Here is a 57,530-nt window from a genome sequence, read left to right as displayed (position 1 = left end):
CCACCCCGTGCACGGCCCGGACGCCCTCGGCGAGCCGCTGGGCCATCTCGTTGGCGTGCCGGGCGTTGCGCAGCCACAGGTCCTTGGCGAGCAGCGCCTCCAGCTGCACCGACACGAAGCGCATCTTGGAGGCGAGCTGCATGGACAGCTTGCGCAGGTGCTTCATGTGGCTGACGGCGTCCTGGTTGATCACCACCACCGCCTCGCCGAACACCGCGCCGTTCTTGGTGCCGCCCAGGGAGAGGATGTCGACGCCGACGGCGTTGGTGAACGTGCGCATCGGGACGTCCAGGGAGGCCGCCGCGTTGGCTATCCGGGAGCCGTCCAGGTGCACCCTCATGCCGTGCGCGTGGGCGTGCTCGCAGATCGCCCGGATCTCCTCCGGTGTGTAGAGGGTGCCCAGCTCGGTGCTCTGGGTGATCGAGACGACCTGCGGCATCGCGCGGTGCTCGTCGTCCCAGCCGTACGCCTGCCGGTCGATGAGCTCCGGCGTGAGCTTGCCGTCGGGGGTGGGCACGGTGAGCAGCTTGAGGCCGCCCATGCGCTCGGGGGCGCCGCCCTCGTCGACGTTGATGTGCGCGCTCTCGGCACAGATCACCGCGCCCCAGCGGTCGGTGACCGCCTGGAGCGCGACGACGTTGGCGCCGGTGCCGTTGAAGACCGGGAAGGCCTCCGCGGTGGCCCCGAAGTGGCTGCGGACGATCCGCTGGAGGTTCTCCGTGTACTCGTCCTCGCCGTACGCCACCTGATGGCCGCCGTTGGCGAGGGCCAGGGCGGCCAGCACCTCCGGATGCGCACCGGCGTAGTTGTCACTGGCGAAACCGCGGACCTGCGGGTCGTGGTGGCGACGCGCGTCGGTCTTCGGAGGGTTCACGGCTTCTCGGTCAGCCACAGACGGTTTCCGTTCACTTCGGCGGCGGACTTGCTCCAGACGCCTTCGATGGCCTCGGCCAGGTCCTTGACGTCGGTGAAGCCCGCGAACTTCGCGTTGGGCCGCTCGGCGCGCATCGCGTCGTGCACCAACGCCTTCACCACCAGGATGGCAGCGGCGGAGGTCGGACCCTCGGTACCCCCGGCCTTGCGGAAGTAGTCGGCCAGAGCGAGCGTCCACGCCTCGGCGGCGGCCTTGCCCGCGGCGTACGCGGCGTTGCCCGCGGTGGGCCTGCTCGCGGCGGCGGCGCTGATCAGGACGTACCGGCCGCGCTCGCTGCGCTGCAGCGCCTCGTGGAAGGCCAGGGAGGTGTGCTGCACGGTCTTGACGAGCAGCAGCTCCAGGAAGTCCCAGTCGTCGAGGCTGGTCTTGGTGAAGGTCTCGCTGCCGCGCCAGCCGCCGACCAGGTGCACCAGGCCGTCGACGCGGCCGAAGTCCTTCTCGACGTGGGTGGCCCAGTCCCGGGTGGACCGGAGATCGAGCAGATCCACCGTGTCACCCGTGACGCTCGCGCCGCCGGACGCGTAGCGAGCCGCGTCCACGGCCTCCGAAAGGCGCTGCGGATCGTTGTCCGCCCCTACGACGGTGGCGCCCGCCTCCGCCAGGCGCACCAGCGTCGCCCGGCCCGCCGGTCCGCCGGCCCCGGCGACCGCGATCACCGCACCACTGAGAGACCCGTTGCCCGCCATGTGCTTCCCCTCTTGAGCAGTGTTCCGCAGCCGGTCGCTCACGCGGCGACCGGCTCGGCGCTGTCCGCCGTGATGCCCTTGGTCTCGGCGATCACGTTCCTGAGCTTCTTGGACAGGGCCTCGTAGAACATGCTCAGCGGAAACTCGTCGGGAAGCACGTCGTCCACGAGCTTGCGCGGCGGCAGGGTCAGGTCGAGGGCGTCCGGACCCTTGGCCCACCTGGAGCCCGGGTGCGGGGCGAGGTAGGTGGCGACCAGTTCGTAGCCGGCGAACCAGTGGACGAGCTTCGGCCGGTCGATGCCGTCCTTGTACAGCTTCTCGATCTCGGCACACAGCTGGTTGGTGACCTGCGGGGCACGCTCCCAGTCGATGGCGAGCTTGTTGTCGGTCCAGCGGAGCACGTCGTGCTTGTGCAGGTAGGCGAAGAGCAGCTGGCCGCCGAGCCCGTCGTAGTTGCGGACGCGGTCGCCGGTGACCGGGAAGCGGAACATCCGGTCGAAGAGCACCGCGTACTGCACGTCACGGGCCTGCGGGACCCCGTCGGCCGCCAGTTTCACGGCCTCCTTGAAGGCAGTGAGGTCGCAGCGCAGCTCCTCCAGGCCGTACATCCAGAACGGCTGGCGCTGCTTGATCATGAACGGGTCGAAGGGCAGGTCGCCGTGGCTGTGGGTGCGGTCGTGGACCATGTCCCACAGCACGAAGGCCTCCTCGCAGCGCTTCTGGTCGTGGACCATGGCGGCGATGTCCTCGGGCAGGTTCAGGCCCAGGATGCCGACGGCCGCGTCGGTGACCCGGCGGAAGCGGGCGGCCTCGCGGTCGCAGAAGATGCCGCCCCAGGAGAATCGTTCCGGCGCCTCGCGTACGGCGATGGTCTCGGGGAAGAGGACGGCGGAGTTGGTGTCGTAGCCGGCCGTGAAGTCCTCGAACTTGATGCCGCAGAACAGCGGGTTGTCGTAGCGGGTCCGCTCCAGCTCGGCCAGCCAGTCCGGCCAGACCATGCGCAGCACGACCGCCTCCAGGTTGCGGTCCGGGTTGCCGTTCTGCGTGTACATCGGGAAGACGACCAGGTGCTGCAGGCCGTCCGCGCGGCCCGCGGCGGGCTGGAAGGCCAGCAGCGAGTCGAGGAAGTCGGGCACCTGGAAACCGTCGGCGGCCCAGCGCCGCAGGTCCGCCACCAGCGCGTGGTGGTAGTCGGCGTCGTGCGGGAGCAGCGGGGACAGCACCTCCACGGCCTCTACGACACGCCGTACGGCCGCCTCGGCGTCGGCCCGCGCGGGCGCGCCCTCGGCCTCGAAGTCGATGGACCCGTCCTTGGCCTGCCATGGCCGGATCCGTTCCACGGAATCCTTGAGCACGGGCCACGCCGGGTGTTCGACCACCCTGGTCACGGGAGGAACCTGCTCCTCCGAACCCACCTGCACAAGAATTTCCGTCATGACCCATCCTCCACGGGAGAAGCTTCCGTAAGGACACCGTATGCATACGAGGTTTCTCCGAGCAAGGGGGCCCTCAGGAAATTATCCTGCGACACCCCATCTACACCGCGCTTTTTCCTGTGCGAAACCGTGAAGACGCTCACATTCACTACGGCCGGTGACAGGACGTCAGCTTCGGAGGACCGCACGGATCCGGCCGGTCAAGGCGCGGCGGGACTCGCCCACCCCCGGGTGACCGCCGACCGGGGCACGGACCAGGCGTCGCACACCCGGCGCACCAATACCCCCGTGTACGTACGGGTTCATCGCGACGGGCGGCCATTAGGCTGCGCCCAGCCGCGTGGACAGCGACGTCCGTCGTACGGTTCGCGCGCCTGCCCCCACCGCCGCCGTCGACGGAAGCGAGTTGAATCTTGAACTTCCTTACCATCGGTCACCGCGGAGTCATGGGCGTCGAGCCCGAGAACACCCTCCGTTCCTTCGTCGCCGCCCAGCAGGCCGGCCTCGATCTGATCGAACTCGATCTTCATCTCAGCAAGGACGGCGCCCTGGTCGTCATGCACGACGCGGAGGTGGACCGCACGACCGACGGCACCGGCCCGATCGCCGAGAAGACCCTGGAGGAGCTGCGTGCGCTCGACGCGGGCCGGGGCGAACGGGTGCCGGTGTTCGAGGAGGTCCTGGAAGCGGTGCGGACGCCGTTGCAGGCCGAGATCAAGGACGTGGCCGCGGCCCGGGCGCTGGCCGACGTCATGCAGCGGCGGGACCTGGTGTCCCGGGTGGAGGTGTCCTCGTTCCACGACGAGGCGGTCGCCGAGATCGCCCGGCTGGTGCCCGGGGTGCGCACCGCGCTGATCGCCAGCCGGTACGGCACGGACGTGGTGGAGCGGGCCCAGGAGGCGGGGGCGGCGACCCTCTGCCTGAACATCCGGCGGCTGACCCTGGAGGTCGTCGAGCACGCCCGCAAGGCGGATCTGCGGGTGATCGCCTGGGTGGTGAACACCCAGGACCAGCTGCGGCTGGTGCGCGCGCTGCAGCTGGACGGCGCGACGACCGACTACCCGGAGATCAAGCGCACCGCCCGCTTCACGGCGTGAACCCCGGCCGGCGCCTCACACCAGCGGCTTGACCAGCAACTCGAACTGCAGGTCGTCCCGCTGGGGAATGCCGAAGCGCTCCTCGCCGTACGGGAACGGCGTCATCTCTCCCGTACGGCGGTAGCCGCGCCGCTCGTACCAGGCGATCAGGTCGTCACGCACCGAGATCACCGTCATGTGCATCTCCGTGGCGCCCCAGTCCTCGCGCGCCTGGCGTTCCGCCTCGGCGATGACGATCTTGCCGAGGCCGCCGCCCTGGAGGGCGGGGCTCACCGCGAACATGCCGAAGTAGGCGTGGGTACCGCGGTGTTCGAGCTGGCAGCAGGCGACGACCCGGCCGCCCTGCTCGACGGTGAGCAGCTTGCCGTCCGGCGCCTTGATCACTTGGAGGACGCCCTCGGGATCGGTGCGCTGCCCCTCCAGGATGTCCGCCTCCGTGGTCCAGCCGACCCGGCTGTCGTCTCCCCGGTAGGCGGACTCGATCAACGCGACCAGGACGTCCACGTCCGCGTCGGTGGCCTCACGGAAGGTCAGTCCGGCGGCGGCGTTCTCCATGGGCGGTTTCTCCGATCTCAAGCGCGACTGAGCCGGGCACGAGCCTATCGCCGCGGCTCGGCTCCGCTTCCCGGCCCCCGTGCCGCCGGGCTCCCGGCCCCTGTGGTGGCCTGCCACTACGCTCCGGTCGCATGGTGCATGTACTGAGCAGCCGTACGCTGATCCACCCCACCGACCCCGAGCTCTCCCGCGCCTTCTACGGTGAGCGGCTGGGTCTCGCCGTCTACCGCGAGTTCGGGGAGGGCCCGGAGCGCGGCACGGTCTACTTCCTCGGCGGCGGGTTCCTGGAGGTCTCCGGACGGTCCGAGACCCCGGCCTCACCTGCCGTGCAGCTGTGGCTGCAGGTCGCGGACGTCGATGCGGCGCACGAGGAGCTGGTGGCGAAGGGCGTCGAGATCGTGCGGCCGCCGGTGAAGGAGCCATGGGGCCTGGTCGAGATGTGGATCGCCGATCCGGACGGGATCAGGATCGTGCTGGTGGAGGTGCCGGCCGACCACCCGCTGCGCTACCGGCCGGGGATCTAGCGGCGGGCGACGCCCGATGGGCCGGTTTCGGTGGCGGAGACTCGCGTCCGAAGGCGAGCCGACGTCGGTGACGGCCCCCGCCTCGCCGTACCGGCCGACCCACGGGCGCGCGGTTCGACGCCTGCAAGACAGACGGCCCTCGCAGGCACGCGGCTCGACGCCCGCAGGACGGCCCGCAGGCACGCGGCTCGACGCCTGAAAGACGGCCCCCGAGGCACGGGGCTCGGCGTCCGCAAGACGGCCCACGCAGGCGCGCGGCTCGGCGTCCGCAGGGCGGCCCGCGGGCGCGGGGTCTGCGTCTGCAGGGTGGCCGGTGCGGGAGGAGCGCGGGATGGGTCAGGCCCGGAGTGCGCCCATCCTTCCCTCCAGGCGGCCCAGCAACTCGGCGAGGAGGTCCGCCAGTTCGTCCTGGCCCTCGGGGGCGAGGACGGACAGCACGGCTGTCTCGTAGGCGAGTTGCTCGGGCAGGATGCCGTCGACGAGGTCGCGGCCCGCGTCGGTGAGGCGCAGGTGGGCGACCCTGCGGTCCCGGGCGTCGCCACGCCGCTCGACCAGTCCGCGCTCGGTGAGCTGCTTGAGGCGTTTGGTGACGGCGGCACCGGAGGAGAAGGTCTCCTTGGCGAGCTCGCTCGGGGTCAGCTCGTGGCCGGTGCGACGCAACGCGCCGAGCAGGTCGAACTCGGGGCGGCTGAGGCCGGCCCGGCGCAGCGGGGCGTCCTCGGCCTGCTGGAGGAGGGCGGCGCAGCGGTTGATCCGGCCGATGACCTCCATGGGCCCGGTGTCCAGCGCGGGGTGGACACTGCGCCACTGCCGGACGACTGCCGCGACCGTGTCGTCCAGGCCGGCCCCCTTGCCCGCACCCTCGTCGGCCGAGCCCCCGCCCGTGCCCCTCCCCGCGTCGTTCCCGGCCGCCGGTCGTCCGTTGGTCGCCGTCATGGCCGTACGTCCTCCGTTGTCCTCGCGCCGTCCCAGGAGTGCGCTCCCTGGCGTCGTACCGTCGCGGCGAGCGTACGGTGTCCGGACTGCTCGGCGAGCACGACCCGCTCCTGGGGCAGCGCGCGTTGCCACCACTCGCCGGACGCGGCGTCGGCCGTGGCGCGCAGTTCGGCCAGGGCGGCGGACAGGGTGCGCCGGGCGGTCTGCAGGGCACGCGGGGCCGGCTGCGGCTCGGCGAGCAGCCGGGCGGCCTGTTCGCGGGCCCGCTCGACGGCGGTCAGGGCGTGTTCGATGCGGTCGCCGGCCCGCCGGTCGGTGACGACGACGGCGGTGGCGAAGCCGACGAGCGCGCCGACCAGGGTGTCCACGACCCGTTCGGTGATCAGCTGCCCGGCGTCCTGGGTGCGGGCGAACTCGGTGATGAGCAGGGCCATCGGAGTGACGCAGACACTGCCGAGCCAGTAGTTGCGGCCGATCAGCGCCTCGGCGCCGAAGTTGAAGGCGAGGCAGCACAGCACCAGGACGGCCGGGTGGAGATGGGCGAGCGGTACGACGGCGGCGAAGACGAGGACGCCGACGAGGTTGCCGACGACTCGCTGGACGCCCCGGCTCCAGGTGAGGGTGACGTTGGCCTGGTAGAGGGAGGCGGCGGTGACCAGCGCCCAGTAGGGGCGGCCGACGCCGAGGGCGAGGGAGGCGTAACCGGCGAGGGCGCAGCCGAGCGCGGTGCGGACGGCGAGGGGGGTGAGCGGGCCGAGCCTGCGCCACAACGGGCGCTGCGGTACGGCGCGTTCGGCGTCGACGCCGAGCAGGTCGTCGTCGGCTCCGGCGACCCACGGGACGCGTCCGGTGCCGCGCAGGTCACGGGCCCAGCCGCGGAGCAGCCGGGGGTCGGCGTCGGTGGGGGCGGCGAGGGCGACCTCGGCTCGGACGACGAGGTGTTCGAGGGCGCGCCGGGTGCGGTCGGTGCGGGCGCCGGTGGCGAGCAGGGACTGCCAGGCGGCCTGTACGGCGGCGGCCGCGGTGGCACGGGCCCGGTCGTGGTCGTGGCCGTGGCCGGAGCCGTGGGTGTCGGCGTAGGCGGCCGTGGCGTTCAGGGCGTGGGCGGTGGCCCGGCGTTCGGGACCGTGCGGGCGCAGCAGCCCGGGGGCCATGCCGACCAGCCAGGCCCAGGCGCCCGTCGCCAGGGCGAGGCCGACGTGGCCGGGGACCTGGCCGAGGGTCTGCGGGGCGAACAGGGACGCGGAGCTGATGAAGGTGAGGATTACGTTCCCGGGCGGCCCGACGCGCGTGGCGTCGCAGAGGACCTTCTGCACGGCGGCCATGAGGGCGCCGGCGGTGACCAGAACCGCCGCGTTCGTGGTGAGCGAGGCGGCGGTCAGGGCGAGGGCGAGGCCGCCGACCATGCCGAGGATCACCCGGGCCAGGGTGCGGGCGCGGGCGGGGTAGGGGCGGTTGTGGCCGTAGAGGGCGCACAGGGAGCCGGCCATCGTGTACATCGCCAGGTCGAGGCGGCCGAGGGCCAGCAGGGTCAGGTTGGGCGGAGCGACCGCGGCGACCACGCTGCAGGCGGGCTTGAACCAGATGTCGGAGGGCCGGCCGAGGCGCAGCGCACCGGCGAGGGGCAGACGGCGTGCGGTCGTGGGGGGTGCGGTGCTCATGTCTATTAATTTAGCACGTGTTTTACTCGTAAAGCACTTTCGAACAGCCCTGGTCACAGGCTGTGCTCCGGCGAATGCTCCCCGTGTACATCCTTGCGCTCGCGTGCGCGCCGTACGGCCAGGGCATCGCATCCCTCGACGCGACGTCGAGCGGGGAGGTGCGCCGTGCACGGACCGGCTTCGCCCGGCTGGCTGCTGGTCGCGCTGTGCGCGGCGACCGGGGCCTACTGTCTGCTGCGGATGCGCAGCAGGGTCGAGGAGCAGCGGCGATCCGCGGGCGGTGAGGCGCTGATGGGGTTCGGCATGGCCGTCATGGCCGTGCCCGCGACGGTGTTCACCCCGCCGCAGTGGGCGTGGCCGCTGTACGCGGCGGTGTTCGGCGCGGCCGCGCTGCGCGCCCTGTGGAGCGCCCGCAGCAGTCCGCACCATCTGCACCATCTGGTGGGGGCAGCGGCGATGGTCTACATGGCGGCGGCGATGGCGGCCGCCCCCGGTGCCCACCATCACGGCGGCGCCGGGATCCCGCTGGTGACCGGGTCGCTGCTGCTCTACTTCACCGGCTATGTGCTGCTGTCCGGCATGCGGCTGGTCCCGGTCACGGTGGCCGCCGGGTCGGGTGCGGTCCGGTGGGGCGACCGGCCCGAGCTGGCGCGGGCGTGCCGGCTGTCGATGGGGATCGGCATGGTGGCGATGCTGCTGGCGCTGTGAGGACGTGACAGCACTCGCGCCGCAAACGTTGCTTGCGTCACTTTGGCGCAACGGTCTGTACCCGTGGGCGGTTCCCCGATCATAGGGTGCTGGCCATGATGGTCCCCGTGGCACTGTTGCTGCTAGGCGCCCTGACCGCCGTGGCCGGCCCCCGGTTGCTCGCCCGGGCCGACTGGACGGACCGGGAGCCGGTGGTCGCGCTGTGGGTGTGGCAGTGCGTGGTGGCGGCCGTCCTGCTGTGCTGCGCGTTGTCGATGACGCTGAGCGCGGCGGCCGCCTGGCAGGCGGTGCGCGGGCACGTGTTCGCGAGCGCCCCGAGCGGGGTGGTGGACGCCTACGCGCTGGGTACGACCGGTCCGTGGGCGGCCCTGACCGCGGTGGCCCTCGCCTGCGCCGGGCTGTGGAGCGGGGTGATGCTGGTGCGCGAGATCGCGCGGGCCAGGTCGAGGCGCGGCCGGGAACAAGCCGAACTCCTGCTCCGGGCACCCCTGTTGCCCGGCGAGGAAGCGGCCGACGGCCGGCTCGTCGTCCTTGAGGGTGACCGTCCGGATGCCTGGTGGCTGCCGGGAGCGGCGCCCCGACTCGTGGTCACCACCGCCGCGTTGCGCCGCCTGAAAGGGCGCCGGCTGGACGCGGTCCTCGCACATGAGCAGGGCCACGCACAGGCCCGCCACGACTGGCTGCTGCACTGCTCGGGCGCGCTGGCCGGCGGGTTCCCGCAGATCCCGGTGTTCGCCGCGTTCCGGGGCGAGATGCACCGGCTGGTCGAACTGGCCGCCGACGACGTGGCCTCCCGGCGCCACGGCCGCCTCACCACCGCGCTCGCCCTGGTCGAACTCAACGAGGACCGGGGCGTGTTCGGCCCCGTACCGACCCCGCACGCCCATGTCCCGCAGCGGGTCCACCGGTTGCTCGCCGCCCCGGACCGCCTCCCGGCCCGGCATCGGCTGCGGCTGACCGCGACGGCCGCCCTGGTACCGGTGATCCCGGTGCTGGTGGCGCTGGTACCCAGCCTGCGCGCCTTCAGGTGAAGCCGTGCCCTCAGGGGAATTGCCCTGCGGGCAATGATTCGGCAAAGATCACGCCATGCGCCCGCCACCCAGTGACCGTCCGGCTCCCCTTCTCGCGACCGCCGTGCTCGCCCTCTCCTCGGCGCTGCTGCTCGCCCTCGTCGCCGGCGAGTGGCCTCCCCTGGTCGCTATGGACGAGGACATCGCCGACGCCACCCACCGCTGGGCCGTGGCCGACCACGGCACCACACAGGTGCTGCGCGTCCTGGCGGACTGGGTCTGGGACCCGCTGACCATGCGCCTGCTGTGCGCGGTGGTCGCGGTGTGGCTGGTGTGGCGGCACTCGGCGTGGTGGACCGCCCTGTGGCTGGCCCTGACCTGCGCGCTCGGGACGGTCGCCCAGCAGTCCCTCAAGGCCGCCGTCGGCCGCACGCGCCCGGTGTGGCCCGACCCTGTCGACTCCGCCCACTACGCCGCCTTCCCGTCCGGGCACACCATGACGGCCACGGTGGTCTGCGGCCTGCTGCTGTGGCTGCTGCACCGCTGCGGCACCCGCCGCGCGATATGGCGTACGGCCCTGGCCGCGGCCGGGGTCTCGGTCGTGGGCGTGGGCCTGACCCGGGTGTGGCTCGGCGTCCACTGGCCCTCGGACGTGCTCGGCGGCTGGCTGCTCGGGGCCCTGGTGGTGGCGCTGGCGGTACTGGCGTACGAGTGGGAGCGCGACGGCCGGGGCCACCCCCACCCGTAGCCCCCGGCCGTCGGTAGAGTCCGGCACATGACTGCCGTGCTCTTCGACTTCTCCGGGACCCTCTTCCGCACCGAGTCCGCCGAATCCTGGCTGCGGGCGGTGCTCACCGAGGCCGAAACACCGCTCACCGAAGCGGAGTTGACGCAGACCGCACAGGCGCTGGAGGCGGCCGGGGCACAGCCCGGCGGGGCCTTCCCGGCCGCACTGCCCGAGGAGCTGTCCGCAGTGTGGGCGGTGCGCGACGAGAGCGCGGAACTGCACCGCGCCGCGTACACCGGCCTGTCCCGGCGGGTGGCGCTGCCGGACCCGGCTCTGCACGACGCCCTGTACGAGCGGCACATGGACCCGCGGGCCTGGACGCCGTACCCGGACGCCGCCCAGGTGCTGGCCGCGCTGCGCGAGCACGGGATCAGGGTCGGTGTGGTCAGCAACATCGGCTGGGACCTGCGCCCGGTCTTCCGCGAGCACGGGCTCGACGCCTACGTGGACGCCTACGTCCTGTCGTACGAGCACGGTGTCCAGAAGCCGGATCCGCGGCTCTTCACGGTCGCGCTGGAGGCTCTCGGGGCCGCGCCGGCCGAGACGCTGATGGTCGGGGACAGCAGGCCCGCCGACGGCGGGGCGGCGGCGCTCGGCTGCCGGGTGCACTTCGTGGACCCTCTGCCGGCGGCCGAACGGCCGGACGCGCTGCTGGCGGTCCTGGAGATGGTGGGCGTGGCCCGCCGACCGGCCACGCCCACCCGGGCCTGATCTGTCGCGCCGTCCGCCCGAGACGCTCCCCCGTGTCGCCCCGGACGGACGGCAGCCCTGAACAGGCCCCGCGCAGGGCGGTGCCCGCTGCGTCGATTATAGTTGGCTGGCAGCCAGTCAACGCAGGAGTTCCAGAATGTCCCCGCGCAGCCCCTCGGTCAATGAAGAACTGCGCAGGCGTTCGCGCGAGCGGCTGCTCCAGGCCGCGGTGGAGCTGGTCGACGAGCACGGCTTCGAGGCGACCACGCTGGGCGCCATCGCGGACCGGGCGGGATCGGCGCGCGGCCTGGTGTCGTACTACTTCCCCGGCAAGCGCCAGCTGGTCCAGTCCGCCGTGCACCGGCTGATGCACCGCACGCTGGAGGAGGCGCTGGAGCATGAGCCGCGCTCCGAGGACGGGCGGGAGCGGCTGGCCCGGGCCATCGACGCGATCCTGGGGCTGGCGCACGACCGTCCGGTGCTGATGCGCCAGCACATGGCGGGGCTGCTCCAGGCCGAGGGCTTCGTACAGTGCCCCGAGCAGCGCCGGCTGGCGGAGCTGCTGGGCGACACCGTCGCCCGGTACGGCTCGGCCCAGGTCGAGGCCGACTACCCCATGCTGCGCGCCATGCTGATGGGGGCGGTGTACGCGGCGCTGGTGCCCGGGGTACCGATGCCGATCCCGGCGCTGCGGGCGGAACTGTTCGAGCGCTACGGGCTCGACTGGGAGCTGGGCAGGCTCCCGGAGTCCTCGTCGGCGGCCGAGCGGCAGGACCTGTCCCGGTTCTTCGCGACCGAGGACCGGACCGGGCCCGGATCCGCGTCCGATTCCGAACCCGGTTAGCCGGCACAGGGCGTGACGCGGTGTCAGGAATGGGACAGCGCGGGCCACGCACCGGCGAGCGCGTCGGCCCGAGCGCTGTGAAGACCAAGAAACGACACCCCAGTCGCACACACAACGTGATCTCATGATCACATCGCGCAGCCGTGGACACGCGTCCGCGTCACCCCTGCGGCCCCTGTCGAGGCGGCCGCGCCGGTGGGATGCTGGAGCCACCAGCCCCTCGGGCAAGGAGTCCCCCTGTGTTGCGTGTCGCCGTCGTCGGCTCCGGGCCGAGCGGGTGCTACACCGCCCAGAACCTCGTCCAGCTCGACCCCACGGTCCTCGTGGACGTTCTGGACCGGTTGCCGTGCCCGTACGGACTGGTGCGGTACGGCGTCGCCCCGGACCACGAGAAGATCAAGTCGCTTCAGGGGAACCTGCGCGCCGTCCTGGAGCACGAGCGGGTGCGCTTCCTCGGCGGGGTGCGGGTCGGGGGCACCGGCGGGGTGTCTGTGGAGCGGCTGCGGGAGCTGTACCACGCGGTGGTGTACTGCGTGGGCGCCGCCACCGACCGGCGGCTCGGGATTCCCGGTGAGGAGCTGCCGGGCAGCTGGTCGGCGACCGAGTTCGTGTCCTGGTACAGCGCGCATCCCGACGCGATCGACGCCGGGTTCGTGCGCGACGCCCGGTCGGCGGTGGTCATCGGGGTCGGCAACGTCGCGGTGGACGTGGCGCGGATGCTGGCCCGGGGCGTGGCGGAGCTGAGCCCCACCGACATGCCGCAGGAGGCACTGACGGCGCTGGCGGCGAGCCGGATAAGAGAGGTCCACGTGGTGGGGCGGCGGGGCCCCTCGCAGGCCCGGTTCACCACGAAGGAGCTGCGCGAGCTGGCCGGGCTGCCGGAGACCGAAGTCCGGGTGGAGCCGGACGAGTTGGCGCTCGACCCGGCCTGTGCCGACCCGTCCGCACTGCCCGCCGCCCGGCGTCGCAACGTGGAGGTGCTGCGCGGCTGGGGCGAGGCCGGCGGCCGGGGCGCGGACCGCAGCATCCGGCTGCGGTTCTTCCTGCGCCCGGTCGAGCTGATCGACGAGGGCGGACGGGTGGGCGCGGTGGTCTTCGAACGCACCGAGCCGGACGGGCGCGGCGGGGTGCGCGGCACCGGGCGGTACGAGACGGTCGAGGCGCAGCTGGTGCTGCGGTCGATCGGCTACCGGGGAGTACCGCTGGAGGGGCTCCCGTTCGACGAGAGAAGCGGCACCGTGCCCCACGAGGCGGGCCGGGTCCTGCACAGTTGCTTCGGCGTCTCCGGCGACTATGTCGCCGGCTGGATCAAGCGGGGCCCGACCGGCGTCATCGGTACCAACCGGCCCGACGCCAAGGAGACGGTGACCTCCCTCCTGGCGGACGCGCCCGCGCTGCTGCGCAAGGAGGTGCCCGAGGATCCGGTCGCCGCGCTGCGCTCGGCGGGCGTCGAGCCGGTCGGGTGGACGGGATGGCAGGCGATCGAGCGGGCCGAGGCGGCGCTCGGCGCCCGGCTCGGCCGGAGCGTGGTCAAGCTGGCCGACTGGAACTCCCTGCTGGCGGCGGCACGCTCGGGGGCGTAGCGGAGTCGCAGGCGATCAGGTGGGCATGACACGTATCGGCAACGAGTCGGAAATCAACAAACTGTTCAACCCGCTTACCGTCTCGTGCTGTCCGGCTGTCGTCCCCGCTCTGGAGTCCCCATGGCCCCCACCAGCGCCTCCGTCCATCCCGTCGACGAGGTCCCACCCGTACGGCAGTTGGCCGCGTTCGGCCTCCAGCACGTGCTCGCGATGTACGCGGGCGCGGTCGCCGTCCCGCTGATCGTGGGCGGCGCGATGAAGTTGTCGCCCGCCGACCTGGCGTATCTGATCACCGCCGACCTGCTGGTGTGCGGCATCGCCACCCTCATCCAGTGCGTCGGCTTCTGGCGATTCGGCGTCCGGCTGCCGATCATGCAGGGCTGCACGTTCGCGGCGGTCTCCCCGATGGTCCTCATCGGCACGACCGGCGGCGGGCTCCCCGCGATCTACGGCTCGGTGATCGTGGCGGGCCTCGCGATCATGCTGCTCGCACCCGTCTTCGGCCGGCTGCTGCGTTTCTTCCCGCCGCTGGTCACCGGCACGGTGATCCTGATCATCGGTGTCTCGCTGCTGCCGGTCGCGGGCAACTGGGCGGCGGGCGGCGCCGGTGCCAAGGACTTCGGGGAGCCGAAGAACCTGGCACTGGCGGCCTTCGTGCTCGCGGTGGTGATCGGCGTGCAACGGTTCGCCCCCGCCTACCTCGCCAGGATCGCGGTCCTGCTCGGCATCGCGGTGGGCCTGGCGGTGGCGGTGCCCTTCGGCTTCACGGACTTCAGCGGGGTCGGGGACGCCGACTGGCTGGGCATCAGCACGCCGTTCCACTTCGGGACGCCGACGTTCAAGGCGTCGGCGGTCGTCTCCATGCTGGTGGTGGCCCTGGTCACGATGACCGAGACGACCGGTGACCTGCTCGCGGTCGGCGAGCTGACCGGCCGCGAGGTCGAGCCGCGCTCCCTCGCCGACGGGTTGCGCGCCGACGGCCTCTCGACCGTCCTCGGCGGTGTCTTCAACACCTTCCCGTACACGGCGTACGCGCAGAACGTGGGCCTGGTCGGCATGACCCGGGTGCGCAGTCGCTGGGTGGTCGCGGCGGCCGGCGGCATCCTGGTGCTGCTCGGGCTGCTGCCCAAGCTGGGCGCGGTGGTCGCGGCGATTCCGGCGCCGGTGCTGGGCGGCGCGGGCCTGGTGATGTTCGGCACGGTCGCGGCGAGCGGCCTGCGCACCCTGGCGGCCGTCGACTTCCGGGGCAACCACAACCTGACGGTGGTGGCCGTCTCGGTGGCGGTCGGCGTGCTGCCGGTGGGCGTGCCGACGGTCTACGCGAAGTTCCCGGACTGGTTCCAGACGGTGATGAACAGCGGCATCAGCGCGGGCTGCCTGACGGCGATCGTCCTGAACCTGCTCTTCAACCACCTGCCGGCCAGGGCGGATTCGGCCTCGGGGACGGTCGCCACCGGAGCCGGACCGGCCTAGCCGGGCTGGTGACTAGGAGGGTGCGGCCGCGCTGGACGGGTCGGCGGACAGGTGCTCGTGAACCGCCCGCCAGTCCGTGCCGCCGAAGCGGTGGAAGACGATGGTCTCGCGCTCGTGCAGCACCTCCTCGCCGGCCGTGGTGGCGATCCGGGTGGTCACCGAGTGGGTGAACACGGCCGTGTCGCCGAGGAGTTGGAGGCGGCGGTCGTTCGAGTCGCAGGACAGGACGCGGAAGTCGTCCTCGTCGCTCCACTTCTGCCACAGAGCCCGGTACTCCTGGGTGGAGTCCAGTCGCCGGTCGGTGGTGTGGAAGACGAAGGTCGCGTCGGCCGCGAAGGCGTCGAAGTAGTCGTCGGTGCGGCCCTCGGCGAAGGCGGCGATCAGGGCGTCGGCCGCGGCGAGGGCGGTGTCGTGGTCGTTGCTCAAGGCTTCGGCTCCGAGATCCGGGCCACGGCGCGGACGGGTGCGCCGTCCGCGCCCGGCAGGTGCAGGGGAAAGAGGCTGACGTGGACGTCGTGGCCGGCGTGCTGGGCGTCGAGGACCTCGGCGAGGTTGGTGAGGTTCTCGACGATGACGGCGTCGGCGCCGCACAGGATGCGGTGGGCGGGAAGGGTCTCGCCGGGGGTCGGGTCGACGCTGAGGGCGTCGATGCCGACGGTGTACACACCCCGGGCGACCAGAAGGGCGGCCGCCTCTTGGGTCAGCCAGGGGTGGTCGTGGTAGGAGTCGGTGCCCCAGTGCGCGGACCAGCCGGTGGCGATCAGCACGATCCGGCCGGCCGGGACCCGGGCGAGCAGGTCCGCCCCGATGGCCGCCCGGGGCGCCAGGCCCCGGGCGTCGACGACGTGGGCGGGGCCGTCGAAACGGTCCAGCGGCAGCTGGTCCAGCGCGGGCAGACCGTCCTCGATGTGGGAGGGGGCGTCCACGTGCGTGCCGGACTGCGAACCCATGTGCACCTGAAGGACGTTGACACCGTCCTGGGCCGCGGTGAGCGCGGGCCGGATGTCCACCTGCGGGTCGCCGGGGTAGACCGGCATCCCGGTGCGCAGCGGCACGGACAGGTCGATCAGGCGCATCCGGCTCACACCTCCGCCGGTTCCGGGACGGCGACGGGGACGCCGTCCGCGGCGGTGATCGGCGGCACCGGTGCGTCGACGGCGCGCACCAGCCGCGGGCCCTCGGGACCGAACACGGCGCGGGGCTCGGGGAAGAGCCACAGCAGCGCGAGGTAGACGACCGCGGCCAGGCCCAGTCCGACGGGCAGCGAGATGTCCACGCCGCCCGCGAGATCGCCGAGGGCGCCGACGAACTGGCCCGGGAGGTTGACGAACTGGACCGCGAGCAGGGCGGAGGCCAGCCAGGCGCCCAGGCCGCGCCAGTTCCAGCCGTGCGTGAACCAGTAACGTCCGCCGCGCTGGCGGCGGTTGAAGACCTGGAGCGAGTCGGGGTCGTACCAGCCGCGGCGGGTGAGGAAGCCCAGGGTCATGATGACCATCCACGGCGCGGTGCACACGATGATCAGCGTCGCGAAGGTGGAGATCGACTGGGTCAGGTTGGCGGCGAAACGGCCGACGAAGATGAAGGAGATCGACAGGACGCCGATGAACACCGTGGCCTGCACCCGGCTGAACCGGGGGAAGACGCTGGCGAAGTCGAGGCCGGTGCCGTAGAGCGAGGTGGTGCCGGTGGACATGCCGCCGATCAGTGCGAGCAGGCAGACGGGCAGGAAGTACCAGGAGGGCGAGACCGCCAGCAGGCCGCCCACGTAGTCCGGGGCGCTCGGGTCGAGGAAGTTGCCCGCCTTCGCGGCGATGATCGAGGCGGTCGCCAGGCCGAAGAAGAACGGCAGGATCGTCGCGACCTGGGAGAGGAAGGCCGCGCCCATGACCCGGCGGCGGGGGGTGTCGGCGGGGATGTAGCGGGCCCAGTCGCCGAGGAAGGCGCCGAAGGAGACGGGGTTGGACAGCACGATCAGCGCGGAGCCGATGAAGGCCGGCCAGAAACCGGGGGTGCTCAGCGAGTGGAAGCTGCCCTGGTAGCCGGGGTCGAAGTCGCCCCCGAAGGCGAAGAGGCCCAGGACGAAGAGCAGGGAGGCGGCGGCCACCGCAATCTTGTTCACGAAGAGCATGAACCGGAAGCCGTAGATGCACACCGTCAGCACCAGTGCGGCGAACAGCCCGTACGCGAGCGCGTAGACGCCTTCGTTGGTCGGCAGGTGGAACATCCGGTGCGCGCCGCCGACCAGGGCGTCGCCGGAGGACCACACGGAGATGGAGAAGAAGGCGACCGCGGTCAGCAGGGAGAGGAAGGAGCCGACGACCCGGCCGTGCACGCCCAGGTGGGCGGAGGAGGACACCGAGTTGTTGGTGCCGTTCAGCGGCCCGAACACGGCCAGCGGCGCGAGGATGAGCGCGCCGACGGCGAGCCCGAGGCCGGTGGCCGCCAGGCCCTGCCAGAAGGAGAGCCCGAACAGGATCGGGAAGGCGCCGAGGACGCAGGTGGCGAAGGTGTTCGCGCCGCCGAAGGCGACCCGGAACAGGTCCAGTGGCCGGGCGGTGCGGTCGGCGTCCGGGATGCGCTCCACCCCGTACGTCTCGATCTCGGTCAGCGCCGGAGCGTCGTGCTGCTCCGCTTGGGGGCTGGTGGTCATGTCTGCTCCTCGCGAGGGCCGGCGGAGTCCAGGGTGAACAGGCTGATCAGGTCGTAGGCGACGTGCGACGCGGCGACGGAGGTGATGTCGGCGTGGTCGTAGGCGGGCGCGACCTCGACGACGTCGCCGCCGACCAGGTTGAGCCCGGCGAGGCCGCGCAGGATCTCCAGCAGCTCACGCGAGGTCATGCCGCCGGCCTCCGGGGTACCGGTGCCGGGGGCGTGTGCGGGGTCGAGGACGTCGATGTCGACGGACACGTACAGCGGCCGGTCTCCGATGCGCTGCCGCAGCGCGTCCACCGTCTCGTCGACGCCGCGGCGCAGCACGTCGGAGGAGGTGACGATGCCGAACCCGAGGCGGCGGTCCTCCTCCAGGTCCCGTTTGCCGTACAGGGGGCCGCGGGTGCCGACGTGGCTGAGCGCCTCGGTGTCGACGATGCCCTCCTCGACGGCGCGGCGGAACGGGGTGCCGTGGGTGTACTCGGCGCCGAAGTAGGTGTCCCAGGTGTCGAGGTGCGCGTCGAAGTGGAGGACGGCGACCGGTCCGTGCCGCTTGGCGACGGCGCGCAGCAGCGGCAGCGCGATGGTGTGGTCGCCGCCGATGGTGACCAGCTTCGTGCCGTCGGACTGGAGCCGGGAGGCCTCGTGCTCGACGGTCTCGATCGCCTCGTTGATGTCGAACGGGTTCACCGGGATGTCACCGGCGTCGGCGACCTGCGCCGCCGCGAACGGCGACACGTCCAGCCCGGGGTGGTACGGGCGCAGCAGCCGGGACGCCTCGCGCACCGCGGCCGGGGCGAACCGGGCGCCGGGCCGGTAGGAGACACCGGTGTCGAAGGGGACGCCGACGACGGCGATGTCCGCGCGGGGCACCTCGTCGAGCCGCGGCAACCGGGCGAAGGTCGCCGGTCCCGCGTAGCGGGGGACGCGGGAGGAGTCCACGGGTCCACGGGGCTCGGTCGTCATCGGGCACCTTCCTGTCGGGTCTGGGCGTGCACCGCCGGGTGGGCGGGCCTCGGACCGGAGCGAGTGGTTCCGGTAGCGAGGGATGCCTCAGTCTGCGGACGGCCGAACGGCAGGGTCAATTGTTGACAGCATGAAGAACTACTGTTGTCTTGTGTCCGACCACAAAGCCACGCCTCGTTCCGTTCTCACCGTCGGCGACCTCCTGTCGTTCCCGGCGCTGCAGATACGCCTGCTCGCGGGCGGCGGCGGCCTGGGCCGCACGGTCTCCTGGGCGCACGTCAGCGAGCTGGAGGACCCCACGCCCTGGCTCCAGGGCTCGGAGGTCCTCATGACCGTGGGCCTCGCCGTGCCCCGCGGCGGCGAGGCGCAGCGGCGCTATCTGGAGCGGCTCGACGACGCGGGTGTCGCGGCGCTGGTGCTCAGCACCCAGTTGCGCACCCCGCCGCTGCGGCAGGCCTTCCTCGCCGCGGCCGAGCAGCGCGGCTTCCCGGTGCTGGAGGTGCCGCTCACCGTCCCCTTCGTCACCATCGCGCAGGAGGTCGCCGCCGCGGTCAGCGAGAAGTCCGCCGAACGGCTCGGCGCCCAGCTCCAGGTCTTCGGCGCGCTGCGGTGGATGGCCGAGGAGAACCTCGACATCCCCGCGCTGTTCGACCGTCTTGAGCAGCTCAGCGGCTACCGCCTCTTCCTGTGCACCCCTCAGGGGCGCCCGCTGCTGCCCGGCGTCGCGGCGCCCGAGGACCTCTCGGTGCTGCCGGCGGACCCGGACGCCCCGCCGACCGTGCCCGGCGGCTTCGTGCTCCCGGTCCTCGGCCCGGGTGGCGCGGCCGGCTACCTGGTCGCGCTGGAACAGGCCGGCGCCCGTCCGGCCGGGCTGGCCGTCGTCCAGCACCTGGCCACCGTCGCCGCCCTGCGGCTCGCGATGGTCCGCCAGGAACGCGAAGTGCTGCGCCGGGAGGGAGCGGAGACGCTCGCCGAGATGCTCCAGGACACCCTCGACCCGGCAGGCGCCCAGCGCCGGCTGGCCCACCACGGCCTGGACACGCAGCGGCCCGTCGTCCTCGCGGTGCTCAGGCGCACCCAGGACGAGCAGTTGGACGGCGCCCTGTCCGACCATCCGCATCTGACCCTGCGCCGCGGCGAGGACCGGCTGGTCCTGACCGAACCCGGCTTCACCGAGGCCCTGGCCGACCTGCCCGGCGCGGTGTGCGGGGTGAGCCGCCCCTTCGCCGTCGGCGAGCCGCTCCGGGTGGCCCAGCAGGAGGCGGAATGGGCGGCCGGACGCGCCGAGGAGGCGGGCAAGCCGCTCCTCCACTACGGCGAGGACGCCACCGGGCGCTGGCTGCCCGAGGACCGCCGGCTGCTGGCGGCACTCGTCGAGCAGGTCCTCGGCGAGGCCCTGCGCTACGACGAGGCGCACGGGTCGCAGCTGCTGGCCTCCGTCCGCACCTGGATGGAGCGCGACCGCCGTACCGAGGACGCCGCCGCGGCCCTCCACATCCACCCGAACACCCTCGCCTACCGGCTGCGCCGGTTCGGCGAGGTGACCGGGCGGGACCTGTCGACGACCGCCGCCTTCACCGAGGTCTGGTTCGCCGTGCGCGCGGCGACCGAACTCGGCGTGGCGGTGGCGGGACCGTAGCCCCGGGGCTCCCGCACGGCTGTCCCGGACCCGCCACCGACCAGGCCGGGACCGCTGGTGCGCGTAGCCCGCGCCGGGCCCGGCCGGTGCGGGTACGCGGTCACCCGGATGTGCGGAACAGCCCCGCCGGCACTGCCGCCGCCAGGGCCCCGTACCCGGCCGGGTTGAGGTGCAGCCAGTCCCCCACCTGGAGGTCGGCCCGCAGACGGCTCGGATCGGCGGGGTCCCGGACCACCCGGTCGAAGTCGATCAGCGCGTCGAAGTGCCCGTGCCCCCTGATCCAGGCGTTGACGCGCTGCCGGGCCGCCTCGCGCACTCCCGCGCCGTCGTCGTAGGCGTTGCCGCCGAAGGGCAGCAGGGTGGCTCCGTAGACGCGGATGCCCTGGGCGTGGGCGCGGACGACGATCTGCTGGTAGGCGGCGATGAGGTCGTCGGCGACGGCTTGCTGGGCCTGCGGGGTGGCCGCGGCGGTGCCGATGTCGTTGACGCCCTCGAAGACGATCAGCCACGAGACCCCGCTGCGGGAGAGGACGTCCCGGTCGAGCCGGGCCAGGACATTGGGGCCGAGGCCGTCGGCGAGGACCCGGTTGCCGCCTGCCGCCTGGTTGAGCACGGCGATGTCCGAGGTGCCGGCCCGGGACCGCAGCCGGTCGAAGAACTGGTCCGGCCAGCGGTCGTTGCCGTTGGTCGTGGACCCCCGGCCGTCGGTGAGGGAGTCGCCGAGGACGGCCACGGCCCGGGTCGCGGCGGGCGCCAGGACCTCGACGTCGCTCAGCAGGTACCAGTGGTCGACCGCGGTCGCACCCGTCAGATCCGGGTCCCGCGTGTGATCGCCGCCGACGAGGTACGACGTGGTGCGCGAACCCGGGTGCGAGGTGAGCGCGAGATCGGGCTGACCCTGCGCGGTGTACGCCGTGACCGTGAGATCGGATCCCGGGACCAGCTCGAAGTCCACGGGATCGGAGACGACCTGCGCCCCCACGGGTACGACGGTCGCGGCACGCCCGGAGAACGTCACCGGGTGCAGACTGCCGGGAACGACCGCGGAGACCCCCGCCCGGCCGCCCGCCGGCAGCGCCACGGTCACCGCGGTCAGCGGCAGCGCGGTGTCCCCGTAGGCGTTGGAGAAGCGCAGCCGGAGCCGGTGCGCGCCGACGGTCACGCGGACGGTCTGACGCAGGGTGGTGTCGGCCAGGACCGACTTCTCCCCCGTGAAGGGCGCGGGTGGCAGATTGCCGGCCTCGGTGAGCTGGGGCATCCCGGTCCAGGTGTTCACCCAGTGGCTGCCCTGACGGCCGGCCGAGGTGACCTGACGGGGGCTGCGGACCAGCGCGGTGACGGCCGTGGTGGTCACCACCAGGGCGAGGGCGAGGACGCAGGTGCTGAGGAGCGTGGCGAGCGGCGTTCTGCCGGGCTGCGGCTTCACGGGGACCTTCCTGGCGAGGGGCGGCGGCAAAGCTGTTGTCAACTGACCGTGCAGGGGGTGCCGTTGAGCGAGTACGCGGTGGGCGCCGCGCTGTTGCCGGTATGGGTGGCCTGATAGCCGATGCTCACGCTCGCGTTCGGCGCGATCGTGGCGTTGTACGACATGTTGGCCGCCGTCACCGCACCGGACCCGGGGCTGTACGTGGCGTTCCAGCCGTTGGTGATGGTCTGGCCGGCGGGCAGGGTGAAGCCGAGCTGCCAGCCGCTGACCGTCGTCGTACCGGTGTTGGTGATGGTCACGGAGGCGGTCAGTCCGGTGTTCCAGGCGCTGGTGGTGACCGTCACCCTGCAGGCGCCGGCCGGGGGCTGGGGCGCGGTGCCGCCGCTGTCCAGGCCGAAGAAGGTGAGGGCGCGGGCGGCCATGCCGTAGGTGTAGAGGCTGTGGCCGACGCCCTGCACGCTGATCGCCTCGACGGGGGCCTGGTCACCGGTGGCTCCGTACCGGGTACGGGTCCAGCCGTTGGCCGGGCTGTCGGTGGCGGCCGGCGTCTGGCTCACACCGAGGACGTTCGTCCACTGCTTGATCTCCTCCCCGAACTCGGCGTAGGCGAGGGTGGTGTCCTCGGTGCCGTGCCAGAGCTGCATCCGTGGCCGGGGACCGGTGTAGCCGGGGTAGGCGGCACGCACCAGGTCGCCCCACTCCTGCGGGGTGTGCGTGATGGTGCCGCCGGAACAGGCGCTGTTCCACTCGGAGCCGTCGGTGGTGGCGAAGCAGCCGAAGGGAACACCGGAGAAGGCGGCACCGGCCGCGAACACGTCCGGGTAGTCACCCAGCAGGACATTGGTCATCATCGCGCCGGACGAAATACCGGTGACGAAGACCTTCCCGGTGTCCGCGGCGTAGTTGGCGGTCACCCATCCGACCATGGACCTGATGCCGACCGGATCGCTGCCCCCGCCCCGGCGCAGCGCCTGCGGCGACGACACGTCGAAGCACTTGCTCGCCCGCGTCACCGAGGGATACACGACGACGAAGCCGTACTGCTCGGCCAGCGCGGCCCATTCGGTCCCCGAGTACATGGCGGAGGCCGACCCGCCGCACCAGTGCACGGCCACGACGACGGCCGGGTGGGCGGTGACGCTGTTCGGCACGTACACGTACATCTGCAGGCCGCTGGGGTTGTCGCCGAAGCCGGTGACCTCGGTGAGCGTCGCCGCGGGGACGGCGGCGGGGCGGGCCGAGGCGGCGGGCGCGAAGACGGCCGTCACCGCGAGCAGCGGCAGTAACACCAGCGCCGCCAGCAGGGCGAGGAGGGCCGGACGCGACCTGGTTCGCGGTGTGTTGAGGGCGGGGCCGGGCGGGGAGCCGAGTCCGGGGCCGAAGCTGGGGCCGGGAGGGGAGCTGGGTGTGGGACCGGGTGTGGGGGGCACGTCGTTGTCCCTTTCTGATCGCGGCTCGGTGCGGCGTCGTGCGGGGAACTCCCGGCATGGTGGCATGGACACGGCCATCCATGGAAGCGCTCCCACGCCACTTCGCGCAGACGCGGGGCGAACGGAACGGATGCTGCGCGAAGCGTTGACTAGAAAGCGCTTGCATCCTACGTTCCGTTCAGCACCCTGATCGGATGGCCTCGACTGGCCGCCGTTCATGCGGGTGCCCGAACATGGCGTTCCACAGGGTGACCAATCATCAGCTACATGGACACCTTGGGTGGACCGCCGGCAGGCCCCCCACGCGAAGGAAGGCATACGGGACATGACTTCACGAGCACGGAGCAGTGCGCGCGCACTGCTGGGCGGACTGGCCGCCCTGGGACTCTCGGTTGGCATGATCATGACTGAAACGGTCTCGGCGGACGCGGCCACCTGGCCGACCGCGAGCGGCAGCCAGGCCGTCACCGCGACGATCAAGCTGTCCGGCACGAAGGACTACGGGATGCTGCGCCTGTACGGCAGCGGCGACCTGGGCACCGGCGGGCAGAGCGAGGACCAGGACCCGATCCTCGATCTGGCGGCCGGCACCGTCCTGAAGAACGTCATCATCGGCGCGCCCGCCGCGGACGGCATCCACTGCGAGGGCAGCTGCACGCTGCAGAACGTGTGGTGGGAGGACGTCGGCGAGGACGCGGCGACCTTCCGCGGCTCCTCGTCGTCCAACGTGTACACCGTCTCGGGCGGCGGCGCGAAGGAAGCCAGCGACAAGGTGTTCCAGTTCAACGGCGCCGGGACGCTGAACGTCTCCAACTTCGCGGTGCAGAACTTCGGCAAGCTGGTCCGCTCGTGCGGCAACTGCTCCACGCAGTACAAGCGCACGATCAACCTGAACACCATCGAGGCGACGTACAAGGGCAGCGCGCTGGTCGGGATCAACACCAACTACGGTGACAGCGCGACCCTGAAGAACATCACGATCGTCGGGGACAGCAGCAAGAAGATCGTGCCCTGCCAGAAGTACATAGGCAACAACACGGGCGCCGAACCACCGACGAACGGGAGCGGGCCGGACGGGACGTACTGCAAGTACGCGACGTCGGACATCACTTACAAGTGAGCGGTGGCGGAGGCCGGCGGCGTCACACCTCGACGAGGCCGAGCTGACGGAGCATGCCGAGTTCGTCGCTGCTGCCCCAGCGTTCGACGAGCTTGCCGTCGCTGTCGAAGCGGCTGATCTGCATGCCTCGGTAGCTGGCCTTCCTGCCGGTCGCCGGCCGCCCCATCAGCGGCCCCAGGTGCGTCCCGGAGATGACATAGGCGAAGGCCAGCTCGTCGTCGGTGGCGACCAGGTGCTCCACCTGGATGGCCAGGTCGGGAAAGGCTGTTCGCAGCTCGCCGAACATGGTCTTGTACCCGTCGGGCCCCGGCGCCTGTCCGGGTGCGGGATCATGGTCGGTGGAGTGGGCCGCGACGATCTGGTCGAGGGCGTCGAGGTCCCCGGCGACGACGGCCTCGCCGAAAGCGGTCTGCGCGGCGATGTTCTTCTGCTGAGCCATGGGCACTCCCGGAGCATCTGGGCCACTGGCTGTCCGTCGGCTGCGAAGCGCATGCACACGGTATGTCGACCGTACACCGGCCTCCCGCCCCCGGCATGTCTGCGCGGCGACGGCCCGAGGAGAGCCCCTGGAGCCCCAGGGCGGCGGCGAAGGCGGAGAAGGTGGGCGTCACGACGCGCCACTGGTACGCCGGGGGCGTCAGACGCAGGTCCCCACGACCCGCGGGTCGGCGGGATCGGTCCGACAGTCGGGGGCGAGAGCCACGTCATCGCCGAACTCCCGGTTCACGGCGATGAAGAACGCCTTCTCGACGTCCGGCCAGGGCAGTTCGACCGGTGCCTCCTGGCTGCTGCCCCATGCCACGCGCAGGAATGCGGAGTACCGCTCGTCGTCGGAGGTGCCGAGCGTCTGGGACTTCCATTCCATCTGGTCCGTGCCGGTGAGGAAGGCGAGCGGACTCTCGAACCAGGGAATCAGCGTCGCCATCCCGGGGTCCCCCGGTGGCGCCACCGCCCCTGTGCCAGCAGGGCGGTCAGGGCCCCGGGCACGGGTAATCCGCGGACCGTCGGCCGGGTCATGGCAGGCAGCATGGCACACGAGTCGCCGCCATCGGCACGTCGCGAGGCACGCAGGGGCCGGCGACCTGTCAGTCGGCGGTGTCCCCCGTCGGCTCCCTGAACTCCGCCAGGTAGCCCGCGTACGCGGCGCGCAGTTCGTCGCCCGGCCAGCCGGCGGGCAGGAGCTCCGGGGGCAGGACCGGGTCGGTCAGCAGGTGGCGTACCGCTGCCGCGAAGACCGTGAAGCGGTCGGCCGGGAGGCGGGACGCGGACGCTCGGTTCAGCAGGGCGCGGGCGGTGCCGGCCCAGGTGGCCAACGGCCAGAGGTCGGCGGCCAGTGCGGGTGCGGGGCGGTCGGGACGGGCCGTGTAGGACTGCGCGGTGTCCGCGAGGTCGGCGGGCAGGGGCCTCGCCAGGTTCGCCGGGCGGAGCCAGATGCCTTCGCGGAGCTCGGCCAGACGGAGAGAGGTCAGGCGGGTGCGCAGGTCGGCCCGTGCCGCGGGGCCGCGGCCCGTGGCCGTGATGACCACCATCTCCCACTCGCCACGCCACGCGCGCGTGCGGGGCCGTACCGCCTCGTCCTGGCGGCGCTGGCGGACCAGCAGCCGGTCGCTGAGGCCGTACACCGCGTCGCCGGTGCGGCGCAGGTCGCCGGCCGCCGTCATGCGGCTGAGCGCGGCCCGGAGTGCGGAGCCGCCGACCCCGAAGGGCTCGACGAACCGGATCAGGTCCTTCACCGGCAGCTCCGGCGGATGCGTGCCCAGCAGCAGGCTCAGCACGACCGACCGGGCGGACAGGGGCCGCAGGCCGACGTCGGCGGGCTCGGCGGACACGTCGTTCATGCGCATGGTCACGTACTGTACGTGCGGCGTGATATTGCACTATTGCTGCAGTCGTAGAGTTACCGCAACATTGACCCATGGACTCGACCGTCGCGCCTCCGCAGCCGCAGTACGCCACTCACGACGTCACCAACCAGGCGCCGCCGCTCGCCCCGTACGACGCCTCCGACGACCCGGTGCTGATCGAGGGGCTGCGCCGGGAAGGGGCGGCGTGGGCCGAGGAGGGGATCCGGCGGCTCGGGGTGCTGGCCGGGAGCGCGGAGGCGCAGGAGTGGGGCGAGCTGGCCAACCGGCACGAGCCGGAGCTGCGCAGCCACGACCGGTACGGCAACCGGATCGACGAGGTCGACTTCCATCCCAGCTGGCACCACCTGATGCGGGTGGCGGTGGCGGAGGGGCTGGCGGGGGCCGCCTGGGCGGACGACCGGGCGGGCGCGCATGTCGCGCGGACCGCGGGCGGGCTGGTGTGGGGGCACACCGAGTCCGGCCACGGCTGCCCCACGTCGATGACGTACGCCGCCGTTCCCGCGCTGCGCGCCCAGCCCGAGCTGGCCAAGGTGTACGAACCGCTGCTGACCAGCCGGGAGTACGAGCCGGGGCTGCGCGTGCCGGCCGAGAAGCCGGGGCTGCTCGCCGGGATGGGCATGACCGAGAAGCAGGGCGGTTCGGACGTGCGGACGAACACGACGGCCGCCACCCCCACCGCCGAGCCGGGCGTCTACACCCTGCGCGGGCACAAGTGGTTCACCTCGGCGCCGATGTGCGACGTCTTCCTGGTGCTGGCCCAGGCACCGGGCGGCCTGTCGTGCTTCCTGGTCCCGCGCGTGCTGCCGGACGGCGGCCGCAACGCGTTCCGCATCCAGCGGCTGAAGGACAAGCTCGGCAACCGCTCCAACGCGTCCTCCGAGCCGGAGTTCGACGGGACCGTGGCCTGGCTGGTCGGGCCCGAGGGGCGGGGAGTGAAGACCATCATCGAGATGGTCAACTGCACCCGGCTCGACTGTGTGATGAACTCGGCGACCCTGATGCGCAAGACGCTCGTCGAGGCGGGTCACCATGTACGGCATCGCAGCACGTTCGGCGCCCGGCTCGTCGACCAGCCGCTGATGCGCAACGTCCTGGCCGACCTGGCCCTGGAGTCGGAGGCGGCGACCACGCTGACGCTGCGGCTGGCGGGGGCGGCGGACCGCGCGGTGCGCGGGGACGAGCGGGAGCGGGCCTTCAGGCGGATCGCGACCGCCGTCGGCAAGTACTGGGTCACCAAGCGCGGCCCGGCCTTCACCGCGGAGGCGCTGGAGTGCCTGGGCGGCAACGGTTACGTCGAGGACTCGGGCATGCCCCGGCACTACCGCGAGGCCCCGCTGCTGTCGATCTGGGAGGGCTCGGGGAACGTCAACGCGCTCGACGTGCTGCGGGCGCTGTCCCGCGAACCCGGCGCCGCCGACGCCCTGTTCGGCGAGCTCGCGCACGCGCGCGGGGCGGACGCCCGGCTGGACGCGGCCGTGACCCGGCTGAAGAACGAACTGGCCGAGACCGATCAGGTGGGGGCGCGCCGGGTGGTCGAGCGAATGGCGCTGGCGCTGCAGGCCTCGCTGCTGGTCCGGTACGCCCCGGCCGCCGTCGCGGACGCCTTCTGCGCGACCCGGCTCGGCGGCGACTGGGGGCACGCGTTCGGCACCCTGCCCGCCGGCGCCGGGTTCGACGCGATCCTGGAGCGGGCGCTGCCTGGCCGGAACTGATCCCCCTACGGCGGCCCGTGGCCGGTGACCGCCGACGGATCGCACACAGTCGCCGTCCGGTTCCGCATCGTTGTCAGTGCCGTGGTGCACACTCCGGAACAGGTGGTACTCGCCTGGGGAGGACAACGTGTTCACGGGGATCGACGAGGTCGACTGGGTCTCGCTGCGGCACGCGTACGGCAGCGCGGAGGACGTGCCCGGTCTGCTGCGCGGACTGGCCTCACCGGACGCGGCCGAACGGGAGGTCGCGCTCGACGCGATGTACGCCTCGGTGCACCACCAGGGGAACGTGTACGACTCGACACTCGCCTGCGTCCCGTTCCTCTTCGCGCTCGCTTCCCGTACGGAGGTGCAGGACCGGGGCGCCGTGGTCGAACTGCTGGTCAGCATCGGCGCGGAGAGCGCCGGTCCACGGGCTCAGGCCGCCGTCCGCGCCCGCGCCGCGGCGTTCGTGCCGCTGGCCGACGACCCGTGCCCCGGGGTACGCCGAGCGGCGGCCGGGGCGCTGGTCCGCTTCCTCGGCGAACCGGCGCGGGTGCTGGCGCTGTTACGGCGGCGGATCACGGTCGAGCGCGACGAGCAGGTGCTGCTCGCCCTCACCGCGGCCCTCGGACTGTTCGTCCGGTGCCGTCCCGCCCATGCGGCGGGGGCGGTGGAGCTGCTGGCCGCGCGGAGTGGGCCACCGTACGGCCCGACGGTCCGGCTGGCGGCCCTCGGGCAGCTGGGTCTCGGCGCGCCGGAGCGGCTCTCCGCCGACCTGGTGCCGACCGCGGTCCGGCTGCTCAGGGAGCGGTCCGAGCGGCGGGCGGCAGGTCCGGACCGGGCGGACACGGACACCCTGGTCGGCCGGATACGGCGGCTGCGGCCGTCGGACGAGGAGGGTTCGTATCTGCTGCGCACCCTGCACCGGGCGCTGGACGACCGGGTGGCGGACCGGATCGCCCTGCTCGTCGGCCAGTTGAGCAGCCCGGATCCGATGGACCGGTGCAACGCGGTGCGGATGTCGGCCGGGCTGTTCCGCGGGTGGCGGGCGGACTTCTCGGCGCCCGTCGAGCTGATAGGCACGCAACTAGGCGGGGAGCAGGACCAGTTGCGGGACGCGGCCGCCTCGGTGCTCACGGAGCTGTTCGGGCTGGCCGTGCCCGCCGCCGACGAACTGCACAGGCTGGTGACCGTGCGGCCCGACCTGTGGGTGCACACCTGGGAGCGCGGCCGGCCCTCGCTGGGCGGTCCGCTCAAGGCACTGGCCAGAAGCGGCGATCCGCGCGCGGTGCCGGCCCTGTCGCGGTTGCTGGCGAGACCGGTGGTGCCGGGGGGGCTGGGCTTCGAGATCGTGCATCTGGGCCCGGCGGCCGCTCCGCTCGCACCCGCGCTGCGGCGCCGGCTCGGCCAGGTCGACCTGGACTCGCCCCGGGCCGCCGAGCTGGCTGCTCCGCTGCTGGCGGCGCTCACCGCCCTCAAGGACCCCGCGGCGGTGCCGGAGGTGCTGCGGCTGCTGCGCGGCGCGCCGGACGGGTTGGGGGCCCGGGAGGCCCTCGTCGGGCAGGCGGTGCGAGCCCTCGACGCCCTGGGGACGGCGGCCCGGGCTGCGGCACCGGTCCTGCGCGGGCTCCTGGACACCCGGCACGCGGCCGTGGCGGCCGGGGCGCTGTGGTCGGCGGAGGGGGACGCGGACGCCGTACTCCCCGTGCTGTTGCGGGAGTTGACGCACGGCCGCAGCCGCAGCGCGCGGGCGGCGGCCGAGCAGCTGGGGCGGCTGGGGCCGGCCGCCCGCGACGCGCTGCCCGCGCTGCGCCGGCTGGCCGGAACCGGCCGGGGGTGGGAGCGGACGGCGGCGGCCGAGGCGTGGTGGCGGATCGGCGGAGACCCGGAGCCGGTACTGCCGGTGTTCCGGACCGCCTGGTCGGAGAACCCCTACGCGCGGGGCGCGATCGCGGGGTGCCTGGCCGCGATGGGCCCGGCGGGCGCCCCGCTGCGCGACCTGGTGACGGCCGAACTCGCCACCGCCCGGCGGCACACGGCCCGGCCTGGCGGGTTCGGCAGCCACGACATCGCCCAGGACGAGCAGCTGCTCTCCCACTGCCGTCAGGCACTGGCGAGCCGATGACCGGAAGCCGCGCCACCGGGCGCGGGCGACGCGATGACCGACCGCCGCGCCACCAGGCACGGGCGAGCCGGTGACCGACTGCCGTGCCACCAGGCACAGGTGAGCCGGTGACCGACTGCCGCGCCGCCGGAGGCCGGATGACCCGGTGGCCGACTGCCGTGCCACCAGGCACAGGTGAGCCGGTGGCCGACCGCCGTGCCGCCGGGGGCGGGTGTCAGCCGGTCATCCGGCCCCACTGTGGTCCGAGCCGTGCCCATTCCGCGTCCCACCGGTCCATCCGCCGCCGCTCCAGCCGGCCGCGCGCGACGAGCCCGGCGACGAACGGCACGGCGGCCGCGCTCAGCCCGACGAGGCCGCCGATCAGCGTCGCGCGGAATTGGGCCTCGGAGGCGGTGGCGGGGCGGGTGACGAGGTGCCCCCGGGGGTCCGTCCAGACGGTGACCGGAGTGCCGACCTTGCTGCCGGCCGGGACCCGCGCCTGGCCGGTGTGGGCGGAACCGTCGGCGACGGTCCAGGCCACTCTCGTCCAGACCCGTTCCCCGTCGGAGGAGTCGGACTTCGGCCCCGGCGACCCGGGCGCCTTGTCCATGACACGGGCCACGACCGGGTGCCATTCGGCGCGCTCGCGGGCCAGGCCGTCATCGACCGACCGGGCCGCCGCGAACCCGGCGAGCACCCCGGCCAGCAGGGTGAGCAGCCAGGCGCCGAGCAGCACCCAGGCCTCCATCGTGTCGGCGCGACGCTTCAGCGGGTTGCGCCGCCAGCGCCACAGCCAGACCTTCGGACCACGGAACGCCTTCAAAGGCATCCTCCTCACGCGCGCACGGACAGCCCGGACCGCCCTCCCATACGGGAGCGGCCGCCCCCTTGCTCACGGCGAACTCCGTGTCGACGGTCGCACGACCGGCCCCGCTCGCGCAGGCATCTGCCGGAACGCGTTCCGCCGCCTTGTTCGACCGACCGACACGACGACTCCGACCTGCGGTGACGCAGTCCCGGAGGTGACTGTCAGTGGCGGGGTGCAGACTGGCCGATGTCTGAAAACAGGCTGCGACAAAGGCGTCATGGAGGTGGTCGGCATGACCGAGGTACTGCTCGCCGTGGGAACCCGCAAGGGTCTGTTTCTCGGAAGGCGGCGAGGTGGCGCCTGGGAGTTCGACGAGAGCCCCTACTTCAACGCGCAGGCGATCTACTCGGTCGCCATCGACACCCGGGGTGAGCGGCCCCGGCTGCTGGCGGGCGGCGACAGCGCGCACTGGGGGCCTTCGGTGTTCCACTCCGACGACCTGGGCCGCACCTGGAGCGAACCGGCCCGGCCCGCCGTGAAGTTCCCCAAGGACACCGGTGCCTCGCTGGAGCGGGTCTGGCAGCTCCACCCCGCCGCCGCCGAGCCGGACGTGGTCTACGCGGGCACCGAACCGGCCGCGCTGTACCGGTCCGAGGACCGCGGGGAGAGCTTCGATCTGGTCCGGCCGCTGTGGGAGCACCCGACGCGCGACAGGTGGGTGCCTGGCGGCGGCGGTGAGGGCCTGCACACGGTCGTCACCGACCGGCGCGACCCGAAGGCGGTGACGGTCGCCGTCTCGACGGCCGGCGTGTTCCGCACCGGCGACGGCGGCGCGAGCTGGGCGCCGTCCAACTCCGGTGTCTCCGCGGTGTTCCTGCCGGACCCCGACCCGGAGTTCGGCCAGTGCGTGCACAAGATCGCACAGGACGCGGGCAGTCCGGACCGGCTGTATCTGCAGAACCACTGGGGGGTGTACCGCAGCGACGACGCGGGGGCGCACTGGACCGACATCGGTGCGGGGCTGCCGTCCACGTTCGGTTTCGCGGCGGCCGCCCATCCGCACCGCGCGGAGACGGCGTACGTCTTCCCGATCAACGCGGACGCGGACCGGGTGCCCGCCCAGCACCGCTGCCGGGTCTTCCGCACGGCTGACGCGGGCAGGACCTGGGATCCGCTGTCGGCGGGGCTGCCGCAGGAGGACCACTACGGCACGGTGCTGCGCGACGCGCTCTGCACGGACGACGGGGACCCGGCCGGCGTGTACTTCGGCAACCGCAACGGCGAGGTGTTCGCATCGGCCGACGACGGCGACAGCTGGCGCCAGTTGGCCTCCCATCTGCCGGACGTGCTGTGCGTGCGCGCCGCGGTCGTCGCCTGAGGACGGGTTTCCGGAAGGAGGGGGGTTTCTGTCATCGGCGGCACCGGTCCGGTCGTCCCCGGTCGTCCCGTGACCGCGGTGACCACCGCTTGATCGCCGACCCGTGTACGGCAGTAGGGTGACGCCGTGGCACCACGACCCTTGCATGAAATCGTCGAACCGGGCTGGGCGAAAGCCCTGGAACCAGTGGCCGGGAGGATCGCCGCGATGGGCGACTTCCTGCGCGCGGAGCTCGCCGCGGGACGCACCTACCTCCCGGCCGGCCCGAACGTCCTGCGGGCCTTCCAGCAGCCCTTCGACGACGTCCGCGTCCTGATCGTCGGCCAGGACCCGTATCCGACGCCGGGGCACGCGGTGGGACTGTCGTTCTCGGTCGCGCCCGAGGTACGTCCGCTGCCGGGCAGCCTGATCAACATCTACCGGGAGCTCAACACCGACCTGGGCCTGCCCCAGCCGACCAACGGCGATCTCACCCCGTGGACCGAGCAGGGCGTCCTGCTGCTCAACAGGGCGCTCACCACGGCCCCGCGCAGCCCGGCCGCGCACCGGGGCAAGGGCTGGGAGGAGGTCACCGAGCAGGCGATACGGGCGCTGGCCGGCCGCGGCAAGCCGCTGGTGTCCATCCTGTGGGGCCGCGACGCACGTAATCTCCGCCCGCTGCTGGGCCAGTTGCCGGCGGTGGAGTCCGCGCACCCCTCGCCCATGTCGGCGGACCGCGGCTTCTTCGGCTCCCGCCCGTTCAGCCGGGCCAACGACCTGCTGATCCAGCAGGGGGGACAGCCGGTGGACTGGCGTCTGCCGTGAGCGAAGGGGGCGGTGAATCCCCTGGCGCGGGGTTCCTCGCCGTCGATTCCGGCGGCTCCGGGTTACGGGCCGTCGTCGGCGTGCCGGGCCGCGAGCCGTCGGCTCCGCGGGTGTCCCGGGAGCCGGTGCGGACGGGGGCGCGGGGCCTGGACCCCGGGCACCTGCTGGAACAACTTCTGCCCATGGCACGGGCGTCGGCCGACTCGTACGGGCTGGAGCGGATGACGACGGCCGTCGTCGGTGCCGCCGGGCTGGCCAGTCTCGGGGACGCGCTGCGGGCCGAGCTGCCGGGCGCGCTGGCCCGCGAGCTCGGGGTGCGGACGGTCGCGCTGGCCGCCGACGCGGTGACCGCGTACGTCGGTGCCCTGGGTCCGCGGCCGGGCGCGGTGGTCGCCGCCGGGACCGGGCTGATCGCGATCGGCAGCGATCTCACCGGGTGGCGGCGGGCGGACGGCTGGGGACATCTGCTGGGCGACTGCGGCAGCGGCGCCTGGATCGGCCGGGCCGGCCTGGAGGCGGCGCTGCGCGCCTTCGACGGGCGCGACGGCGGCTCGGCCGCGTTGCGGGCCGGTGCCGAGGAGCGGTTCGGACCGCTGCCGGGGCTGCCCGGGCAGCTCTATCCGCGCGCCGACCGGCCCGCCGTACTGGCCTCCTTCGCCCCGCACGTCGCGGACTGCGCCGGTGCGGGTGATCCGGTGGCGGCCGCGATCCTGCGTGCCGCCGCCCGGCACCTGGCCGAGTCGGCCGCCGCCGTCTGCCCCACGGCGGGTGCGCCCCGAGTCGCTCTCACCGGCGGCCTGTCGAAGCTGGGCGACCCGCTCCTCGTACCACTGGCCGACGAGTTGGCGCGGCTGCTTCCGCAGGCTCGGCAGGTGCCGGCGGAGGGCGATCCGCTGCACGGAGCGGTACGCGTCGCGAGTGACCTGGTCACCGGGCGGCTCACTCTGCCGGGTGATGAAAAACTGCTCTCCGTTGTGCACATAAAACTTGTACATACAAAAGGGGATTGATCCTATTGGGACACGAAGTATCCGACAGGTGACGGGATCACCCCTGAATCATGCGTAACTCATCAGACAAAACCGGACGGATACCGCTCACCTGAACCCTCCCCGAACAAGGGAACCCAGATAGCCAGTAACATGCGGCGCCATGAGCTCCCCCACTGGGCCCGCGTCCGGCCTGCCAGTACGAATGCCGCGACCCCGCCAGCCCGGACGGCACCGCCGCCCCGAACCGCTGGTGGCTCCCGAGGACGCGCCCGCGCTCGTTCTCGCGGTGCCGGGAACGCCCAGCACGGCCACGCGCGGCCTCGCCGAGGAGGTCGTGAGCATCGCCCGCTCCGAGCTGCCCGGACTGGACGCCCGCATCGGCTACCTGGACGGGGACGACGCGGAGTTCCCCACCCTCCAGTCCGTACTCGCCCGTGCCGCCGAGGAGCGCACCGCCCGTTACGAGCGGGCCGTCGCCGCCGGTGTCGAGGGGATCAAGACCCCCGACGGCCCGGTGGCCGTCGTCGTGCCGCTGCTGGCCGGTCCGGACAGCGCGCTGCTGCGCCAGCTCCGCCACGCGGTCATGGAGAGCCGGGTCGCCGCCGACCTCACCGACGTCCTCGGCCCGCATCCGCTGCTCGCCGAGGCGCTGCACGTGCGCCTCTCCGAGGCGGGTCTGGCCCGTGCCGACCGTGCCCGGCTGTTCACCGTGGCGACGGCCGCGGACGGCATCATCCTTGCCTCCGTGGGCGGCGACGAGGCCGTGCAGGCCGCCGGGATCACCGGCATGCTGCTCGCCGCGCGCCTGGCCGTGCCCGTGATGGCCGCGGCGCTGGACCAGGACGGTTCGATCGCCTCCGTCGCGGAGCAGCTGCGGAATTCGGGGTCGCAGCAGCTGGCGCTGGCGCCCTATCTGATAGGGCCGGAGATCGACGCGGCGCTGGTGGCCGCGGCCGCGGAGGAGGCCGGTTGCGCCACCGCCGACCCGCTGGGGCCGTACCCGGCGATCGGCAAGCTGGCGCTGGCCAAGTACACGACGGCGCTGGGCATCGCGCCGCAGCAGCCGCAGGGCGCGCCCGTGCGGTGAGCCGACACCGGCCGACGGCTCCCTTTCCTGGAGAGGGGGCCGTCGCCTGTTCTCTGGGGTGGTGCAGGCTGTTCTCGGCTGCCGGCCGGTGGGGGCTGGTCGCGCCCACGCGGCAGAGCCGCACATGAACACAGCCCCGCGCCCCTGAGGGGGCGCGCCAGGCGTCCTCAGTCGAAAACGACGCAGGAGGCGGCCGGGACCTCCACCGAGCCGTCGTAGCGGGGCTGGCCCGTCTGCTGGTCGATCGTGAACCAGGTGATGTTGCCCGAGCGCTCGTTGGCGGCGTAGAGGAAGCCGCCCGACTCGGTGATCGCCCGGGGCCAGTGGCCACCGCACGGGACCGTCGCCGTCAGGTGCAGTTGGTCCCCGTCGACCGTGAACGTGGTCAGGACGTCCTCGCCCCGGGTCGCCGTCCAGACGAAGCGGCCGTCGGGGGAGACGACGATGCCGGACGGATAGGCGTCGCCGGCCGGGGCGCCGGACAGGACCGGGGTCTCGGCCAGCGGCTTGAGCGTCCCGGTGCCGGCGTCCCAGCGGCAGACGGTCACGGTAGGGGTGAGTTCGTTGACGACGTAGGCGTACCGGCCGCCGGGGTGGAAGGCCAGGTGGCGGGGGCCGGAGCCGGGGCGCAGGGCGAACTCCCGGTGGAGGACGGGCGCGCCCTCGTCCAGGGTGCAGACGCGGACCGAGTCGGTCCCCAGGTCGACGCTGACCGTCCAGCGGCCGCTCGGGTCGGGCTGCACCTGGTGGGCGTGCGGGCCGCGCTGACGCCGCTCGTGCGGGCCCGAGCCGGTGTGCTGGAGCTGGCCCGAGGGGACGGGGGCGAGGGCGCCATCGGGACGGACGGGAACGGCGGTGACGCTGCCGGAGCCGTAGTTGGCGGTCAGGACATGGCCGCCGAAGACGCTGAGGTGGGTGGGACCGCTGGCGTCGACCGGGACCGGTGGCCCGGCGAGGCGCGGTTTGTCGTCGTGGACGTGGTACGCGGCCACCGCACCGTCGGCGGTCTCGCTGACCGCGTACAGCGTGCGCCCGCCGGGTGCGAGCGCCAGGTACGACGGGTCGGGGACGCCGTCGACACTCTCCAGGAGGGCCAGGGCGCCGCTGTCCGGCCGGACCGCCGCCGTGACGACCCCCGGGCCGCCCGCGGCCGTGAACGACCCGATGAACGCCCTCCGTCGCCTGCCGCCGTCTGTCACCGCTGTCCCCTATCGCTGCGAGCCACCACGAGCCGGTACGAGGCAGTACGAGTCGGTACGAGCCCGTCCGGGGCCGACGGTAGCAGCTGGCGGTCTAGACCAGGATGTGCGGGGCGGCGCGTCTCAGGCGCCGACCAGGGGCGAGCCCGAGGGCGCGCGCAGCGGCTCGGCGAGTTCGGACAGGGCGCGCTCCAGGCCGTGCAGGTGGGCGAGGGCGGGTTCGGCGGGCGGCTCGGCGGGATCGGTGATGTGTTCCGAGCCCCTGGTGAGCGCCTCGACGGCTGCCTCGACGCGCCAGCAGGCGGCGGCCAGCCGGGCGTCGTGCGAGGCCTCGGGGTCGGCGGCGACGGCGACCAGGCCGCGGATTTCCCGGGCGCAGTCGTCCAGCAGGTCGAGGACGCGGCGGGCGCGGCGCCTGCGGGCACGCATCGGGTTGAGCGGGTGCACGAGAGGGGCGACCGAGAGCCGTACCCGGGCGAGGAGCTGTTCCAGTTCGGCCACCCGGGGTGCCGGGTCGGCGGTGGCGGAGCCGGCGAGCCGGGCGGCGGCCTCGGCGGTGCAGGCGTGCACGCAGCGCAGGGCGCGCTGGATCCACGCGTCGGTGGTGAGGTGGGTGGTGACCGGCAGCACGAACAGCACGGCGAGTACGGCGCCGAGGGCGCCCACCGCGGTCTCGGCCAGCCGCAGCGCCAGCAGGCCGGGGGTGAGGACGCCGAGGAGGCCGTAGAGCAGTTCGGCGAGGAAGGTCACCCAGAGCATCATCCAGGTGTAGGAGACGGCGGCCGTGTAGAAGATGCCGAAGACGGCGGCTGCCACCAGGACGGCGGTGGCAGCCGGGTCACCGTGCACGGGCGCGGCGACCAGCAGGCCCAGCGCGATGCCGATGACGGTGCCCAGAACGCGGCGGAAGCCCCGTACCAGGGTCTCGCCGCGCGAGGCCGTGTTGACGAAGATCCACCAGGTGGCGCCGACCGCCCAGTACCAGCGCTGACCGGACACCAGCTGGCCGGCGACCAGCGCGAAGCCGGCGCCCGCGGTCGCCTGGACGGCCTGCCGGGTGGTCACCCGGGCCAGGCCGGTGCCGGTGGGCGGGGCGGGAACCGGTGGCGGGGGCAGGCGGCGCTCGTAGCACCAGAGGCCGAAGCGGACTGCGGCGGCGCTGAGCACGGAGAGCAGGACGGCGGCGTACAGCTCGGGCAGCCGGCCGGGCGTGGCATGCAGGAACTGGGCCACGAAGAAGGTCATGAAGGCGAACACGCCCAGGCTGTGGCCGCGCGGCCCCCAGCGGCGCGCGTACACGCCCGCGCCGACCACGGCGAGGAAGACCAGGTCGCGGGCGACCGGGACGTCGTGCAGTTCGGCCGCGGCCGTGAGCACCGGCAGGCCCACGACGGGCAGCAGCACGGTGGTGATCGCCTGTCCGCGCACGGTGGCGTCCGCGACCGTGAACAGCGCGAGCAGTGCCGCGAGGCCGCCGGTGACGGCGCCCGCGACGGAGTGCCCGGCGAGTGCGCAGACCACGACGGCGAGGCCGATGCCCAGCACGGCGCGCGCGGCGAAGCGCAGCCGCACCCGCCCCGGGTCCGGAGCCACGAACACCCTCTTCAGCACTGCTTCCCCTCCCGCGGACGGCACGGAAAAGGCGCCGCGGGGGATCCGCAGCGCCATCGACACACCCATGAGAGCATCAGCACGGCGACTGGCTCAAGTGACGTCGATTTCGCTGGGACAATGGTCCCCCCACGGCGAGCGCCACATGACGGTGCGGATGCCAATGGCCCAGGTCAGCGCGGCGCACCGGTGAGCCATTGGTACAGTCGTACGTCATGACCGTGGACGAGCTCGACACCCGCATCCTGCGGCTGCTGCTGGAGCAGCCTCGCACCAGCGTGCGCGAGTACGCCCGGATTCTCGGGGTGGCCCGGGGCACACTGCAGGCCCGGCTGGACCGGCTGGAGCGCGACGGTGTGATCACGGGTACCGGCCCCTCCCTCTCCCCCGCCGCACTGGGCCACCCGGTGCTGGCCTTCGTGCACATCGAGGTCACCCAGGGGCATCTGGACGACGTCGGGGACGCGCTGGCCGCCGTGCCGGAGATCGTGGAGGCCTTCTCGATCACGGGCGGCGGGGATCTGCTGACCCGGGTGGTGGCGCGGGACAACGCGCATCTGGAGGACGTGATCCAGAAGCTGATCAGCCTGCCGGGCGTGGTGCGCACCCGCACCGAGATGGCGCTGCGTGAACGCGTTCCGCACCGGCTGCTGCCGCTGGTGGAGTCCATCGGCCGGGCCGCCCGCGCGTAACGGCATCCTGGTTCCATGAACGGTCTCGGCGGCCTCTCGGTCATCTTCGATCTCGACGGAACACTCGTGGACAGCGAGCCGAACTACTACGAGGCGACGCGGCAGATGCTGGCCGGGCACGGCGTCCCGGACTTCACCTGGGCGGAGCACGAGCGCCTCGTCGGCATCAGCACGCTGGAGACGGTGACCCTGCTGCGCGACCGCCATGGACTGCGGCCCTCGGTGCCCGAGTTGCTCACGGAGACGAACCGGCGCTATCTGGAGCTGGCCCGGACGGGCACGCACGCGTACCCGGAGATGCGGAAGTTCGTGGAGCTGCTGGCGGCCGAGGGGGTCCGGCCGGCGGTGGCCTCCGGCTCCTCCCCCGAGGCGATCGAGGCGATCCTGGCCGGCACGGGCCTGGGCGCGTACCTGCGCACGGTGGTCTCCGCCGACGAGGTGCCGCGCGGCAAACCGGCCCCCGACGTCTTCCTGGAGGCGGCCCGCCGCCTCGGAGCCGCCCCGGCCGACTGCGTGGTCCTGGAGGACGCCGCTCCGGGCGCGGCCGCGGCCCACGCCGCCGGGATGCGTTGCATCGCGATCCCCTATGTCGCCGCACACGCGGACGCCCCCGGCTTCGGCACGGCCGAACTGCTGCTGCGGGGCGGCCAGGCGGAGTTCACGGCCCGCGGGGCGTACGACTGGCTGGTCCGGGCGGCCCGGTCCGGCTGACGGTGTGGCCGGCCAACTGGTCGTCTTTTCAAGGGAATGCGTGGGGTATCACGTTTTGCGGAGTTGCGCAATCGATGGGAAAATCGAGGAGGCGAGCTCGTCGGCAACATGTGGCTCTCAGCTCATCTGGAGGACCGATGACACGCCTCGCCACACCCAAGTACGAGGAGAACGTCCCGGAGACCGTGTACGGCTATGTCTCCGCGAAGTCGCAGGGCGGAGTGCCGATGCCTCAGGCGACCGACCTCTCGTCCGCGCGGCCGTTCCACGCCGGAGACGACGACCTGGCGCGCGCCAAGGAGCACGCGCGCGCGGCAGGGCTGACCGTGACGGCCGAAAGCAGGCTGGGATTCGCGGTGTCGGGGACGCCTGCCGCGTACGAGCAGCTCACCACCGGACGGATCGTCAGCTACGAGGTCCGCCAGCGGACGGAGATGCAACGAGTGCGGGACGTCACGCACCTCGACATCATCGGCGACCGGCAGCCCGAGGCCCTGGGCATCGGCGCCGCGCCGCGCGAGGACGCCATCGAGGCGGTCGCGCTGGAACAGCCGCGGATCGCGATGCACGTCCTCCCGGTCTCCGCCGATCCCCCGACGGTCGCCGGGTTCCACCTCACCCTCCCCGACGACGTGGCCCGGCTGCTCAACGCCGGCCCCGCGCACGACGCCGGCGAGACGGGACACGGGGTCCAGGTCGCCATGGTGGACACGGGTCAGTTCGCGCACCCCTTCTTCGCCGCCCACCACTACGACGTCGCCCCCGCGGTGACCGTCGTCGCGGGCACCAAGCCGACGGAGGACCCGGTCGGACACGGCACCGGCGAGTCGGCGAACATCTTCGCCGTGGCGCCCGGCGCACGGCTGCGCCCGTACCGGGCGAGCAACCCGAAGGGCGATCTGGTCGCCGCCATGGCGGGCTTCATGCGCGCCAAGTCGGACCGGCCGCAGATCATGACCAACTCGTGGGGCGGGGACGGACCGTTCCCACCCGACGGACCGCCGAGCCAGCCCGACATCATGGCGGCCCTGGAGATCCAGGACGCTCTCGACCACGGCATCGTCGTCGTCTTCTCGGCGGGCAACGGGCAGTTCTCCATCGAGCCACAGGTGCCCGGCGTCCTCGCCGCCGGCGGCGCGTTCGTGGGGCCGACGGGTGCGCTGCGCGCGTCGGACTACGCGAGCGGGTACGTCAGCCCCTGGTTCCAGGGGGTCGTCGTGCCCACCGTGTGCGGTCTGGTCGGCATGCTGCCCCGGGCCCAGTACCTGATGCTGCCGGTGCCGCCCGGCTGTGAGATCGACGTCGAGGAGAGCAGCCCGGATCCCCACGACCCGTCGTTCGACCGGACGGCCAAGAACGACGGCTGGGCGGAGTTCTCGGGCACCTCGGCGGCGGCACCGCAACTGGCGGGAGCGGTGGCCGTACTGCTCGGAGCACGGCCGGAGCTCACTTCGGCCCAGGTCGTCGAGGCCCTGTCCAGCACCACCGTCGACGTCACCACCGGAAGGAACGCGTTCGGGAACCAGGCGCGTCAGGGCCACGACGACGCCACCGGAGCGGGCCTGGTCGACGTGAGCGCCGCGTTGGACTTCGTCCTGGCCAGGTTCGCGTAGCACCACCCCCGTGCGCCGCGCACGGAGCGCGTCGGCGCCCGCGAGCGAACACCGTCACGCTGGGCGGGCGCCACCCGGACGGCGCAGTCGGCCAGCCGTTCGCTCCGCCGGTCGTGCGATGCCCGGGATGACTGCATAGCGTGGCCGCATGACCACGACCTGGGCAGAACCGCAGCCGCCGGCCACCGACGACCGGCGGTGGCGGGCGCTCGGGGTCTGTCTCGCGGCGGGCTTCATCTCGCTGCTCGACACCTCGATCGTCAACGTGGCGCTGCCCTCGATGGAGCGCGGACTCGGCGCCACGGAGGCCGCCCAGTCCTGGGTTGTCTCCGGCTACGCCCTGACCTTCGGGCTGGCACTCGTCCCGGCGGGCCGGCTCGGCGACATGCGCGGGCGGCGCCAGGCCTTCCTGATCGGGCTCGCCGTGTTCACGGTCGCCTCGGCGGCCTGCGGGCTCGCCGCAAGCCCCGACCGGCTGGTGGTGTTCCGGCTGATCCAGGGCGCGGCGGCGGGCATGGTGGCGCCGCAGACCTCGGGGCTGATCCAGCAGATGTTCCAGGGCGCCGAGCGCGCCAAGGCCTTCGGGCTGCTCGGCAGTGTCATCGGGGTCTCGACGGCGGTCGGTCCGCTCGCGGGCGGTCTGATCATCGACGCGGTAGGCACCGACGACGGCTGGCGCTGGGTGTTCTTCGTCAACCTGCCCATCGGGGTCGCCGCGTTCGCCGCGGGCCTGCGGCTGGTGCCCCGGTTCCCCGCGTCGGCGGACCGGCGGGAGCGGTTCGACCCGCTCGGGGTACTGCTCCTCGGCTCCGGCGTGCTCGCCCTGATGCTGCCGCTGGTGCAGGAACAGCAGTGGACCGGACGGCAGAAGTGGGCGCTGCTGCCGGTGGGCGCGGTGCTGCTGGGCCTGTTCTGGGTGTGGGAGCGGCGGCAGGGCCGGCTCGGACGGGCACCCCTGGTCGATCTGAGCCTGTTCTCGCTGCGGTCCTTCACGCTCGGCGCCGTGGTCAGCCTGACCTACTTCGCGGGCTTCACCACGATCTTCTTCGTCCTCGCCCTCTTTCTGCAGAACGCGGCGGGCTACAGCGCGCTGGCCGCCGGAGTCACGGTGCTGCCCTTCGCGGCCGCCTCGGCGGTCGGTGCCGCCCTGGGCGGCCGGCTGGTGGTGCGCCACGGGCGCAAGCTCGTCGTCATCGGTCTCGCCGGGGTGGCGGTGGGGCTGCTCGGGATCGTCGCGGTGGTGCGGCTGGTGCCGTTGGACAGCATCGGGTGGGCCGCGGCGGTACCGATGATCATCGGAGGCATCGGCTCCGGTATCACCGTCTCCCCCAACACCACGCTCACCCTCACCCTCGTCCCGGTGAAACGGGCCGGTGCGGCCGGCGGGGTGCTCCAGACCGGCCAGCGCGTCGGATCGGCGGCCGGGATCGCGGTGGTGGGCTCGGTGTACTTCGCCCACCTCGCGCACCGCGGCCCGGCCACCGAGGCGCTCCAGCTGGGCCTGCTCACATCCGTGGGGTTCATCCTGGTGGCGCTGGGGCTGGCGGTGGCGGACCTGGGAGAGCGGGCGAAGGCCTCGGAGCCGCCGGAGGCAGCGCAGCCGCCGGTGGCAGCGCGGACCCCGAAGGGCTGAGACCCGGGCGTCCCCCGCCTCCTAGGCGGCCACCGCCTCCACCACCGAGAGCACGGTCGGTGTCGGTACCACCCGGGACAGTTTCAGACCCGCGGACTCGAACAGCGTGGCGAACTCCGCCTCGGTGCGCTCCCGGCCCACCAGACACGCCATCAGCAGCAGGTCGAGTGCCTTGGCCTGATGGGGTGCGTTGCCCGGCGGCACCACCGCGTCGACGACCAGGATCCGCCCGCCCGGCGCCAGCGCGGCACGGCAGCGGTCGAGGAGGGCCACGCACTGCTCGTCCTCCCAGTCGTGCAGGATCCGCTTGAGCACGAGGACGTCGCCCTCCGGTACGGCGGTGAAGAAGTCGCCGCTCTCGGTGGTCCAGCGGCCGGTGGTCCCGGGCGTGTCCAGGCGGTGCCCGGCCAGCACGTGCGGCTGGTCGTACAGGACGCCGTGCAGACCGGGGTGGCGGCCGAGGACCGCCAGCAGCAGGCCGCCGTGGCCGCCGCCGACATCCACGACCGTCCCGGTGCGCGGGAGGTCGCAGGCCGCGGCGATGGGCTCGTTCTCGGCGTCGGACATCGCGGCCATGCCGCAGTGGAAGACATCGGCGCAGTCCTCGTCCTGCCCGAAGTACTCGAAGAACGGCAGCCCGAAAAGGTGCTCGAAGGCGGAGGTCCCCTCGCGCACGCAGCGACTCAGGTCGGCGGTGGGCAGCCACATGCTGCGGTCGGTGTTCATCAGCACGGCCGCGCGCGCCGAGCAGGGCGCGTCGGTGCGCAGCGCGTCACCGGCGGCGGTGAGCCGGAAGCGGCCGCCGGCGTCCTCCTCGAAGACACCGCGCGTGGCGAGCAGCCGGAGCACCCGGTGGAGGTTGCGCGGGTCGGTGCGGGTGGCCGCGGCCAGTTCGGCCGGGGTGCGGGGGCCGTGGGCCAGGTGGTCGGCCACACCGACGACCGCGGCGGCGCGCAGAGCGGCCGGGAACAGGTAACCGAGCGATTCGTCGACGAGGAACGCGGACGAGGCACGGGGGTCGACGGTTTCGTCCGGGGCTGCTTCTGGGCTCACGGCGCCTCCAGCGGCGGGATGTCCGGGATGTCCGCAGGCATCGTGACATTGCGCGGCCCCGGGATCGCGGAAGGTGATCGGGGCGCGCGGAAGCAGATCGGGAGCGGGCGTGCGGCAGGCGGCCGGCCGTCGAGGCGCGGCCTACGAGCGACGGCGGGGCTTGCCGCGTTTGGCGGACTTCGCGCCGGTGGCACGCGCGCGTGCGGTACGGGCGGCCGGCTTCTGCGTCTGGTGGGCCTTGGCCGGCGAGGGCTGCGCGCTCTTGGACGGCTTGGCGGCCTGGCGGCCCCGGGTGCTGTTGACGGTGCGGCCGCGGACGATGCCGATGAAGTCGTCGACCAGGTCCGTGGTGGCCTCCTCGGGCCAGGACAGGGCGACGGTGGACTCGGGGCCGTCGGTGAGCGGCCGGTAGGTGAGGTCCCGGCGGTGGTAGAGGCGGGCCAGCGACTGCGGGACGACCAGGAGGCCGACACCGGCGGCGACCAGCTCGACGGCGTCCTCGGTGGTCGCGGGGCGCTCGAAGGCGGGCTCGCCGGGCGGGGCCTCCCAGTCGAAGACGTCGTCGAGCGGGTGGAAGAGGACCTCGTCGCCCAGGTCGGCGACGGTGACCTCCTCGGCCGCCGTGATCACGTGGTCCTTGGGAACGACGACCACCGGGATCTCGGTGTAGAGGGGGATCGCGCTGAAGAACGCACGGTCCACCGGGAGCCGTACCAGACCGGCGTCCGCGTCACCCGCGCGCAGCAGGTCGGCGGCCTCGGCGGCGGGGACCTGGCGCAGGGTGAGCGGGATGTCGGGCAGGCGCTCGTTCCAGATCCGAACCCATTTGGCGGGCGTCACGCCGGGGACGTACGCGAGCCGGAACGACGGTGTTTCCTCCGAGCCTGTCACCAGCCCAGGTTAACGGGCCGCGAGGGGCCGTCCGGCATCGGGCACGGCCGACGGCCGCATCGGCCGGGGCCGGGGCTCCGCCGGCCGGTGTGGTCGGGGCTCCCGCAGCCGGCCGATACCCTTGAGCTCATGAGTTCGCACCAGACCGCCCAGACGATGAAGCCCGCGACCGCGGCGAAGAAGCTGGGCGTGTACCTGCCCGCCACGCCCGCCGCCTTCCAGGAGGGCGTCGTCTCGCGCGCCGAGCTGACCGAGCTCCAGGCGAATCCGCCGGAGTGGCTGCGCGAGCTGCGGGCCAACGGGCCGCACCCGCGTCCGGTGGTCGCGACCAAGCTGGGTGTGTCCATCGCGGGGCTGGCGCGCGGCGGGGTGACGGAGCCGCTCACCACCGAGCAGATCGAGGAGCTCAAGAGCGAGCTGCCCGAGTGGCTGCAGAGGGAGCGCGCCACACAGGCCGAGGTCCGCAAGGAGACCGTGCGTCTGAAGAACCTCAAGCGGGAGAAGGAGTCGGGGCAGGGCTGAGCCCTCGCCCGCGAGACTTTCCCACGGCCCTGGCCCAGGCACCTGCGCCTGCGTCCCGGGGCCGTCGCCGTACCGGCCAGGCCCCCGGCGGGCTGGGCTGGGCTGGGCACAACGGTCACCCCGGCCTTCGCCGGTCCCCGCTCCCCCCCATCTCCCTCAGCTCCATCTCCCCCCGATGAGCCGCGGTTTCCCGTCTCGCTGTGGACCGCAGAGGGCCTTGTCAGTGGTCTCCCCTACAGTCGCCATCACTTGATCACTGCGGTGCGGGGAGGCACGCATGGGGTGGGTGACGGCCGGGGAGTACGAGGTGGCCCTGGACGACGGGAAGGTGGTCTGCCGCAACGCGGCCGGGCGGCGACTGAAGTCGGTGCCAGCGAAGTTGGCGGACGAGCCCGCCGTCCTGGGGCTGCGGCAGCTCGCCGAGTGGCTGGAGCGGCACGAACGGCAGTGCCTGGCCGACGTGGAGCGGTGGATGACCCGGTCCCTTCCGGTCCCGCTCGCCGTCCTTACGCAGGTCTGGCCGGACCCCGCCTGGCAGGCGGCGCTGCGCGACCTGGTGGTCACCGGCGCCGACGGCGAGGTCGCCGGGTTCCTGCGGGACGCGGACGCCGAGCGCGGTCTCGGCCTGGTCGACCTCGACGGTGACACCGTGCGCATCGCCCCCGAGCTGGTCCGGCTGCCGCACCCGGTGCTTCTCGAAGACCTGGAGGAGCTGCGGGAGTTCGCCGTGGAACTGGGCGTCGAGCAGCGGGCCCAGCAGCTCTTCCGCGAGGTCTGGCACCGCCCGGCCGCGCTGGACCCGGAGGCGACCCAGATCGAGGAGTACGCGGGCGGGGTCTTCAAGGAGCTGCGGTTCCTGCACGGCAGGGCCACGCAGTCGGGGTACCGCGTGCGCGGCGGCTACGCGGTGTGCTCCGTGCTGGAGGAGGGCCGCGCGGCCGAGGCCCGGGTCTGGATCGGCGACTACGACAGCTACTCCGAGACCGAGACCGGCCCGCTGATGTGGACCGATCCGGCGGGCCGCGCGCTGAGGCTGGGTCAGGTCGGCCCGGTCGCCTGGTCGGAGGGGATGCGGATGGCGGCGGCGCTGTACGCGGGGCGGGACATCGAGGACGAGGAGCGGGCGGCATGAGCACGTACGACGACACCACCACGGCCGCGCTGCTCGACGCCGGCGCGATCCTGCCGTCGGGCACGACCGCGAGGGAGGACGCCGACGTCCTGACCGCACGCACGTACACGCACCCCGCCCTGGACGGCCGCGCGGTGGTGCGGCTGGTGCCGGGCACCCTCGGCGAGGCCGAGGACCTGGCGCTGGAGTTCCTCGGTCTGGCCCGGGAGCCGCAGGCGCCCGAGGTCGGTCAGGTGCGCCGGGAGACCCTGGGCTTCCCGGCCTGGGCGCTGGTCCACGACCCGGCCAACGGCCATCACGCCCTGGCCCTGGTCAAGGACGTCGAGCGGCTGGCCCGGCAGGCCAAGTCCAAGCCGGGCAACGCGAAGGAGGGCTTCGAGGCGCTCGGCGAGCGGCTGGGCCGCGCGGTCCCGCACTTCCTGCCGACCTTCTACGAGCAGGCCGCGCGGATCTTCCTCCAGCACGAGAACACGACGTACGCGGCCGCCTTCTTCGGCAAGGCCCGTGAGGCCGAGCGGGTGCACGCCCTGACGGTGGACGAGGAGCGGCAGCGTGCGGTCTTCCTGGAGTTCGCCTTCGCCGGGGCGCTCACCGTCAAGGCGCTCAAGGAGTATGTGAAGGACCTCGCGCGGCGGCTCGACGGGGCCACCGCCTGGGCGCAGTTCCGGCAGCTGACGGTGGAGCGCTGCGCGGCCGGTATGCCGCCGTACGCCTCGCTGCCGCAGGACGCGCGCGGGCTGATCACGGCGGCGGGGTTGGACCGGGTCACCGAGGAGTGCGCCCTGGTCGCCGACCTGCTCGCCTCCCCGGCCGCCGTCCGGGCGCCCGCCTCCTTCTGGAACGCCTACCGGAGCGTGCTGCCGGTCCTCGTCGAGCGGCGGCCCGCGCTCCGGACACGGCTGCTGGAGATCATGCCGGCCGGCCTGGGCCAGCAGGTGGAGGACGACGAGTTCTGGCTGACGCTGCTGGCGGAGTGCGGGGCGGACCTGCTGCTCACCGGGGACGGCGGCGGGGAGGTCGACGCGGCGGACTGGCTCAGCCGGTGGGCCCAGCACCGTAAGCACGGGGCGGCGTACTCGCACCGCTCCCCCGCGACGCTGGCGCTGGTCGAGCGGATGGCGGCCCGGCTGCGGGCGGGCGGACGGCCCGTCGATCTCTTCACCGGGCGCTGGCAGGCGGGAGCGGACCTCGACCTGCTGGACCTGTGCGTGGCGGAGGGCATCGCGCTGGCCGTACCCGACGCGGACACCCATGTGTACCTGCCGCTGGCCGTCTGGCTGCGCGATCAGCGGCCCGGGGAGCGCGACCTGAAGGCCATGGCCGCCGAACCCCGGCACCGCGCGATGCTGTTCACGGCCGTCGAGGGACTCGGGCGGGGGCAGGGGCCCGCGGAGCTCCCCAAGGTGGCCGCGCATCCGGTGCTCGGCGAGGTCCTGCGCGAGTGGCTGGGGGAGGCGGCCGCGGAGTTCGCCGCCGACGCCGGACTGCCCGGCGCCGACGCGAAGCTGGAGCGGCTGCGCCCCTTCCGGGCGGTGATGCAGGAGATCCCGCAGGCCGTCCGCCGGCTGGCCGAGTACGACATCGTCCCGGTCCTCGGCCGTACGCTGCGCGCCGGGATCCTGGACGAACTGGGCTGGCCCGCAGTGGAGGAGGCCCTGGAGCTGCTCGACGCCGAGGCACGCGGCAAGGACCGGGACCACGAGCTGTCGGTGACCGAGGCGTGGCCCGCGCTGATCCTGGTACGGGGTCACAAGGCGGTCGTGGTCGGCCCCGAGGGAATCCTGCTCAGGCACGACCTGCGGCTGCCCACGGACCTGGACCGCTGGCAGCGGCCGCGGTACCGGTATGCCGACGGCGAGTTGCTGGTGATGTGGCGGGACGGTTCGAAGCAGCACGGCTACTGGTCGAACCGCCCGTCCGAGGTGGTCGTGCTGGGCGGCGAGCAGATCGCGGGCTGGTGGTCCGGCATGGACGCGGCCAACGCCTCGATCCCGCTGCCCGGTGGCGGCCGGGCCACGGGCGGCCGCACCCTGCACGCCGGGGACACGGTCCTGCCGCCGAGCCGTCCGGTCATGGGTGACGGCACCACGTACTGGCGTCAGGGCCGGCAGGGGCGGCAGTCGCGGTGGCTGGAGTACGACCCGGCGACCGGCGAGCACGGACGTGCCTCGCTGCCCGCGCTGCTGGCGTCCGCCGTCCGCGAGGACACCTCGCTGCTGCACGACTCCTGCGAGGTGCTGCCGCTGCAACCCGGCCTTGAGCACAGCCCGTTCGGCACCGACGGCACGGTGCTGGGGCGGTGGGTGCGCGCCGAGGGCAGGGGCGCGGAGGCGCGGACGACCGCGGGTACGCCGGACGGGCGGACGGCGACCCTGTGGGCCGCCCGCAACGGCCGGATGTCCGAAGTACCGCTGGGCGTGTTGCGGCTGCCGGGCGGGGCCGGGCCGATCGCCGCGCAGATGCACCGGAGCGTCACCCTGCACGCGGCCGACGGCACCGAACTCGCCCGGGTGTCCTTCGGCGAGTCCGGCGGGGCGTACGCGGCCGGTACCCGGCTGGTGCCGCCGGTCGCGTTCTGGCACGCGCTGCGCCCTCGGGACGAGCGCGGCTCGGCCGTACTGCGTGCCCTGACCGACGCGGCGGCCGGTGAGCTGATGCGGGCGGCGGCGACGGCGCTGGACGAACGGCAGGAGGCGCTGGCCCGTGCCGGCAAGGACGACCGGGCCAGGGCCGCGGTGCCGACCGTCGACGAGGTCACCGCGGCCGCGGTGGCAGAGGCGCTGCCCGAACTGACCGACCGGCGGCTGCGGGCCGGTGTCGCCGCCCTCGTCCATGCGGCGCTGCGGGTCGCCGAGCGGGCCACGTCCCTGGCCGGCCCCGCGCAGGAGCGGCCGCGGCAGCCCCGGCAGCGGACCGAGGGCATGTTCGCCGACTACTCCCCGCCGCACGGCGGGGACCGGGCGCTGTACGACGCGGCGGCCGGGGTCGTGACCCTGCAGAGCGCGTGGCACGGCGGCTGGGCCGCGCTGCGCCAGATCCGCGCGGTGAACCACGTGCTCTCCGGCAGGCCCGCCGACGGCAGGCCGCTGCCGGAATCCGAGCGGCTCGCCCCTGTCGGCGACGACTGGCAGAGCGACGAGCACACCATCCCCCGCATCGGTGCGGAATGGCCGCCCGTCCTGGGCGCACTGCGGCCGCTCGCCTACCGCGCCTGCTCACCGGCCCTCACCGACGTCCAGCGCGAGCCGCTGCTCCTGCTGTTCGAGGCGCTGGCCGAGGGGCCGCTCCCGGGGCTCGGGGCCACGCTGCGCGTGGTCGTGCTCGGCGAGCCGCACGACAAACAGCAGCGGGCGGGTCAGGTGCTGCGCCGGGACGGCCGCACGGTGGTGGTGCTCGGCTGCCAGAGCGTCGACGACCCGCTGGGAACGGTCAAGTGGCTGGCGCTGGACCACGACCCGTCCGGGGCGTTCGGTGCCGTCGGCCACTTCACGCTGGTCCGGGAGACCCGCTACCCCGCCGGGATCCCGGCGGACCGGCTGGCCGAACTGACCCGGCTGCTCCGGGAGAAGGGCGCCGCACCCTGGCGGCCCGAGGCCCCCGAGGCTCTGGCGTCCGCGACGAACGGCGCGCTCGGCCCGCTCCAGGCCACCGTGCTGCTGGCCGGCCACCCGCACGCCCCCGGTGCCGAGGGACTTGCGGTGGTCGGCCTCAAGCCCCGCCGGCGGACCTTCGGCGCACAGTTGCTGAACTCCCTGGGCCAGGACGAGCAGCGGGCGCTTCTCGGCGCGCTGCTGCCGGACGACCCGGCCGAGCTCTGGACGACCGGCCCCGACACGGCGGCCGCGGGCCGGGTGTGGGCCGAGCGGCTCGGCACGCTGGTGCGCCTGCCGGAGGAGCTCAGCGCCGATCTCGTCGGCATGGGCCTCGACCACGCCGAGGCCGTGCTCAACCCCGCGCGTACGCCGTGGCTCGCGCGCACCACGGTGTTCCGGCCCGACAAGGACGGCGACCTCACGCCCGCCGACCCGTCGGCGGTGCCCGGTTCGTACGCGCTGGCCGGGGCGGTGGAGAGCCTGGCGGCGCTGGCGTACGTGCTGCCGTACGGGCATCCGCTGCGGGCCGGGCTGACGGACGGGCTCGGCGCGCTGCGCCGCCGGCTGGCCGACCCCGAGCTGCTGCTCGACCTGAACCTGGACTGGACGGAGAAGGGCGGCCCGACCTGCGTGCAGCTGCGCGGGATATTCGGCCTGCCCGAGAGCGGCGGGGCCGACGCGCACGGGCTGACGAGGGCCGGGGACACGCTGGTGCTGCGTCCCTGGTACCAGGACATGGAGCATGTGCTGCTGCGGCCGGGAGGGTTGAGCGGGGCCGACGACCCCGTTCTCGGGCTCCTGGAGGGTCTGCTCGGCGCGGGGCGCGCGTCCCGGCTGCGTGCCGTTCGGACACTGCTCGGCGACGACCTCGCCCGTACTCTCGCGGCCGAAGGGCCCGAAGGGTACGCCCAGGACCCGTCGGTCAGCGTGCCCGCGCTGGTCGCGGAGGTCGCCGAGGCGCATGGTCTCGGCGCGGACGCGGCGGTGCTCTACCTCCAGTTGCTGGCGCTGCCCGACCCGACGGACCGCAACTGCGCGCGGTGGACGGGCTGGAAGCCCGCCCGGCTCAAGAAGGCGCGCGCCGAACTGGCGGCGACTGCTCTGGTCGTCGAGGCGAAGCGCCCGCGCGCCGGCCGCACCCTCTTCCTGCCCGGCGGCTGGCGCGACCTCAGGGCTCCGGCGCTGCCGTTGGAGACCTGGAAGGAGGCCCTCTACCCGGTCGCCGGCGGCGACCGGACCCTCCCGCTGGTCCCGGTGCGGGAGGTCTTCACCCGTGCCTGGGAGCGCGTACGGGCCGGGGACGCCCCCGCGTACGAGCAGCTGACCACAGGGACCGCCCGTGGCGGCCGCCGCCGATGACCACGAACCGCACCACAGCCCGAACCGCCCTGAAGGACGACCGCCGATGACCGCCAGCACCGCTCCCCTCCGCCAGACAGTCCCGCCCGAGGACCGGTACGCCACCGAACTGGCCTTCCTCGCCGCGTACGACGCCGGTCCGCGCCCGCCGGCCTGGCGGCTGACACCCCGGGCCGTCGTCACCTTCGTCATGGGCAGCGGCGGCCAGGCGCTGCGGCTGCCCGACGACGCCGAGGCACCGGAGGGGGTGCCTCGCCGGCTCGTCGTGGAGAGCAAGTTCGTCGGCGACCGGGCCCTCGTCGAGCGGTGCGTGGTGACCCTCGCCGGTGAGCGGGGACTGCTGCTGGTCGGCGAACCGGGCACCGCCAAGTCGATGCTGTCCGAGCTGCTGTCGGCCGCGGTGTGCGGCACCAGCGGCCTGGTCGTGCAGGGCACGGCGGGCACCACGGAGGACCAGCTCAAGTACGGCTGGAACTACGCCCTGTTGCTCGCCCAGGGCCCGAGCCGCCAGGCGCTCGTGCCGTCCCCGGTCCTCACCGCGATGTCCCGGGGTGCCGTCGCACGCGTGGAGGAGGTCACCCGCTGTCTTCCCGAGGTGCAGGACTCCCTGGTCTCGTTGCTGTCCGAGCGGCGTATCGCGGTGCCCGAACTGGCGGGCACCGACGACGCGTTGGCCCATGCGGCTCCCGGCTTCACCCTCATCGCCACGGCCAACCTGCGGGACAAGGGCGTCTCGGAGATGTCCGCCGCGCTCAAGCGGCGCTTCAACTTCGAGACCGTGGGCCCCATTCCGGACCTGGACGCCGAGACCGCACTGGTACGCGGCCAGGCCCGGGCGTCGGTGGAACGGGCCGGGGCGCCCTTCCAGGTCGACGACGCCGTCCTTGAGGCCCTGGTCACGGCGTTCCGTGATCTGCGCGAGGGACGGTCGGCGGAGGGCTGGGAGGTGGAGCGTCCGTCCACGGTGATGAGCACGGCGGAGGCGGTGTCGGTGGCGGGCGCGCTGGCCCTGGCGGCAGCCTACTTCCCCGGGGACCGCGACGTCCTCGGCCTGCTCCCGGGCCACCTGCTCGGCGTCGTACGCAAGGACGATCCCGCCGACGCGGCCCGGCTGCGCGGCTACTGGGACGGTCCGGTACGGCGGCGTGCGGAACAGGGTTCGGCGACCTGGCGCACGTTGTGGGACCTGCGCACGGTCCTGGAGGCGTGACGTCGTGCCCGTCTCCCCCGAGGCGGCCCTCGCCGCGCTCACCGACCCGGCGGGGCCGTACCTGATCGGCGTACGGCACCACGCGCCCTCACTCGCCGCCGCGGTACCGGCGCTTCTGGACGCGGCGAAACCTGACGTACTGCTGGTGGAGCTGCCCGCGGAGCTGCAGGAGTGGCTGCCGTGGCTGGCCCACGAGGAGACCCGCGCTCCCGTCGCCCTCGCGGCGGCACCGGCCGACGGCAGCGGCGGCCCCGCGTTCTACCCGTTCGCCGACTTCTCACCGGAGCTGTCGGCGCTGCGGTGGGCCGCGCGCCACGGGGTGCCGGTGGTGGCTTGCGATCTCCCGCTGGCGGACCGGGGGCGGCGGGAAGGGGAGCGTGCCGTGCAGGGGCCGGGCCCCCTGTCGGGCGCCCTGCGTTCCCGGCTCACCGGCCGGCCGGGGGACGACCTCTGGGACCGGCTGGTCGAGGCCGCCGCGCCCGGTTCCACGCCGGAGGCGCTGCGGCGGGCAGCACTGCTGACGGGGTGGGCGCTGCGGGCGGAGACGGCCGTCTCGGAGGAGGATCTGCGGCGGGAGGAGTGGATGCGGTCTCGACTGGCCGAGGCGACGAAGGACGGTGAGCGAGCAGCAGCGGTGGTCGGTGCCTTCCACGCTCCGGCACTTGTGCGCCCCTCCGGGGGCGCGGGGCCGCATGCGATGTGCGACCGTCGCCGCGGGGGCGCGACAAGCCCCCACCGGCCCGCACCCGAATGGACCACCTCCCTCATCCCCTACGCCTACGCCCTCCTGGACGAACGCTCCGGCTACCCCGCCGGTATCCGCGACCCGGAGTGGCAGCACATGGTCCTGGAAACGGCGGGGGACCCGACCGCCCTCGACGACGCGTTGACCCGTGCGGCCGTCCGCGTCTGCGCCGAACTCCGCGCGTCGGGCCATCCCTCGGGACCCGCCGACGCCCGCGAGATCACCCGCCTCGCCGGAGACCTCGCCCGCCTCCGCAACCTGCCCGCCGCCGGCCGCGGCGAACTGGTCGAGGCCGTCCAGACCGTGCTGGCGCAGGGCGAGCCGTACGGCAGGGGGCGGGCCGTCGCCAAGGCGATGGAGAACGTGCTGATCGGCGCCCGCGTCGGCCGTCCCACGCCGAAGGCACCCCGCAGCGGTCTCGCCCCCGCCGTCGAGGCCGAGCTCGCGGCACTCGGCCTGCCCGGCCCCGCGGACGGCGGCCCCGGCGCCGCCCGGGACCTGCGGCTCGATCCTCTCCGCTCGGATCTCGACCGGCGCCGCGAACTGCTGCTGCGCCGCCTGACGTTGTGCTCCGTGCCGTACGCCGAGCCCAGGCCGGTGACCGGCACGGGCGGTGCCGACGCCGTCACCTCGCGCTGGGAGGTGCGCTGGACTCCTGCCACCGCCGCGATGCTGACGGCGGCCGGGACCCGTGGGGTCACCCTCGCGCAGGCGGCCGAGGGCCTGCTGCGCGAGCGGAGCCGCAAGGAGCGGGACGCCGGTGGCCCGACGGCGGCGCAGGTGCTCGACGGTCTGGAGCGGGCGGCTCACTGCGGCCTGGACGGCCTGGTGGCGGAGCGGCTCGGCGACACCGCCGAGGTGCTCCCGGACGCCGGCACCCTTCCTGAACTCCTCGCCGGGCTGGCCCTGCTGGACAGATTGCGGACCGGCCACATCGCCGGTCTCGACGCGGACGAGGACCGTACGGCCAGGTCCGTCGCCGTGGCCGAACTGCTGACCACGGCCGCGGTGCGCCAGGTGGACGGCCTGACCGGTTCCGAGGACCCGGCCGACGCCCATGCCCTGCTCGAACTCGCGCACCGCGCCGACCTGTCGGGCGGGATCCGGCTCGCCGACGCCCTGACCCGGCTGGCCGCCGACGGCTCCCCGTTGATGCGGGGCGCCGCCGGAGCCGTCCGCGTGCTGCTGGGTCAGGAGGACCCGGAGGCCTTCGGCGGCCGGGTCGCCTCCTGGGTGGACGGGGCGGTCGATGCCGAGACCCGGTCGGCGCTCACGGCCCGGCTGACGGGCCTGCTGACAGCCGCCGGACGGCTGCTGGAAACGGCCGCACCGGCGTTGCAGCCCCTGGTCGACCGGGTGTCGGGACTGTCCGACCAGGGCTTCCTGGACCGGCTGCCGGCCCTGCGCGGTGGTTTCGACACGCTGAGCCCGGCCGACCGCGAGCGTCTGCTGACCGGCGTCGAGGAACGTCTCGGCGTGGACCGCGTGGCCGACACCGGGGCGATCGACCCGGCCGCGCTGGCCACCTGGACCCGCGCGGACCTCACCGCCCGAGAAACCCTGCGCGCGCTGGGCCTGCTGCCGCCGCCGCGGGCTCATCCGGAGCCCGAGCCGGTCGGCGCCGCCGCGGCCGTGCCAGACCACCGGCCGGCCGACGCCGACCACCAGCCGGCCGACGCCGACCACCAGCCGGCCGACGCCGACCACCGGCTGGCCGATGCCGACCGTTGGCGTCTGCTGCTCGGTCGCCGCGCCGATCGACTCCCCGAGTCGGCACGCGCCTTGGCCACCGCGCTGGACGAGCTGTACGGGCGCGGCCGCGGCGAGGGCAGCCGGGGTGCTCTCGGCGGCGGCCGGGGCGGTGGGCGCGAGGCGTCGTATCCCGGGGTGCGGGAGTGGTCGCAGGAACTGGCGGCGCTGTTCGGACCGGGAATCCGGGAGGAGGTGCTGGCGGCGGCCGCGGCGACGGGCCGCCAGGACGTGCTGGCCGAGCTGGATCCGGACAGTGTGCGCCCATCCGTGGACCTGCTGCGGTCGGTGCTGCGGCACGCGGGCGGGCTGCCCGAGGCCCGGCTGGCCGCGCTGCGCCCGTTGGTACGGCGCCTGGTGGACGCGCTGACCCGGGAGCTGGCGACCCGGCTGCGCCCCGCGCTGCACGGCACCGCCCTGCCACGGCCCAGCCGCCGCCCGGGCGGTGGTCTGGACCTGCCGCGTACGCTGCGGGCCAACCTGGCCACCGCCCGCCGGACAGCCGACGGCACCGTCCAGGTGATCCCGGAGCGCCCGGTCTTCCGGACCCGGGCCCGGCGCGCCGCCGACTGGCGGCTGATCCTGGTCACGGACGTGTCCGGGTCCATGGAGGCGTCCACGATCTGGGCGGCGCTCACCGCATCGGTGCTGGCCGGGGTACCGACCCTGTCCACGCACTTCCTGGCGTTCTCCACCGAGGTGATCGACCTCACCGGGCGCGTCGACGACCCGCTGTCGCTGCTGCTGGAGGTGAGCGTCGGCGGTGGCACCCATATCGCGGCAGGGCTGCGGCACGCGCGCGAACTGGTGACCGTGCCGTCCCGCTCACTCGTGGTCGTGGTCAGCGACTTCGAGGAAGGCCATCCGGTCGGCGGACTGCTCGCCGAGGTCAGGGCGCTGGTAGGGGCGGGCTGTCAGGTCCTGGGCTGCGCGAGTCTCGACGACTCGGGGCGCCCCCGCTACTCCACCGGCGTCGCGGGGCAGCTGGTCGCCGCCGGGATGCCGGTCGCCGCCCTCAGCCCGCTCGAACTCGCCCGCTGGGTAGGGGAGAAGATCGCATGACCACGGAACGGGAACTGCCCGCTGTCGCCCCGGCCGTGACCGCCGAACTGGTCGCGGCCCTCTCACCCCGGTTGCGCAAGCGGCTGGACGCGGGCATCGCCAAGCTGGCGGACCGACCGGTCGTCCGGGACGGCGCCACCGTGCGCATCACCGTCGACGACGAGGGGTCCATGCTCGAACTCGACGCCGACGGGGGCGTCGTGGCCGACGCGGCGGCCATTCGCTGTGGCTGCCTGCTGGCCCCGGACTGCCTGCACCGCGCGGCGGCGGCTTCGGCGGCACCGGTGGCCGACATGACAGGGAACGCGCAGAGCGCGGAAGGCGCAGGGACCGCTGGGACCACCGGAGGCGCGGGGACAGCGGGGGACGCAAGGACGGCGGGGAACGCGGGAGCAGCGGAGAACGCGGGGGACGCGGAGCCGGCCGAGCCCACCCCGGTCGCGGAGACCGCCGAGCCCATGGAGACCGTCAAGCCCACCGGGCCCATCGACAGCGCCGAGCCCACCGAGGTCACCGAGTCCTCCGACCAGCCGTCGCCCGTCTCGGTCGGTCGTGAGGTACCCGTCCCCGAACAGACCGCGTCCGCGGCACCCTCACAGATCAGCGCCGCCCACGCCGCTTTCGGTGCCGTGGCCGCTGTGCTCGACGCCGGTACGGACGGTTCCGGAGCCGTGTTGCAGGCGGAGTTGCTGCGTGCCGCGCACTCCGCGCGACTCGCGGGTCTGCCCCGGGCGGCCACGGCGGCGGTCTCCGTGGTCACCGCGTTGCGCGCGGCCCGTGCGGCCGACCCGGCGTTCCGGCTCGCCGAACTCGTCGGCGCCCTGTCGGAGACCCTGTTCGTGGCCCACCGTGTCCCGTTCGCCACCGGTGCCGAACTGGCGGAGCTGCGCGGCACCGCACGGCAGCCGTACACACCGGACGGTTCGCTCCGGCTGTACGGCCTGTTCTCGGAGCCGGTGCTCACCGCGAGCGGCTATGCGGGGGCGGTCACCTGGACCGCGGACGCCGAGGGCCGCCTGTACACGGTCTCGGACGTGGCGCCGGGCGGCGCGGGCCGGGCGGTGGGCGCCGCCGACCGTGCCGTACGCGTCGGGGACACGGCGCTGACGCACCGCGAGTTGGCGCGGGCGGGCCTCGCCGTGTCGGGTGCGACCGTGTCACCGACCGGCCGGCTGGGGGCGGGCGCGGGGGTACGGGCGGTGCGCGCGTCGGGCGCGGACTGGCGCGCCGAGCCGCTGGACCGGTTGTGGTCGCTGCCCGTTGCCGAGCAGGTCGGGCGCGCTCTGAGCGGCGGGCACGGTCTCCTCTTCCTGGAGGTGACGCTGGTCGGCGCGGTGCGCGAGGCGGCGGGTGACTGTCTGCTGGCCGACTGCGGCGGTGTACCGTTGCGGCTGACGGCGGCGCACGACCATCCGGCGCTCCCGTACCGCGACAACCTGCGGCTGCTGGCCGCCGCCGGGGGCAGCCGGCTGCGGGTGATCGCACGTCTCACCGCGGCCTCGGACGCCCGTGCCCTGCTCCTCGCGACCGAGCATCCCACGACCGCCGGAAGCCGTGTCGACCTGGGCTCGGACCGGCTCCAGCACGCGGATCTGCCGGCCTCGGCGCCTGCGCCCGGACCGGTCGACGCGGTGCTCACGCCCGACGAGGCGCCCCTGCACCTGCTGCGCCGCCGGGTCGAGCAGGCGGCTTCGGGCGGGCGGCGGGTGCTGGCCTTCCCGGGTGACTCCGTGGCCGACGCCCGCCGTCTGCACCGGCACGGTCTGGGCACGGCCGGCGATATCCTCGACGAGTTGCTCGCCGCGGCGGCGGAGCGTTCGCGTGACGCCTTCGGCCGTCTGCGGCCGGCGGACACCCGCCGCTTCGCCC

The 57,530-nt window shown here is 73.6% G+C and carries 47 protein-coding genes (2 of these 47 only partly in view); 27 read left to right on the top strand and 20 right to left on the bottom strand.

Going from position 1 to position 57,530, the window contains the following annotated elements:
- The 3 genes in view from OHB00_RS45190 to OHB00_RS45180 are tightly spaced (at most 38 nt apart) and all read right to left on the bottom strand, a layout consistent with a single transcriptional unit that may run on beyond the window.
- Positions 1-874: the 5' portion of a threonine aldolase family protein gene (locus OHB00_RS45190; RefSeq protein ID WP_406443982.1), read on the bottom strand. Its footprint begins 197 nt before the window's first position; only the first 874 of its 1,071 coding nucleotides appear in the window; the start codon lies at positions 872-874; its stop codon lies beyond the left edge, outside the window.
- On the bottom strand, positions 871-1,620 hold the full coding sequence (locus OHB00_RS45185; RefSeq protein WP_406443980.1) for an SDR family NAD(P)-dependent oxidoreductase: 750 nt from the start codon (positions 1,618-1,620) through the stop codon (positions 871-873). The genes OHB00_RS45190 and OHB00_RS45185 overlap by 4 nt, the downstream gene beginning before the upstream one ends.
- Positions 1,621-1,658: 38 nt before the next feature.
- Complete coding sequence (locus OHB00_RS45180; RefSeq protein WP_406443979.1) at positions 1,659-3,056, bottom strand: DUF6421 family protein; 1,398 nt, start codon at positions 3,054-3,056, stop codon at positions 1,659-1,661.
- 413 nt (positions 3,057-3,469) lie between these two features.
- On the opposite strand from OHB00_RS45180, the gene OHB00_RS45175 reads away from it, so the two are divergent.
- On the top strand, positions 3,470-4,153 hold the full coding sequence (locus tag OHB00_RS45175) for a glycerophosphodiester phosphodiesterase (RefSeq protein WP_406443977.1): 684 nt from the start codon (positions 3,470-3,472) through the stop codon (positions 4,151-4,153).
- A gap of 15 nt (positions 4,154-4,168) precedes the next feature.
- On the opposite strand, the gene OHB00_RS45170 is transcribed toward OHB00_RS45175, so the two are convergent.
- Entirely contained in the window at positions 4,169-4,708 is a 540-nt protein-coding gene (locus tag OHB00_RS45170; RefSeq protein ID WP_406443975.1) for a GNAT family N-acetyltransferase, read from the bottom strand.
- A 131-nt stretch (positions 4,709-4,839) separates the two neighbouring features.
- Between OHB00_RS45170 and OHB00_RS45165 the strand changes: the two genes are divergently transcribed.
- Positions 4,840-5,232 (top strand): VOC family protein, encoded by a 393-nt coding sequence (locus tag OHB00_RS45165; RefSeq protein ID WP_406443973.1) that lies wholly within the window; start codon positions 4,840-4,842, stop codon positions 5,230-5,232.
- 336 nt (positions 5,233-5,568) lie between these two features.
- Here the strand turns inward: OHB00_RS45165 and OHB00_RS45160 are convergent, their stop codons facing one another.
- Positions 5,569-6,168 (bottom strand): MarR family winged helix-turn-helix transcriptional regulator, encoded by a 600-nt coding sequence (locus tag OHB00_RS45160; protein WP_406443971.1) that lies wholly within the window; start codon positions 6,166-6,168, stop codon positions 5,569-5,571.
- Complete coding sequence (locus OHB00_RS45155; protein ID WP_406443969.1) at positions 6,165-7,829, bottom strand: FUSC family protein; 1,665 nt, start codon at positions 7,827-7,829, stop codon at positions 6,165-6,167. Before OHB00_RS45155 ends, OHB00_RS45160 begins: the two co-directional genes overlap by 4 nt.
- A gap of 165 nt (positions 7,830-7,994) precedes the next feature.
- On the opposite strand from OHB00_RS45155, the gene OHB00_RS45150 reads away from it, so the two are divergent.
- The 7 genes from OHB00_RS45150 to OHB00_RS45120 all read left to right on the top strand — a co-directional run bounded on the left by OHB00_RS45150 (position 7,995) and on the right by OHB00_RS45120 (position 14,924).
- The gene (locus OHB00_RS45150) at positions 7,995-8,537 is read left to right on the top strand and encodes a DUF5134 domain-containing protein (protein ID WP_406443967.1); all 543 of its coding nucleotides are present in this window, start codon (positions 7,995-7,997) and stop codon (positions 8,535-8,537) included.
- Between the two features lie 95 nt (positions 8,538-8,632).
- Positions 8,633-9,568, top strand: coding sequence for a M56 family metallopeptidase (locus OHB00_RS45145; protein ID WP_406443965.1), 936 nt, complete (start codon positions 8,633-8,635; stop codon positions 9,566-9,568).
- Between the two features lie 55 nt (positions 9,569-9,623).
- On the top strand, positions 9,624-10,295 hold the full coding sequence (locus OHB00_RS45140; RefSeq protein ID WP_406443963.1) for a phosphatase PAP2 family protein: 672 nt from the start codon (positions 9,624-9,626) through the stop codon (positions 10,293-10,295).
- Positions 10,296-10,322: 27 nt separating this feature from the next.
- The gene (locus tag OHB00_RS45135) at positions 10,323-11,045 is read left to right on the top strand and encodes an HAD family hydrolase (RefSeq protein ID WP_406443961.1); all 723 of its coding nucleotides are present in this window, start codon (positions 10,323-10,325) and stop codon (positions 11,043-11,045) included.
- Between the two features lie 136 nt (positions 11,046-11,181).
- The gene (locus OHB00_RS45130; protein WP_406443959.1) at positions 11,182-11,868 is read left to right on the top strand and encodes a TetR/AcrR family transcriptional regulator; all 687 of its coding nucleotides are present in this window, start codon (positions 11,182-11,184) and stop codon (positions 11,866-11,868) included.
- Between the two features lie 239 nt (positions 11,869-12,107).
- Positions 12,108-13,451: an FAD-dependent oxidoreductase gene (locus tag OHB00_RS45125; protein ID WP_406443958.1), complete on the top strand. Its 1,344-nt coding sequence runs from the start codon at positions 12,108-12,110 to the stop codon at positions 13,449-13,451.
- 120 nt (positions 13,452-13,571) lie between these two features.
- The gene (locus OHB00_RS45120; RefSeq protein ID WP_406443956.1) at positions 13,572-14,924 is read left to right on the top strand and encodes a nucleobase:cation symporter-2 family protein; all 1,353 of its coding nucleotides are present in this window, start codon (positions 13,572-13,574) and stop codon (positions 14,922-14,924) included.
- A gap of 12 nt (positions 14,925-14,936) precedes the next feature.
- Here the strand turns inward: OHB00_RS45120 and OHB00_RS45115 are convergent, their stop codons facing one another.
- From OHB00_RS45115 to speB, 4 genes are read right to left on the bottom strand one after another with little or no spacing between them, the layout of a single operon-like run.
- On the bottom strand, positions 14,937-15,350 hold the full coding sequence (locus OHB00_RS45115; protein ID WP_406443954.1) for a YybH family protein: 414 nt from the start codon (positions 15,348-15,350) through the stop codon (positions 14,937-14,939).
- On the bottom strand, positions 15,347-16,000 hold the full coding sequence (locus tag OHB00_RS45110; protein ID WP_406443952.1) for a cyclase family protein: 654 nt from the start codon (positions 15,998-16,000) through the stop codon (positions 15,347-15,349). Before OHB00_RS45110 ends, OHB00_RS45115 begins: the two co-directional genes overlap by 4 nt.
- Positions 16,001-16,005: 5 nt before the next feature.
- Positions 16,006-17,574, bottom strand: a complete 1,569-nt coding sequence (locus tag OHB00_RS45105; protein ID WP_406443950.1) for a purine-cytosine permease family protein — start codon at positions 17,572-17,574, stop codon at positions 16,006-16,008.
- Positions 17,571-18,539: an agmatinase gene (gene speB / locus OHB00_RS45100; protein ID WP_406443949.1), complete on the bottom strand. Its 969-nt coding sequence runs from the start codon at positions 18,537-18,539 to the stop codon at positions 17,571-17,573. Before speB ends, OHB00_RS45105 begins: the two co-directional genes overlap by 4 nt.
- Positions 18,540-18,690: 151 nt before the next feature.
- On the opposite strand from speB, the gene OHB00_RS45095 reads away from it, so the two are divergent.
- Positions 18,691-20,178, top strand: coding sequence for a PucR family transcriptional regulator (locus tag OHB00_RS45095; protein WP_406443947.1), 1,488 nt, complete (start codon positions 18,691-18,693; stop codon positions 20,176-20,178).
- A 100-nt stretch (positions 20,179-20,278) separates the two neighbouring features.
- On the opposite strand, the gene OHB00_RS45090 is transcribed toward OHB00_RS45095, so the two are convergent.
- A complete protein-coding gene (locus tag OHB00_RS45090) occupies positions 20,279-21,604 on the bottom strand; it encodes an SGNH/GDSL hydrolase family protein (RefSeq protein ID WP_406443946.1) in 1,326 nt (441 codons plus the stop codon).
- 38 nt (positions 21,605-21,642) lie between these two features.
- Entirely contained in the window at positions 21,643-22,905 is a 1,263-nt protein-coding gene (locus OHB00_RS45085; protein ID WP_406446281.1) for a PHB depolymerase family esterase, read from the bottom strand.
- 454 nt (positions 22,906-23,359) lie between these two features.
- Between OHB00_RS45085 and OHB00_RS45080 the strand changes: the two genes are divergently transcribed.
- Positions 23,360-24,154 carry a pectate lyase gene (locus OHB00_RS45080; RefSeq protein ID WP_406443944.1) on the top strand — a complete coding sequence of 265 codons (795 nt, stop codon included), beginning with the start codon at positions 23,360-23,362 and terminating at the stop codon, positions 24,152-24,154.
- Between the two features lie 22 nt (positions 24,155-24,176).
- On the opposite strand, the gene OHB00_RS45075 is transcribed toward OHB00_RS45080, so the two are convergent.
- The 3 genes from OHB00_RS45075 to OHB00_RS45065 form a co-directional block, all read right to left on the bottom strand.
- Positions 24,177-24,593, bottom strand: coding sequence for an ester cyclase (locus OHB00_RS45075; RefSeq protein WP_406443942.1), 417 nt, complete (start codon positions 24,591-24,593; stop codon positions 24,177-24,179).
- Positions 24,594-24,791: 198 nt separating this feature from the next.
- Positions 24,792-25,079 (bottom strand): hypothetical protein, encoded by a 288-nt coding sequence (locus tag OHB00_RS45070; RefSeq protein WP_406443940.1) that lies wholly within the window; start codon positions 25,077-25,079, stop codon positions 24,792-24,794.
- A gap of 160 nt (positions 25,080-25,239) precedes the next feature.
- Entirely contained in the window at positions 25,240-25,998 is a 759-nt protein-coding gene (locus tag OHB00_RS45065; RefSeq protein WP_406443939.1) for a PaaX family transcriptional regulator C-terminal domain-containing protein, read from the bottom strand.
- Positions 25,999-26,069: 71 nt separating this feature from the next.
- Here OHB00_RS45065 and OHB00_RS45060 point away from each other — a divergent pair, with 71 nt between their 5' ends.
- Positions 26,070-27,731, top strand: coding sequence for an acyl-CoA dehydrogenase family protein (locus tag OHB00_RS45060; protein ID WP_406443937.1), 1,662 nt, complete (start codon positions 26,070-26,072; stop codon positions 27,729-27,731).
- A gap of 127 nt (positions 27,732-27,858) precedes the next feature.
- Positions 27,859-29,838 (top strand): HEAT repeat domain-containing protein, encoded by a 1,980-nt coding sequence (locus OHB00_RS45055; protein ID WP_406443936.1) that lies wholly within the window; start codon positions 27,859-27,861, stop codon positions 29,836-29,838.
- Positions 29,839-30,052: 214 nt separating this feature from the next.
- Here OHB00_RS45055 and OHB00_RS45050 read toward each other — a convergent pair whose 3' ends face one another.
- Positions 30,053-30,646 carry a hypothetical protein gene (locus OHB00_RS45050; protein WP_406443934.1) on the bottom strand — a complete coding sequence of 198 codons (594 nt, stop codon included), beginning with the start codon at positions 30,644-30,646 and terminating at the stop codon, positions 30,053-30,055.
- 271 nt (positions 30,647-30,917) lie between these two features.
- Here OHB00_RS45050 and OHB00_RS45045 point away from each other — a divergent pair, with 271 nt between their 5' ends.
- From OHB00_RS45045 to OHB00_RS45030, 4 genes are all read left to right on the top strand, one after another.
- Complete coding sequence (locus OHB00_RS45045) at positions 30,918-32,003, top strand: WD40/YVTN/BNR-like repeat-containing protein (RefSeq protein WP_406443932.1); 1,086 nt, start codon at positions 30,918-30,920, stop codon at positions 32,001-32,003.
- 126 nt (positions 32,004-32,129) lie between these two features.
- A complete protein-coding gene (locus tag OHB00_RS45040; protein WP_406443931.1) occupies positions 32,130-32,807 on the top strand; it encodes a uracil-DNA glycosylase in 678 nt (225 codons plus the stop codon).
- The gene (locus OHB00_RS45035) at positions 32,804-33,817 is read left to right on the top strand and encodes an N-acetylglucosamine kinase (protein WP_406443929.1); all 1,014 of its coding nucleotides are present in this window, start codon (positions 32,804-32,806) and stop codon (positions 33,815-33,817) included. Before OHB00_RS45040 ends, OHB00_RS45035 begins: the two co-directional genes overlap by 4 nt.
- 142 nt (positions 33,818-33,959) lie before the next feature.
- A complete protein-coding gene (locus OHB00_RS45030; RefSeq protein ID WP_406443927.1) occupies positions 33,960-34,886 on the top strand; it encodes a sirohydrochlorin chelatase in 927 nt (308 codons plus the stop codon).
- Between the two features lie 167 nt (positions 34,887-35,053).
- Here OHB00_RS45030 and OHB00_RS45025 read toward each other — a convergent pair whose 3' ends face one another.
- The gene (locus OHB00_RS45025) at positions 35,054-36,085 is read right to left on the bottom strand and encodes a lactonase family protein (RefSeq protein ID WP_406443925.1); all 1,032 of its coding nucleotides are present in this window, start codon (positions 36,083-36,085) and stop codon (positions 35,054-35,056) included.
- A 123-nt stretch (positions 36,086-36,208) separates the two neighbouring features.
- On the bottom strand, positions 36,209-37,696 hold the full coding sequence (locus OHB00_RS45020) for an FUSC family protein (RefSeq protein ID WP_406443923.1): 1,488 nt from the start codon (positions 37,694-37,696) through the stop codon (positions 36,209-36,211).
- A 215-nt stretch (positions 37,697-37,911) separates the two neighbouring features.
- Here OHB00_RS45020 and OHB00_RS45015 point away from each other — a divergent pair, with 215 nt between their 5' ends.
- The 4 genes from OHB00_RS45015 (at position 37,912) to OHB00_RS45000 (ending at position 42,345) form a co-directional block, all read left to right on the top strand.
- Positions 37,912-38,388 carry an Lrp/AsnC family transcriptional regulator gene (locus tag OHB00_RS45015; protein ID WP_406443921.1) on the top strand — a complete coding sequence of 159 codons (477 nt, stop codon included), beginning with the start codon at positions 37,912-37,914 and terminating at the stop codon, positions 38,386-38,388.
- 15 nt (positions 38,389-38,403) lie between these two features.
- The gene (locus OHB00_RS45010; protein WP_406443920.1) at positions 38,404-39,099 is read left to right on the top strand and encodes an HAD family hydrolase; all 696 of its coding nucleotides are present in this window, start codon (positions 38,404-38,406) and stop codon (positions 39,097-39,099) included.
- A 137-nt stretch (positions 39,100-39,236) separates the two neighbouring features.
- A complete protein-coding gene (locus OHB00_RS45005; RefSeq protein WP_406443918.1) occupies positions 39,237-40,712 on the top strand; it encodes a S8 family serine peptidase in 1,476 nt (491 codons plus the stop codon).
- A 148-nt stretch (positions 40,713-40,860) separates the two neighbouring features.
- Complete coding sequence (locus OHB00_RS45000; protein ID WP_406443916.1) at positions 40,861-42,345, top strand: MFS transporter; 1,485 nt, start codon at positions 40,861-40,863, stop codon at positions 42,343-42,345.
- Positions 42,346-42,366: 21 nt separating this feature from the next.
- On the opposite strand, the gene OHB00_RS44995 is transcribed toward OHB00_RS45000, so the two are convergent.
- Positions 42,367-43,398, bottom strand: a complete 1,032-nt coding sequence (locus tag OHB00_RS44995) for a methyltransferase (RefSeq protein WP_406443914.1) — start codon at positions 43,396-43,398, stop codon at positions 42,367-42,369.
- A 141-nt stretch (positions 43,399-43,539) separates the two neighbouring features.
- Positions 43,540-44,289 carry a LysR family substrate-binding domain-containing protein gene (locus OHB00_RS44990; protein WP_406443913.1) on the bottom strand — a complete coding sequence of 250 codons (750 nt, stop codon included), beginning with the start codon at positions 44,287-44,289 and terminating at the stop codon, positions 43,540-43,542.
- Positions 44,290-44,418: 129 nt separating this feature from the next.
- Here OHB00_RS44990 and OHB00_RS44985 point away from each other — a divergent pair, with 129 nt between their 5' ends.
- The 6 genes from OHB00_RS44985 to OHB00_RS44960 all read left to right on the top strand — a co-directional run.
- Positions 44,419-44,811: a DUF5997 family protein gene (locus OHB00_RS44985; RefSeq protein WP_406443911.1), complete on the top strand. Its 393-nt coding sequence runs from the start codon at positions 44,419-44,421 to the stop codon at positions 44,809-44,811.
- Between the two features lie 277 nt (positions 44,812-45,088).
- Entirely contained in the window at positions 45,089-45,943 is an 855-nt protein-coding gene (locus tag OHB00_RS44980) for a DUF4132 domain-containing protein (RefSeq protein ID WP_406443909.1), read from the top strand.
- The gene (locus OHB00_RS44975; RefSeq protein ID WP_406443908.1) at positions 45,940-50,895 is read left to right on the top strand and encodes a hypothetical protein; all 4,956 of its coding nucleotides are present in this window, start codon (positions 45,940-45,942) and stop codon (positions 50,893-50,895) included. Before OHB00_RS44980 ends, OHB00_RS44975 begins: the two co-directional genes overlap by 4 nt.
- A 46-nt stretch (positions 50,896-50,941) precedes the next feature.
- On the top strand, positions 50,942-52,105 hold the full coding sequence (locus OHB00_RS44970; protein WP_406443906.1) for an AAA family ATPase: 1,164 nt from the start codon (positions 50,942-50,944) through the stop codon (positions 52,103-52,105).
- 4 nt (positions 52,106-52,109) lie between these two features.
- The gene (locus OHB00_RS44965) at positions 52,110-55,661 is read left to right on the top strand and encodes a DUF5682 family protein (RefSeq protein ID WP_406443904.1); all 3,552 of its coding nucleotides are present in this window, start codon (positions 52,110-52,112) and stop codon (positions 55,659-55,661) included.
- Positions 55,658-57,530: the 5' portion of a hypothetical protein gene (locus OHB00_RS44960; RefSeq protein WP_406443902.1), read on the top strand. It continues 74 nt past the right edge of the window; only the first 1,873 of its 1,947 coding nucleotides appear in the window; its start codon is at positions 55,658-55,660; its stop codon lies off the right edge, out of view. The genes OHB00_RS44965 and OHB00_RS44960 overlap by 4 nt, the downstream gene beginning before the upstream one ends.

It is taken from the genome of Streptomyces sp. NBC_00631, assembly GCF_045206895.1.
Lineage (GTDB): Bacteria > Actinomycetota > Actinomycetes > Streptomycetales > Streptomycetaceae > Streptomyces.
This window is presented reverse-complemented; position numbering and strand designations above follow the sequence as displayed.

Coding starts and splice junctions, on each gene's coding strand:
- OHB00_RS45185 (WP_406443980.1), bottom strand. CDS start 1,620: ATGGCGGGCAACGGGTCTCTCAGTGGTGCGGTGATCGCGGTCGCCGGG.
- OHB00_RS45180 (WP_406443979.1), bottom strand. CDS start 3,056: ATGACGGAAATTCTTGTGCAGGTGGGTTCGGAGGAGCAGGTTCCTCCC.
- OHB00_RS45170 (WP_406443975.1), bottom strand. CDS start 4,708: ATGGAGAACGCCGCCGCCGGACTGACCTTCCGTGAGGCCACCGACGCG.
- OHB00_RS45165 (WP_406443973.1), top strand. CDS start 4,840: ATGGTGCATGTACTGAGCAGCCGTACGCTGATCCACCCCACCGACCCC.
- OHB00_RS45160 (WP_406443971.1), bottom strand. CDS start 6,168: ATGACGGCGACCAACGGACGACCGGCGGCCGGGAACGACGCGGGGAGG.
- OHB00_RS45155 (WP_406443969.1), bottom strand. CDS start 7,829: ATGAGCACCGCACCCCCCACGACCGCACGCCGTCTGCCCCTCGCCGGT.
- OHB00_RS45145 (WP_406443965.1), top strand. CDS start 8,633: ATGATGGTCCCCGTGGCACTGTTGCTGCTAGGCGCCCTGACCGCCGTG.
- OHB00_RS45140 (WP_406443963.1), top strand. CDS start 9,624: ATGCGCCCGCCACCCAGTGACCGTCCGGCTCCCCTTCTCGCGACCGCC.
- OHB00_RS45135 (WP_406443961.1), top strand. CDS start 10,323: ATGACTGCCGTGCTCTTCGACTTCTCCGGGACCCTCTTCCGCACCGAG.
- OHB00_RS45130 (WP_406443959.1), top strand. CDS start 11,182: ATGTCCCCGCGCAGCCCCTCGGTCAATGAAGAACTGCGCAGGCGTTCG.
- OHB00_RS45120 (WP_406443956.1), top strand. CDS start 13,572: ATGGCCCCCACCAGCGCCTCCGTCCATCCCGTCGACGAGGTCCCACCC.
- OHB00_RS45110 (WP_406443952.1), bottom strand. CDS start 16,000: ATGCGCCTGATCGACCTGTCCGTGCCGCTGCGCACCGGGATGCCGGTC.
- OHB00_RS45105 (WP_406443950.1), bottom strand. CDS start 17,574: ATGACCACCAGCCCCCAAGCGGAGCAGCACGACGCTCCGGCGCTGACC.
- speB (WP_406443949.1), bottom strand. CDS start 18,539: ATGACGACCGAGCCCCGTGGACCCGTGGACTCCTCCCGCGTCCCCCGC.
- OHB00_RS45080 (WP_406443944.1), top strand. CDS start 23,360: ATGACTTCACGAGCACGGAGCAGTGCGCGCGCACTGCTGGGCGGACTG.
- OHB00_RS45075 (WP_406443942.1), bottom strand. CDS start 24,593: ATGGCTCAGCAGAAGAACATCGCCGCGCAGACCGCTTTCGGCGAGGCC.
- OHB00_RS45070 (WP_406443940.1), bottom strand. CDS start 25,079: ATGGCGACGCTGATTCCCTGGTTCGAGAGTCCGCTCGCCTTCCTCACC.
- OHB00_RS45065 (WP_406443939.1), bottom strand. CDS start 25,998: ATGCGCATGAACGACGTGTCCGCCGAGCCCGCCGACGTCGGCCTGCGG.
- OHB00_RS45060 (WP_406443937.1), top strand. CDS start 26,070: ATGGACTCGACCGTCGCGCCTCCGCAGCCGCAGTACGCCACTCACGAC.
- OHB00_RS45050 (WP_406443934.1), bottom strand. CDS start 30,646: ATGCCTTTGAAGGCGTTCCGTGGTCCGAAGGTCTGGCTGTGGCGCTGG.
- OHB00_RS45045 (WP_406443932.1), top strand. CDS start 30,918: ATGACCGAGGTACTGCTCGCCGTGGGAACCCGCAAGGGTCTGTTTCTC.
- OHB00_RS45030 (WP_406443927.1), top strand. CDS start 33,960: ATGAGCTCCCCCACTGGGCCCGCGTCCGGCCTGCCAGTACGAATGCCG.
- OHB00_RS45015 (WP_406443921.1), top strand. CDS start 37,912: ATGACCGTGGACGAGCTCGACACCCGCATCCTGCGGCTGCTGCTGGAG.
- OHB00_RS45010 (WP_406443920.1), top strand. CDS start 38,404: ATGAACGGTCTCGGCGGCCTCTCGGTCATCTTCGATCTCGACGGAACA.
- OHB00_RS45005 (WP_406443918.1), top strand. CDS start 39,237: ATGACACGCCTCGCCACACCCAAGTACGAGGAGAACGTCCCGGAGACC.
- OHB00_RS45000 (WP_406443916.1), top strand. CDS start 40,861: ATGACCACGACCTGGGCAGAACCGCAGCCGCCGGCCACCGACGACCGG.
- OHB00_RS44985 (WP_406443911.1), top strand. CDS start 44,419: ATGAGTTCGCACCAGACCGCCCAGACGATGAAGCCCGCGACCGCGGCG.
- OHB00_RS44980 (WP_406443909.1), top strand. CDS start 45,089: ATGGGGTGGGTGACGGCCGGGGAGTACGAGGTGGCCCTGGACGACGGG.
- OHB00_RS44975 (WP_406443908.1), top strand. CDS start 45,940: ATGAGCACGTACGACGACACCACCACGGCCGCGCTGCTCGACGCCGGC.
- OHB00_RS44970 (WP_406443906.1), top strand. CDS start 50,942: ATGACCGCCAGCACCGCTCCCCTCCGCCAGACAGTCCCGCCCGAGGAC.